This window comes from Kitasatospora sp. NPDC088160, assembly GCF_044741445.1.
Classification (GTDB): domain Bacteria; phylum Actinomycetota; class Actinomycetes; order Streptomycetales; family Streptomycetaceae; genus Kitasatospora.
On record NZ_JBIUSS010000013.1, the window covers coordinates 136,857 to 188,874 of the forward strand.

Here is a 52,018-nt window from a genome sequence, read left to right on the forward strand (position 1 = left end):
CGCCCCGGCGGCCCCCCCCCCCCCGGCGGCGGGGGGGGCCCCCCCCCCCCGCGGGGGCCCCCCCCCGCCCCCCCCCCGCCCCCCCGCGCCGCGGGCGGGGGGGGGGGGGGGGGGCCCCCCCCCCCCCCGGCGGCCGTACGCCCCGTCGGTGGGCACGGCCCCGGCGCGGCACCATCCGTGTACGCCCCTTCACGTCCTGCCGTGAGCCGGTGATGCCTCCCCGCGCCCCCGTTGCGTCCGCCGGGGCACCGGCGCGTCGACGCCGGCGGGCGCGGGCCGACCCCCTTGACTTGGGGGGCGGGGCGCCCCGGACCGGTTCCGCCGTGTGTGCGCCCCGCGCCCGCCGGTTCGGAGAGGACGGCCTTGAAGGTTCTGACGCACAACGTGATGTTCCTGTCCTGGCTGACGCAGAAGAGCGAGGGCGACTGGAACAATGCGGCGCGCTCGCGGCTGATCGCCGAGTCCGCGTACGTCGCGGACCACGACGTGCTGGTCTTCCAGGAACTCTTCGACCCCGGCCCCTCCGAGGAACTGATGCAGGGCCTGGAGGACCGGGGGTACCGCCACCGCACGCCGGTGGTCGGGGTGGACGAGTCGGGCTGGGCCGCCACGCACGGCCGGCAGATCTCCCCGCTGCACGCCCGCGGCGGGGTCGCGATCGTCAGCAGGTGGCCCATCCTGCGGATGGAGCAGTACGTCTACGAGGTGGCCTGCGGCTGGGACGCCGAGGCCGCCAAGGGCTTCGCCTACGCCGTACTGGAGGTCGCCGGCCGGCGCGTGCACGTGGTGGGCACCCACCTGCAGTCCGACGACGGCGCCTGCCTGACCGGCCAGGCGAGGATCATGCGCCGCTCCCAGCTGCGCGACATCGACGTCTTCCTGACGGACCGCCGCATCCCGGCGCACGAGCCGGTGATCGTCGCCGGGGACTTCAACACCGACCGCCACTCGCCCGACTTCCAGGACGTCCTGGGCTTCGGGAACCTCCACGAGGCGGGCCCCCGGACCGGCTGGAAGTACTCCTTCGACACCATCGCCAACGACGCCGCCCTGCACCGCCACCCGGCCGACCCCGCCGAGGACACGGACCACGTCCTGCTCCGCAAGGGCCACGCCCCGCCGTGCGACGCCTGGACGAGCGAGGTCCTGAAGACCGCCTCGCCGAGCTGGGAGGCGGGCGGCCGGGCCTTCACCGACTACAGCGACCACTACCCGGTGACCGCGGGCCGCTGAGCCCGGGCCGGCCCCCGGACGGCCGCCCGCGGACCGGCACGCCCGCCCGGCAAGCGCGAGCCGTCCGACAGGAGGAGCGGATATGAGCTACTCGGCACCACAGCAGTTCGGCGAACTCACCTTCGTCTTCAGCACCGGCGAGACCAGACCGCCCGAGGGCTACCACGCCCTGTGCAGCGTCATCCCCGACAACGCCCCGATGACCTGGGTGAGGGGGAGCACCGGCGGCTCGGCCGCGCTGGCCGAGCCCAAGCAGTGGCGCAAGGTCACCGACTCCGACGGGGTGCTGCGCGGCCTGGTGCCGGTGGCCCCTCCCGGGTACCGGGCGCTGAGCGCGCTGTGGTCCTCGGACACGGTCCACGGGCCCCATGACGTCCTGCGCGACCTCGGCGGCGCGGCCTTCGTCGCCCAGGGCGACCTGCGCTGCGTGAAGGAGGAGATCGGCGGACGCCCCTACGTGGCCGTCGGCGCCTGGCGCGGGCGCGGCGGCCTGGAGATCCCCGAGACCGTCCGCCCCGAGACGATCCCCGGCGGCACGGGCTGCCTGCTGACCCCCGGCATCGCGACCTGGATCTCCTACTTCGACGGCGACTACGAGGGGGAGGACCCCGGCGACGTCCACGTGCTGGACGTGCCGATGCGGCAGGTCCGGCAGGGGACGGCGAAGGGCCCGGCCGTCACGGACGGAGGCGACGTGCCCGAGCGGACCGAGCCGGTCGTCGACCGGGAGGTGCTCCTCCCGTGCACCGCCGTCCTCGACCGGGGCGCGTCCACGGAGTGGATCCTGCGCAACTCGCCGACGTACACGGTGCGGCGCAAGCGGTTCTACACCCGGGTCGCGGTCACCGACCTGCGGGAGGACCCGGGCCCGGGCACGGTCGGCGCCACCGTCCCGTGGGGGGTGGACGAGGCGCAGGCGCAGGCCTGCCGCGAAGCCGTCGGCCTGTCCGTGGGGTTCGAGGCGGGCGTCGAGACCGAGGGCTTCGGCGCCAGGGCGGGCGCCTCCCTCAGCCGCGAACTCGGCTACGACAGCACGCGTTTCGTCGCCGCCATGACCCAGGAGCGGCAGGAGGTCCGCGCCCCCGCGCCGGGCCTGCACCTCACCGCGCTGTACGTCGAGAGCCACCGCATCGAGGTCGTCCGCAACGACCCGGACCACACGCTCCCCTCGGACCGGGCGGGCCTGACGTTCAACGCCCACGCGTCCTGGACGGCGCCCACCTACCCGCCGCGCCCGGCCCGCTGAGGGGCCGGCGCCCCGCGGCGGCCGGCCCCGCTGCGCACCGGCCGGTGCGCCCCGACCGCCGCTGTCACCGCGCCGTTGACTGTTCATCAGATCTTGCGAACTCGTGGTCGTCGGCTGGTTGGGCCGGCCGGGCGGTGGCTACGCTCGGCCGTGTCGTCCGATGGGGGGCGGCACCCGTCGCGTGCCGCACGCGCCCGGCCCTCGTGGCCCTCGGGCGTCGGAGCGGAGCACGCGCGGGCGGTTCCCACGGGAGTGGATCATGAGCTCTGTTGGTCGCAAGACCGTCGCGGTGATGGCCGCGGCCTTGGCCTCGCTGGGCGCGGGGAGCGCGGTCACCGCGTCCGCGGCCGCCTCGCCGGCCCCGCCGTGCAGCGGGGCGGAGTGCCCCAGCCTCAAGCCGACCAGGCTCTCGGCCAGTCAGGCGAGCCTGAACGTCACCCAGATGCAGCTGGAGAACATCCACGCGATGGCCTCGGACGCGGTGACCGGGGAGCCCATCCGAGGCGCCCGGATCGTGTTCGCCACCGTGGGCGGCCGGACGCTGGGCGCGGCCTACACCGACTACGACGGCATCGCGGCGATCACCGCCCCCGAGAACCTGGGCCCCGGCACCCTGCAGGAACTGCTGGGCGGCTACGAGGCCGCGATGGTCGGCGACGGAGTCCACGCCCCGGCCGGCGCCCACGGGGCCATCACCATCGGCACCGACCAGGGCCCCGGCGTCCCGGGCAACCCGTGTGCCGTGTGCAGCGACCGCGGGCTCAAGCAGGACGTGGTCCCCGTGGACTGGAGCCGGTAGGGGCGCGGGTGCGGCACCGGCCGGTGCGGCCCCGGGCGTGAGCGCGCCCGGGGCCGCGGGACGATGAGAGGGCGGGACACCATGACGGAGCCGGACACCAGGACAGAGCCGGACATCATGACAGGGCCGCACACCGTGACGGAGCGGCCGTCGCCGGTGAGTACGGACGCGATCTGGCGGCTCCCGGTGACGGTCTGCCGCATCACCGGGCTCCTGGGCGAGCGGACGGCCGGCGCCCTGCTGGAACGCGCCGTCGCGCTCGCCCGCGCCGGCGACGCGTTGCAGCCCTCCCTGATCGGGGACCGGGAGCTGGTCCCCGGCTTCCGCCGCTCCCGTTCGTGCCGGGAGTTCGCCGCGCCCGAACTGCTGGCGGCCATCGACGAGGTGCTGGAGGCGGTCGAGCACACCCTGGGCGTCTCCTGCCGCAACACCGAGCCCGACTACACCCTCAACGTGCACAACGACGGCGACTTCTACCGGCCGCACCAGGACACCAGCGCCGAGTTCTCCCCCCGGCGCCTGCTCACCTTCGTCTACTACCTGCACGGCACGCCCCGGCCGTTCGGCGGCGGCGCACTGCGCGTGTTCGACGCCGCCCTGCCGCTGTACGGCGGGACGACGGGCGAGTGGGAGAAGCGCACCTGGCGGGACTGGGAGCCCGAGCACGACAGCATCGTGTTCTTCCGCCCCACCGCCTGGCACGAGGTGCGCCCGGTGAGGTGCCCGTCCCGGCGGCCCGAGGACAGCCGCTTCGCCGTCAACGGCTGGCTGTGCAGCCCCGATCCGGCGCGCCGGGGGAGCGGGGCGCTCTGACGGGGCTGCGCCCTCAGTCCTTCAGCATCACCAGCGGCAGGCCGCCGTTGCTCCACGCGCCGCCTGTCTCGTCGACCTGGTAGCGGTCGGCCTCCAGGTCGGCGGCGAAGGCCTCCAGGAACTCCCGCAGGCCGGCGGCCTCGTAGCCGGCCCGCCAGCCCTCGTGCGACCAGTCGATGATCTGGCCGCGGCGCTGCGGGGCGGGCGGGTCCAGGTCGATGCAGATCACGTCGCCGTTGCCGATGCCGATGAAGGGGATCCACCCGGCGGACCAGGCGACGTCCCGGCGGATCACGCTGTCCTCCTCCCGCTCGTCCCAGGGCGGATCCCCGGCGTCGGCGGACCGCTCGCGCCAGTCGTCCACCATCGCGTCGAGCGAGTGGAGCTCGGTGTGCAGACCGATCAGGACCCCCGGCAGGCCGTCGTGGCAGCGGTAGGAGTCCCGGACGTCCGGCGGGAGTTCCACCCCCATCGCGGCCTCCGCCGCCCGGATCTGCTCGTCGGTGGCGCCGGGCGGCATCGCGGCCGCCAACCTCGGGGCGATCCGCCCGAGCACGGCCTCGATCCGCGCCCACAGCTGCCGCATCGGGAACTCCCCTCCGTTGTGACGAGGACCGGAACGTAGCACCCGTCACCGACAGTCGGTCGGCGGGCCCGGGCCCCGGGGCTGATTGTCGGAGCCTCCTGGTAGGAAGGGGCTGATCGTCAGCCGACCGACCGCCGACGCGTGGTCACCGAAGGAGGCCCGGATGCCCGTGGAGGACACCGCCGTGCGCGAGGACGTCATGACGGCCGGGGAGGGCCTGCGGATCTACCCCGACCCGGCGGACGTCTTCGTCGCCGACCAGGCCGAGCTGGCCCGGCACCTGCACCCGCTGGTCTCGATCGACCTGGCCCGGGTCAACCCCGCCTGGCAGGGGTGGATCCACCTGCTGAGCCCGCTGGAGCCGTCGGAGGGCCTCATCGGTGACCACACCTCGGCCTTCCACACGGGGCTCCAGGCCCCCAACTGGCTCGGCTTCACGCTGGAGGGCGACCGCTTCCGCCTGGCCGGCGACCTGCGCTACTTCGCCCGGGCGGCGGGCCCGGACGAAGTCCCCGACCCCTGGCCGGGGTTCCACGCCGGCCTCGCCGAGCACTGCGAACGCCAGGAGCGCAGCTACCGGGCGCACCGCGACAGCTTCCGCCGCGAGGGCAGGCTCGTCCTGCTCGGCGACGACGGCCTGCCGCACCCCGGCTGCACCGGCGAGATGGCCCTCCTGGACCAGCTCGGCGGCTACGCCGAATCCGCCGGCAACTGGATCGAGACCGACCTGTTCCCGCTCGACTACGACGGCGACCGCACCTGGCCCGTCGGCCCGTCCGGCCGCCGCTTCGAGTTCGTGGCGGCGGTGCCCGGCTGGCACTACCGCGGCAGCGGCGCCGACTGGATCATGCTGTTCTTCGAACCCGTCGACCGCCTCGCCCTGTTGACCTTCGACTGGAGCTGAGACGCAGCGATGCCAGCGGACGACCGACCGGGCGGCCGAGGCGGCCGAGGCGGCCAGAGCGGTCAAGGTGCGGCAGGCGCCCGAGCGGCGGCGCAGGACTTCTTCGACGCGATGCGCCGGTGGGAGGAGTGGATGGCCTCCTGCCGGCACGACACCACGGGCGACGAGCAACTGGCGGCGGTGAAGGCGGTGTTCGCCAGGCACCTGGCGGCCAGGGCGCTGGCCCGGCACCAGTCGCGCTACGACCTGCTGTGCTTCGGCACGCCGCCGGAGTTCGAGGCGCCGATCCTGCGCGTCGAACAGGAGACGCCGGGCAGGTGCTGGGTGTACGTGCCGGAAGGGTTGATCGGCGGCGAGGCCCGCTACGCGATGGTGCGCGAGGGCGGTGCGTGGAAGGCCGCGTTCAAGGAGACCGACGTCGCCCTGACGGGCCGGTGGAGGAGGTGGCCGGATCTCTGACACCCGACCGGATCTCTGACACCCGACCGGGCCGGCCGCTCCCGGCCGCTCAGGCGCGGCAGCGCAGCAGTTCCAGCGGCGGGTTGGCGAGGAGGTCGGCCCAGAAGTCCTCGCCGAACTCGCGTAGGCCGGCCTCGGACACCTGTAGCGGGACCCACTCGGCGTCGCTGAACCCGGCCGCCCGCAGGCACTGCTCGTAGACCTCGCGGCGCGGGGCCGCGCCCACGATGCTGATCGGCTGCGGGTCGAGGAGGGCCGTGATCCGCACCCGCGGCCCCGTCTCGCTCTCCTCGCCGGTCGGTTCGCAGCGGAACCCGTACGTGTCCAGGGACGGGCAGTCGAACCGGTAGTCGGGCTTCTGGGTGAGCACGAAGAACTCCCCGCCCGGCACCAGGCCCCGGTGGATGTTGCGGCACATCCGCTCCATCGCCGCGACGTCCTCGGCGTAGTTGAGGCACTGCACTCCCAGCGCGATGTCGAAGCGCCGGTCGAGGGGCCGCAGTTCGGCCACGTCGCCGACCTCGTAGCGCACACCCAGCGGGTCGCGCTGCTCGATCCTGCGCGCGGCGGTGACCATCTCGGCGGAGATGTCGACGCCGAGGACGTCCGTGGCGCCGCGCCGCTTGAACTCCCTGCTGTAGAAGCCGGTGCCGCACGCCAGGTCGAGGACCGACCGGCCGTCCACGTCCCCGACCAGGCCCAGGAAGCTCGGCACCTCCCCGTAGCGGATCAACGGCAGGGACTTGAACCCCTCGAACGCCTCGCCGATCCCGTCGTACTGCTGCACGCCCACGTGCCGCCCCTCCTGTGTGCCGCCCGCCGGGTCGCGGCCGTGGCGGAAAGTCTCCTCCGCCCCGCCGGGCCGCCGTACTGGCAGATGGCACAAAGAAGTTGGCCGGTGGATCGGGGGCGAACCCTCCTATCGCCCAACACCGCTCTTCGGGGACGGGGAAACGCCGTCGAAGGGCCATTCGAGTGACGTCCCGCGTCCTCGCGTGTCCGAACGGCCACACTGGCAGCGCTGAGGAAGCCCGCCGTTCAAAGGAGACGAGTCCGTGAAGAGCCTCGGAAGGACGCTGGTCACCGTCGGTGCCGCTGCGGTTCTGTGCATCGCAGTCCCGGCCAACGCCCAAGCCGCGGAGGGGACTTTCACCTACATCAGCAACAACCAGGAGCACACGCTGGAGAACCCCGAGGGCGACCGGTGCTACGACCTCGGCCGCCGTGTCACCGAGCTGTACAACGACACCGACGCGGAGGCGACCGTCTACCTCGGCGCCGGCTGCCGGGACGAGATCAAGACCATCAGGTCGGGTGGTTCGAGCACCCAGAGCGGCATCGGCTCGGTCAGTTTCACCGACGACGAGTAGCCGGCGCACCCGGCGGCGGGGCGGCCCGTCCGTCCGACGTGATCGTGAAGGGCTCGGACCAGTTGCCGGAATCACCGGACAGGACGACCCGGTAGTCGTCTCCAGGGGGGACGTCCGGCACGGTCACCTCCATCCGTCCCAGCAGGATGTCGAAGTCACGGGCGAGGACCCGGTCGAGGAGGGTGACGCCGCCCGCGCGCAAGGCGATGGACCCCGTGCGGTTGGTGATCTGCGCCGGCGGATCCGAGACGTCCCAGGTGACTTCGACCCGCTCGCCGACCCGCCAGACCGCCCCCGCACGAGGGGAGAGAACGCGCGGCACGTAGACGTCGCGCCGGGACGTGCGCTCGGCGGAGTGGGCGGCCACCGCCGGACCGGTGGCCTGTGCCTGTGCCGGCACCGTGGCGAGCAGGCTCGGCATGGCGGCGGCGGCCAGTGCCACCACGCCCAGGACGGGTCCGTTCCAGATCCTCATGGCCCCAGTGTCTCGGTTCGGCCCGGAGTGAGCGCACGGACGGGCGCCGCTTCCCTCGATCGGGGGAACGGCCGTCGGCGACGGAGGGCCCGTGAGGGGGGCGTGGCCCGAGGTCCGAGGGCGGCAAGCGGCCCGTCAGCCGCGTGACGGGGCGTGCGGTGCGGGCGCCACGGCCCCTTTCCCGGTGCAGGTCGGTCGCCTACGGTGGGTCACCCCGAAGACGAGGAGCGGAGGTTCCCTGTGGCGGACGAGGTGACGACGCAGTACCGCAGCTATGCCTGGGAGGACGAGCACGGCGTCAAGTACGTGGCCGCCTACCCGGGCGACGAGGAGGCCGACGAGGAGCGCAAGGCCGAGCTGCGGGCGTTGGGCGCCCGCGTGTCGGCGGACCTGGTGGCCGAACAGGAGGCCGAGCGGGAAGCCCAGCGGGAAGCCCGGCGGCCGAGGGCCGGGCGGGTGGCCGGGCGTGCAGGGCCGGCGCTGCGGCTGATCCGTGGTGAAGGCTCGTCCTGAGTGCGTGACCGGGCCCGCCGGCGCGCAGAGCGCCGGCAGGGCGGCCGGGGGGGGGGGGGGGGCCGGGGGCCCCCCCCCCCCCCGGGGGGGGGGGGGGGGGTGGCCCCGGGGGGGGCGCCGGGGGCGCCCCCCCGGCGGCCCGGGCCGCCGTCCGCTCTGGGTAGTGGAGTGGGAAGTCGGCCGGGCCGACTTCCCACTCCGCGGTCGTCGGGGTGGTCTTCTCCCGGGCGGGGCCGCCGGGCGCGACCCGCTTCAGGCCGGGCCGTCGGGGGTGTGGTCGAAGGTGTGGGCCCGGTGTCGGGCGAGGTCGCCGAAGGAGCGGGCGGCGGCGCTCTGGTAGGCGGTGTCCCGGCGGAGCAGGGCGACGGCGCGCGAGGGGAGCGGCGGGTCGACCGGGACGGAGCGCAGGTGGGGGTGTTCGCGGGTGGTGGCGTCGGGTAGCACGGTGGCGAGGCCGGTGCGTTGGACGATCGCGACGAGCGCGCTGACGGAATTGGCCTCGATGGCGATCCGCGGCCGGACCCGGTGGTCGGAGAGGAACCGGTCGATGTGCTGCCGGGTCGCGAAGTCACCGCTGAGCAGGGCGAGTTGCTGGTCGCCCAGTTCGCGGACCGGGAGCGGGCCCGAGTGGGCCGCGTACGGGTGGTCGGAGGCGACGACGAGGCCGAGGCGCTCGGTGAACAGGGTGGTGGCGGTGATGGCCGGCAGGTGCGCTCCGCCGAAGGCGATGCCGAGGTCGAGCTGGTCGGCGGCCAGCTCGGACTCGATGCGTTCCTGTGCCATCTCGCGGACGTCCAGGCTGATCCCGGGGTGGCGCGCGTGGAAGTCCCCGATGAGCGGCCCGGTCAGGTAGGCGGTGAAGGTCGGGGTCACGGCCAGGCGCAGGGTGCCGCGTGAGAGGTCCTTGACGTCCCGCACCGCGCGCTCGGCCGCCGCGAGGTCGCGCAGGGCCCGGCGCGCGTAGTGGGCGTAGGCCTGGCCGGCGTCGGTGAGGCGCACGGTGCGCCCGGAGCGGTCGAGGAGCTGCACGTGCAGCGAGCCCTCCAGCTGCTTGATCTGCTGCGAGAGGGTCGGCTGCGAGACGTGCAGGGCTTCGGCGGCGCGGGTGAAGTTGGCGTGCTCGGCCACGGCGAGCAGGTACCGGAGGTGGCGCAGTTCCATGAGCCAACTATAGGCAGTACTGATGGCAATGATGGCTACCGCGTCTTGGACACTATAGGACCAGGTCATGCATCGTTGAGGTCATCGGCAGGCACCAACGGTCGTCGAAGAAGGAGTGACCTCATGAACGAGATGGCGCAGGGTTTCCAGCGGTTCAGCCGGGAGGTGTTCCCGACCCGGGCGGCACTGTTCAAGAGGCTCGCCACCACCCATCAGCCGACCGCGCTGTTCATCGGCTGCTCGGATGCCCGGGTCGTGCCGGAGCTGATCACCCAGACCGATCCGGGCGAGCTGTTCGTCATCCGCACCGCCGGCAACCTCGTGCCCCCGTACACCCGGGGCGCGGACGGTGTCGCGGCGAGCATCGAGTACGCGGTCGGCGTGCTCGGGGTCACGGACGTGATCGTCTGCGGGCACTCCGCGTGCGGCGCGATGACCGCCCTCGCCTCCGGCGGCGACCTCACCGGCCTGCCTGCCGTCGCCACCTGGCTGCACCACGCGGACGTCGCCAAGGCCCGCACCGACGCGGCCGAGCACCCGGCCGGCGCGGAGCGGGTCGCCGCCCTGGTGAAGGACAACGTCCTCGCCCAGCTGGCCAACCTGAAGACCCACCCGTCGGTGGCCAAGGCCCTGGTGCAGGGCAGGGTGACCCTGCACGGCTGGGTCTACGACATCGGATCCGGCTCCGCCGAGACGCTCGACACCGACAGCGGACGGTTCGTCGCCCTGGCGGGCTGACCACCGCGTCCCCTCCGACCACTCCCTCCCACCATCCCCAGACCAGGTCCGGGCACCCGCCCCGGACCCCATCCCCGAAAGGCCCACCCCATGGTGCACGCGCAGTTCGACCAGACCGCCCGTCAGCAGCTCGCCCTGGAGGTCGTCGACGCCAAGACCCGCAAGGACCTCACCTGGCAGGAGCTCGCCGACACGACCGGCCTGTCCGTCGCTTTCGTCACCGCCGCCCTGCTCGGCCAGCACGCCCTGCCCGCCGACGCGGCCAAGGCCGTCACCGAGCTCCTGGGCCTGGACGAGGACGCGGCCCGGCTGCTCCAGACCATCCCGCTGCGCGGCAGCATCCCCGGCGGCATCCCCACCGACCCGACCATCTACCGCTTCTACGAGATGCTCCAGGTCTACGGCACCACCCTCAAGGCCCTGGTCCACGAGCAGCTCGGCGACGGCATCATCAGCGCCATCAACTTCAAGCTCGACGTCAAGACCGTCGAGGACCCCGAGGGCGGCCACCGCGCCGTCATCACCCTGGACGGCAAGTACCTGCCCACCAAGCCGTTCTGATCCCCGGGCGGGCCGGGGTGGACCCGACAGGTCCCCCGGCCCGCCGCCCCACCCCCGACCAGCAGGGAACCGCCACCGTGGACTTCGCCCAGCACACCATCGACCTCGCCCGCCGCAACGTCGCCGAAGGCGGGCGCCCGTTCGCCACCGTCATCGTCAAGGACGGCGAGATCCTCGCCGAGAGTCCGAACAAGGTCGCCCAGACCGGCGACCCCACCGCGCACGCCGAGATCCTCGCCATCCGCGACGCCTGCACGAGGCTCGGCACCGAGCACCTGACCGGCACCACCATCTACGTCCTCGCCCACCCCTGCCCGATGTGCCTGGGCTCGCTCTACTACTGCAGCCCTGACGAGGTCGTCTTCCTCACCACCCGCGACGACTACGAACCGCACTACGTCGACGACCGCAAGTACTTCGAACTCGCCACCTTCTACACCGAGTTCGCCAAGAACTGGGACGAGCGCCGGCTGCCGATGCGCTACCTGCCCAGCGACGCGGCCATCGACGTCTACCGGGCGTGGCGCGAGCGCAACGGCGGCGAACGCCGCGTCGCCGGCGCGCCCGTCGCGGCCTGACGAGGGCGCGAACGATGCCCGAGCCGATCGAGAAGGCCGCGTGGATCCGGCTGGAGAACGGCCGGGTCCTCGCCGCAGTCGGCTTCCTCCTCCGCAGGCCACGGGTCAGTTCGCCGAGAGGCGGGTCTACCGGGCGTCGAACTCGTCGGCGCGGACGGCGGTGACGAAGGCCTGCCAGGCGGGGGAGGGGAAGAGGAGGGCGGGCCCGTCGGGGTCCTTGGAGTCGCGGACGGGCTGCACGCCGATGAAGCCGTCGGCTACCTCGACGCATTCGCCGCCCTGTCCGCTTACGTGCTCTTGCGCCAGGTGGTGGGGTGGTTGCTCATCAACACCGGTTGCCTCCTGATCGAGTGGTGCCAACTGGCCTCCGCCGTAGTGGTGGAGTGGGAAGTCGGTGGGGTCGACTTCCCACGCGGGGCGTTCCAGGGCGGTGAGGTGGTGGCCGCCGCCCCTGCGTAGGGGCGGCGGCGGGCGGGGTGGTGAGCTGGGGTGCGAGGTTGGTGACTCGCGCTGGTCGGGGCGTGCGTGCGCGTAGTGTCGGGAGTATGGCGAGCGATCATCTTGGGGATCGGGTCAAGCGGCTGCGGCGCTTGGCCGATCTTACGCAGGAGGGCCTGGCTGAGAAGTCGGGTGTGTCGGTGGATGTGGTTCGGAAACTTGAGCAGCTGCGGAAGCATTCGGCGCGGCTTCCGACACTTCACGCGCTGGCCAAGGGGCTTGGTGTTGAGCTGACTGCGCTTCTGGGCGATCCACCGGCGGTGCCGTCGACAGGTGATGCGGACCCGCCGGGCCTGGTCGCGGTGCGGCGGGCGATCATGCCGCCCTTGTTCACGCCGCTGCCGGTGGCGGACGGCGTGGAGAAGTTGTCGATTCCGCTGCTGCGTGGCGAGATCGCAGAGGCCTGGACCCTGTATCACGCGGCCGACTTCGGCAGGGTCATGGAGACACTGCCGGCGATAATCGCGGATGCCCGCCTCGCCGCGGCCGTGGGTCGCGGCGAGGACCGCCTGGCCGGTAACCATGCGCTCGGCAAGGCTCTCCAACTGGGCGGGCATCTCGCGATCCGTCTCGGTAAGACGGATCTCGGCCTGTCCAGTCTCGAACGGGCAATAGCGGCAGCGGACTCGGCGGAAGACCCGCTGCTGGGGGCGATGATCTGCAACTCGGTGGCCTGGGCGTATCAGCGCCAGAACCGGCTCGGCGACGCGCAGACGCTGGCCATCCACGCAGCGGACGGAGTGGAGAACGAGCACTCGTCGAAGGCGGAGGGGCTCAAGGTGTGGGGCGGACTGATCATGTCCGCAGCGACCAGCACGGCCCGAAGCGGCGACTATGACGGAGCATCCGAGATGATGCTGACCGCAGAACAAGCGACCAGACGCCTGTCAAAGCTTCCCGCCTCGGCCGACGGCCGGATGGTCAGCGTGTTCAACAGCTCCTCGGTGCGCATCGAGCGGGTTCGGCTCGCGGTCCAATTCGCCAGGCCGGAGGAGGCCTTGGGACTCGCGAAGGGAATCCGGCTCAGCAACGACACCCCAGTGTCCTGGCGGACCTGGCTGCTCCTGGACGTGGCACGCGCGTACACGGACATGGGGGACGCAGCGGGAGCGGTGGCGACCCTGGAGAAGCTCCAGCGAGTAGCGCCGGGCTGGATGCGGCACCACACCCTCGCCGTGGCCATCGTCTCCGACCTCTGGGCAGGCCCGGCGCGCCCGCCCGGCCTGAAGAGGCTCGCCCGCTCCCTGGGGCTGGCTGACTAGATCCCAAAACTAGGACGCTCCGTCCCTGTTGATGTCGTGGCCGCCACGAGAACCTCTCAGTGTGAATACAGAGAGGAGTCAAAAGATGACTGTAGGTATCAAGCTCCACGGCTACGGGGTCCGCTGGGACCCGGAGGGCCGGTGCTACCGGGTGCGGAACGAGACGACGGGGGAGTGGCTGCGCAGCGGCACCTCGGGTGAGCTGGCCTCCTTCTCCTCGTTCTCCGCCGCCTTCAGCGCCTGGCGGGGGTTCGAGGTTCGGCGGCAGGTGGGGGCGTGATGGGGGAGAAGGTCTACCGGGCCACGGCCGACCAGCGGCGCCAGGCGGCCGACGTCCTGGACGACCTGACCACCGTCCTCGCCCTGGGCGGGGTGAAGTTGCCCTCCGTCGAGGTGGATTGGGAGCACGGCCGCAGGACGGGCTGCTACCTCATCGGCCTCGGCTGCGCCCGCCCGTCCGAACTCCTGCGGGTCGTGGACCTGCTGCGCAAGGGGCTGCGCTACGAGCGCCTGACGCATGACGACTGAACTCCTCGTCCGCCTGCTCTGGTGGGCGGGCTTCTCCCTTGTCCTCCTCGCCGCCCTCAGGAAGTGAACCGTCCGATGCGTGACCCCCGTCTGCTCGCCAAGCCGCCGGTGTGCCGGCTCGGCTGCCTCGTTCTCGTCCGCAACCCGCGCGGCGACGTCCTCCTCGTCGACCCGGACTACATGGACGGCCTGATCCTCCCGGGCGGCGCCGCCCAGCCCAACGAGCCCCCCAACCTCGCCGCCGCCCGTCACCTCCACGCCGAGACCGGCTTCAACCTGCGCCTCACGGACGTCCTCGCGGTCGACTTCACTCCCGCCGACCGTTACCTGGAGCGCCTCAACCTGGTCTTCGACGGCGGCACCGTGCGCGACGACGTCCGCCTCACCGTCCCGCCCCGGCACCGCAGCGGCCTGCTCGGCGCCCGCTTCGTCCCCGCCCACGAACTCCCGGACGTCATGGCCCCCGCCCAGGCCGCCCGCGCCGCCGAAGCCCTCGCCAACCGCGCCGTCCCTCTCCTCCTCCACGGCCAACGCTCAAGCTGAAGGGCGCGATCTTAAAACCGCCTTTGACGAAGCCGGCGGGTGGCCGCCGCCGGTCGCCGCCACCCGCCGGCGGGAAGTGCCGGTTCACCCGTGCGGTGGCCTGGCGCTTCCTTTGCCTGATGTGGCCGGAACCCGTGTAGTTGTCACCGTACGGTCACCACGGGGTGAACAACGCCTAAAGGTCCAGACCACCGCCCAGTACGGCCAGGACGTCCGCCGCGTTCCAGTGCCCGGCGGCGCCCGGGCGGGAGGCCAGGTAGTCGGCGCAGCGGCGCGTGCTCCAGCCGTGGGACTCGGCCAGGCCGGCGGCCAGGGTGCGCAGATAGGGCGCCGAGGGTGGATTGAGTGCGGCGCCGGCCAGGCCTTCGGAGGCGGTGAAGGTCAGCAGCGGGTGCCCGTCCAGTGCGCCCGCGTGCACCAGCGTCTCGTACCGGCCGGGCCCGCGTTGGTCGCGTCCGTGCGCGAGGGCGTGGGTGAGGTCGAGGTCGGCGCCGGGGGAGCGGTGCATCTCCTGGGCGGCGATGTCACTGAACTGACTGGCCGTCACCAAATAGATCCGACAAGGCAGTTCACCCGGTGCGTCCGGATCGTAGTAGCCGCTGCCGCCGCCCCACACCGCCGACTCCCGCGCGAAGTACAGCGTGCCGGGCAGCACCGTGGCCACGTCCCGGCGCGGCGGGCGGCGGTCGCGGCAGCCGGGGTAGGTGCGCGCGCCGCCGTCGGGGCGGCCGCCGCGCAGGTAGCAGGCGAGCCGGGCGGCGTGCAGATTCGACCCGTACGCCGCGTACCAGACGAGCCGCGCGTCGCCCGCCGCGTCGCCCTCCGCGCTACCGGACGCGCCGCTCCCGACGCCGCTCCCGACGCTGCTCCCGGCGTCGGCCGGCCACCGGCGGGATCCGGCCACCATCATCGCTAAACCTCCAGATTTGGTGGGTCCGCTTTCACTACCGGTAGCGTCCCCGCCGCTATGGCGTAGACCACTCTTCGCCTTCCCGTCATATGCCTCCTGCCTCCGGCGATTACCCTTCGCCACCGAAAGCGATCGAAAAACCCCGAAATGACTTTCGAATCGTTCCCTGATGCCCCCATATGTCGCCGAAAATGAAAAGTTCCTTTGACTCCACCTTCACGGCATCCAGCGGGCTCCCAGTCGAGTCATGGTGAGTGAGGCACCACGCAAGGTGACTCCCCGCATTCATCCTTATGACTACTCCCAGCCGAGGACACTCCTTATGGACGCACGCCAGGACATGGCAGGACCGGGAACGCTGAACCGTCCCGGGCCTGCCCACGCCGCCGGTTGGCCGGCCGTCCGGCCCGCGCACCCCCGCAGCCTGCTCGACATCGTCACCGCCACCGCCGACGCCCACCCGCACGCACCCGCGCTGGACACCGGCACCGCCGTACTCGACTACCGCGCCCTCATGCACGAGGTCGACACCCTCGCCGGCGTCCTCGCCGGGCACGGCATCGGCACCGGAGACCGGGTCGGCGTGCGCATCCCCTCCGGCACCGCCGACCTGTACGTCGCCATCCTGGCCGTGCTGCGCTGCGGCGCCGCCTACGTGCCCGTCGACGCCGACGACCCCGACGAGCGCGCCGACATGATCTGGCAGGACGCCCAGGTGTGCGCCGTCCTCGGCGCCGAACGCCGGCTCGCCCCCGGCTCCGGGGCCGAGCCCCGCGGCAACCCCGCCTGGCCCACCCCCGCCGACGACGCGTGGATCATCTTCACCTCCGGCACCACCGGCCGCCCCAAGGGCGTCGCCGTCACCCACCGCTCCGCCGCCGCCTTCGTCGACGCCGAGGCCCGCCTCTTCCTCCAGCAGCAGCCGCTCGGCCCCGGCGACCGCGTCCTGGCCGGCCTGTCGGTGGCCTTCGACGCCTCCTGCGAGGAGATGTGGCTGGCCTGGCGCCACGGCGCCTGCCTGGTGCCCGCCCCCCGCTCCCTCGTCAAGGCCGGCACCGACCTCGGCCCCTGGCTCGTCGAGCGCCGCATCACCGCCATCTCCACCGTCCCCACCCTGCTCGCCCTGTGGCCGCAGGAGTGCCTGGACGCCGTGCGCCTGATCATCGTCGGCGGCGAGGCCTGCCCCGCCGAACTCGTCGAGCGCCTCGCCACCCCCGGCCGCGAGTTCTGGAACACCTACGGCCCCACCGAGACCACCGTCGTCGCCACCGCCGCCCGCATGCTCCCCGGCCAGCCCGTACGCATCGGCACCCCCCTGGACGGCTGGGAGATCGCCGTCGTCGACGCCGCCGGCCACCCCGTCCCCTGGTACGAGACCGGCGAACTCCTCATCACCGGCATCGGCACCGCCCGCTACCTCGACCCCGCCAAGGACGCCGAGAAGTTCAGCGCCCACCCCGCCCTCGCCTCCCCGCGCGTCTACCGCAGCGGCGACCTCGTGCGCAACGACCCCGAAGGCCTCGTCTTCGTCGGCCGCGCCGACGACCAGATCAAACTCGGCGGCCGGCGCATCGAACTCGGCGAGATCGACGCCGCCCTCCAGGCCCTGCCCGGCATCCGCGCCGCGGCCGCCGCCGTCCGCAAGAGCCCCGCCGGCGCCGACCTGCTGGTCGGCTACCTCGTCGCCCAGCCCGGCACCACCCCCGACCTCACCGCCGCCCGCCAGCACCTGCTCGGACGCCTGCCCGCCCCGCTCGTGCCCGTCCTCGCCCTCGTCGACTCCCTGCCCACCCGCACCTCCGGCAAGGTCGACCGCAACGCCCTGCCCTGGCCGCTCGCCACCACCGGCACCGCCACCCCCGGCACCGCCGCCCCCCTGGACGGCACTGCCGGCTGGCTCGCCGGCCGCTGGGAGAGCATGCTCGGCATGGCCCCCGGCCACGGCGACGACTTCTTCGCCCTCGGCGGCTCCAGCCTCACCGCCGCCCGCCTCGTCTCCGAACTGCGCACCCGCCACCCCGGCGTCTCCGTCGCCGACCTCTACGCCCACCCCGTCCTCGGCGACCTCGCCGACTACCTCGACAACCTCGCCGGCCCCCCTCATACCGGCGGCGCCGCGCGCACCCCCACCCCCGCCCCCGTCCGCACCGTGCGCCGCACCCCCGCCAGCGCCGGCCTGTGGCAGACCCTCATCCTGCTCGGCGTCTTCGGCATCTCCGGACTGCGCTGGATCCTCGCCCTCACCGCCTTCGACAACCTCATCGGCAACCACCTCAGCTGGGCCCCGCACAGCTCCTGGTGGCCCGTCGCCGCCGGCCTCCTCCTCTTCTACAGCGCCCCCGGCCGCACCCTCCTCGCCGCCGGCACCGCCCGCCTGCTCACCGCCCGCCTGCGCCCCGGCAGCCACCCCCGCGGCGGCCAGGCCCACCTGCGACTGTGGGCCGCCGAACGCGCCGTCACCCTCTTCGGCGTCGGCGCCCTCGCCGGCACCCCCTGGGCCCTGCGCTACGCCCGCGCGCTCGGCTGCCGCATCGGCGCCGGCGTCCTCCTGCACACCCTGCCCCCCGTCACCGGCCTCGCCCGCATCGGCGCCGGCGCCACCGTCGAACCCGAAGCCGACATCGCCGGCTGGTGGCTCGACGGCGACACCCTCCACCTGGGCCACATCGACATCGGCGACGGCGCCCGCATCGGCGGCCGCTCCACCCTCATGCCCGGCGCCCGCATCGGCGCCGGCGCCGACATCGCCCCCGGCTCCTGCGTCACCGGCGCCGTACCCGCCGGCGAACACTGGCACGGCTCCCCGGCCCGGCCCTCCACCGAGGCCCGCACCACCTGGCCCGCGGCCGCCGCCACCCCCCGCTCCCGCTTCTGGAACCTCGCCTACGGCGTCGGCCTGACCGTCTTCGGCCTCCTGCCGATCATCGCCGCCCTCCCCGCGCTCGCCATCGTCTTCACGATGGTCGACAGCGACCGCACCCTCACCGCGGCCCTCCTCCAACTCCTGCCCGCCACCATCCCGCTGGCCGCCCTCACCCTGGTGTGCCACGCCACGCTGATAGCGACCACGGTCCGCCTCCTGTCCATCCCGCTGCGCCCCGGCTTCCACCCCGCCCACGGCCGCGTCGCCTTCTGCGCCTGGGCCGTCACCCGGCTCAGCGACACCGCCCGGCGCACCCTCTTCCCCTTCTACGCCAGCCTCTTCACCCCGGTGTGGCTGCGCCTGCTCGGCGCCAAGGTCGGCCGCCGCGTCGAAGCCTCCACCGTCCTGGCCCTGCCCGGCCTGATGCGCGTCGACGACGGCGCCTTCCTCGCCGACGACACCCTCGTCGCCCCCTACGAGCTGCGCGCCGGCTGGCTGCACATCGGCCCCTCGCACGTCGGGCGCCGCTCCTTCGTCGGCAACTCCGGCATCGTCGGCCCCGGCCGCCGACTGCCCGACAACTCCCTCGTCGGCGTCCTGTCCGACACCCCCGTCAACGCCCCCGAAGGCTCCTCCTGGCTCGGCCGCCCCGCCTTCGCCCTGCCGCGCGTCGCGGCCGCCGGCGGCGACGCCCGCACCTACAACCCGCCCCGGCGCCTGATGTGGGCCCGCGCCGGCGTCGAACTGTGCCGCCTGCTGCCCATCGTCCTCGCCGCCCTCCTCGGCGACCTCGTCCTCGCCACCCTCCAGGAACTGCGCGACGACTACGGCCTCCCGCGCGCCCTCGCCGCCGCCGGCCTCGTCCTCATCGGCGCCGCCCTCGTCGCCTGCCTGGTCACCACCGCCGCCAAGTGGCTCCTCGTCGGACGCTTCCGCGTCGCCGAACACCCCCTGTGGTCCACCTTCGTGTGGCGCAACGAGCTCTACGACAGCTTCGTCGAGGAACTCGCCATGCCCTTCGGCGGCTCCAGCATCACCGGCACGCCCTACCTCAACGCCTGGCTGCGCAGCCTCGGCGCCCACATCGGGCGCGGCGTGTGGTGCGAGACCCACTGGCTGCCCGAGAGCGACCTCGTCACCGTCGAGGCCGGCGCCAGCGTCAACCGCGGCACCGTCCTGCAGACCCACCTCTTCCACGACCGGGTCATGCGCCTGGGCCCCGTCCACCTCGGCCCCGGCTCCACCACCGGCCCGCACTCCATCGTCCTGCTCAACTCCTCCCTCGGCGCCGGCACCACCGTCGGCCCCGCCTCCCTGGTCATGCGCGGCGAGAACGTCCCCGGCACCACCCGCTGGCTCGGCAACCCCGTCGCCGCCTGGAACGCCGACCCCGCCCTCGCCCCCGTCGCCGGGCGGCGGGCCAAGCGCAAGGTCGGAGTGTGATGCAGATCACTTCGGCTGGGCGATGAGTTGACGATGCGGTCGCGGTCCTACCTGTGTAGACCGCGACCGCATCCGTTCCCGTCCGTTCCCGAAAGGGCGTACCGACCATGACCGCCACCCCCGCCAAGGGCCCCGCCAGCTACTTCCCGTCCATCGAGAAGAAGTACGGCCGACCCGTCGCCGAGTGGAAGGACCTCATCCGCGCCTCCCCGCTCGGCAAGCACATGGAACTCGTCGCCTGGCTCAAGACCGAGCACGGCCTCGGCCACGGCCACGCCAACGCCCTCGTCGCCCACACCCTCGCCGAAGCCGCGGCCTGAGCCCGTCGCCCGGCTCTGCTGGTGACGCCCGGCCTGCGCCCCGTGGCGGATGGCGGGCCGGCGGACGACGACGGGTCCGGGGCCGCCTGCGGCACGATCGGAAAGCAGGCGGCCCCGGACCCGGGTCGTTCCGTACGGGCGGGGCATCGACCGCGATGCCCGTACGGCTGCGGTCGGGACCCATTCGACGACTTCAACAGCACTTGAAGTCAAGCCCCCGGCGGCCCGAGGCGCCGGAGGGCGGGGTAGCCTCGCTCCCGGCGGGGGCCGGCGGACGAGGTTTCAGGGGCGGTCGAATGGAACAGCAACAGCGCGGCTACTGGCGGGTCGCGGACGGTTCGGCGGTCAGCTCCACCCAGGCCCAGGTCGCCTGGACCAGGGCCGCCTACCCGGCCCTGGTGGACGTGGCCCGCCGCTACCACGCGGTGATCACCTACTCCGAACTGGCCGAGACCGTGCAGGAGGCGGCCGGGGTGCGCACCCGGGTGCACCAGCGCACCTGGATCGGCAAAGTCCTGGCCCTGGTGGTGCGCGAGGCACACCGCCGCGGGGACCCGCCGCTGACCGCACTGGTGGTCCACTCCACCGACGGCATGGTCGGCGTCGGCTACCAGGAAGTACTGGCCGTGGCCGGACAGCCGCCGCTGGCAGCGGACATGGACCGCGAACACCACGCCGCCGCCGCCCGCCTCGCCTGCTACCGGCACTTCGGCGCCCAGCTGCCCGCCGACGGCGGCACCCCCGCCCTGGCCCCGCGCCTGCAAGCGGCCGTCAACCGCAAGGCGGCCGCCGCCACCCCGCCCCGCCCCCCGGCGATCTGCCCCTCCTGCTTCCTCCAACTGCCCGCCACCCGCATCTGCGACTCCTGCGGCGCCAGCGCGTAGGGGCTCTCCTGCGGATCACGCCGGGCCCGGACGGAGCAGCAGGCCGGATGGGATGATCTTGCCGGCAGTTCCGTACGAGGAGGCACGGTGGACGACCACTCGAAGCACGACCACTCCCGGTGGGAGGGCGTCGTGATCGCGGCCCGCGAACGTGCCCGCTCGCGGCAGGCCCTCATGGTCGAGCGCTTCGGACTGTCAGGTGACGTGCAGTACCACTGGTCGATGGACGACGCGCGGATCACCTGGTCGCGCAGGAGGAAGTGGTCGCGCAAGAGCGAGGTGTTCCTCACCGGCCGGCTCACGATGATCGGCAGCGTCAGCCTCGCCCGGCAGACCTGGCTGTGGTCCTGGGCGAACGAGTCGCGGCCGCCCGCCGTCCTGGGCGACATCGAACGGGTGCGGCGCTTCGGCGAGGACAACGACTTCCCCGTCCTGCCGTGGCCGGGCTTCGACTCCCACCCCGAACTCGTCGCCGAGGCGCGGATGGTCGCGGCCTCGGTGCTCGACGCCGACGGGCTGTGGGTGGAGTCGACGGACGACACGGAGCTCCACTTCCTGCTCCACGACCTGGTGCCCGCCGCGGCGGCCGACTAGGCGGCCGGGCGGGCGGGCAGGTAGGCGGGCGGCTCGTCGGGCGGCCGGGCGGGCGGCGGGAGCTCGCGGACCCGCGGCGGGGCGTCAGGCCCGGGCACCGGCGGGCAGGCGGCCCGGCATCTGCCAGCCCTCGGCGAGACGGGAGGGGGCGAGCCGGCGCCCGTCGCCGAAGAACTCGCAGAACTTCATGATCAGCGGATCCCAGCCGAGCGGGTCCACGTAGTGGTCCGTACCGGGCACGATCAGGCGCTCCTCGACGTGCGCGCGCACCACGGTGACCTCGAAGGCGGTGCAGTGCGGGTTGCCCGCCAGCGGCGCGGCCGCCTCCAACCGGCACTCCAGCTGGACCGGGCACTCGGCGACGCGCGGCGCCCGCACCAGCTCCGACCGCTGCTCGGTGAGCCCGGCGGCGGCGAACTTGCCCCGCTCGAAGCGGTAGCCCTGCTGCCGCCGGTGCTCGGTCAGATCCGGGTTGGCGGTCAGCAGCGCGAGGGCGTCGACGGCGTCGACCTGCCCGGAGGAGGGCAGGTTGAGCACGCACTCGCCCTCGCGCCGCAGGTTGACGGCCGTCTGGGCGGTGTTGCCGAGGCCCAGCACGCAGGACTGCCCCAGCCACCACGCCGAGGACATCGGCGCCAGGTTGGCGCCGCCGTCCTCGTTGCGCGAGCTGATCAGCACCACCGGGGTGCCGAAGTAGAGAACCTTGAGGTCGGTGGCCTTGTGCACGGGAATGCCGTCCTTGGGTGGGAAACCGTTGCCGGTCTCCGACTCTGCCCCCGCCCGGGAGGGGGCGCTGGCGGTGATCGGACACGGCGTTCCCGGCCCCGGCGGGGGCGGACGGCCCTACGCCGGACGGCCCTGCACGCGTCGGCTCGGCCCGACACGCCGATTCGGCCGTACGGGCGGGTTCAGCACCCGTACGGGCCGGCGGTCAGAACGCGGCGCTGACCGGACCGCGAGCGGCCACCGTACGGGCCTGGCCGTCGCGCAGCCGGTAGGACAGGCCCACGACGGCCGCCGCGCCCTCGGCCACCTTGGCGGCCAACAGCTGGGAACGCTCCAGCAGCAGGTCCACGGTCTGGCGGATGTGCTCGTCGACGATCCCGTCCGGGTCCTCGATGCCCGCGGCCCGGGCCGACACCACGCTCGGGGTGACCCGCTCCACCACGTCCCGCACGAACCCGCCCGGCAGCCGCCCCTGGTCCAGCGCCTCCATCGCCGCGCCCACCGCGCCGCACGAGTCGTGCCCCAGCACCACCACCAGCGGGCACTCCAGCACGCTCACCCCGTACTCGATGCTGCCCAGCGCCTCCGCCCCGGTGACGTGCCCGGCCGTCCGCACCACGAACAGGTCGCCCAGCCCCCGGTCGAAGATGATCTCGGCAGCCAGCCGGGAGTCCGAACAGCCGAACAGCACCGCGAAGGGCCGCTGCGCCGGGGCGAGGGCGGCCCTGCGCCCGGCGTCCTGGTTGGGGTGCTCCGGGCTGCCCGCGACGAAACGGGCATTGCCCTCCATCAGCACCCGCATCGCCTGGTCGGGGCCGGATATCGGTGAGGAGATCATGCCTGCACCCTAGATCGCCGCAGGTGGGGCCCGCAGCAGGGGGGCCGGGGCAGGGGCCCGGCACCGCGTCGCTCCTCACCCGGCCGGCCCAGTCCACGGCCCGCCCACCCCGCTGCGCACGGCCTCGCCCGGCCCCTTCGCCGCCCGCGTGGCGGGAGGCCGGAGGATATCGTCAACTCGCCTCCTGTGTGGCGGCGTTGGACGTGGCAGTGCCGGTCAGCGGCCCGGCCTGCCCTTGGAGACGAACACCTGGACCGTCGAGTGCGCAGGTGCGGTGCGGCCGGCCTGCGGCTCGGAGTTGATGACCGACCCGGCGGGCACGTTCCAGTCGGTGAACTCGTGGACCTCGTAGCGCAGTCCCGCCGTCTCCAGCGCGCTGATGGCCGCGTCCTTGGCCAGGTTGGCGAGCGGCGGCACACTCACCTGCACCCCGTCGGTCGGCTGCATCGGCGGCGGCGTGGGGGTGCCGAAGGCCATCGAGGGCCCGGGCGCGGGCGTGCCGGAGGGCGCGTCGGGGGAGGGTGTGCCGGACGACATCGGCGCCGAGGCGTTCGCGGGGCCCGCGGGCAGGCCGCCGGAGGGCGACGGACCCGAACCCGGCGCGAGCAGTGCCGCACCCGTGCCGATGGCGACCACCGCGGCCGCCGCCACCGCGCCGCTGAGCACGGTGCGACGGCGCACCGTGCGCCGGATGGCGAGGGCGTCGATGACGGGGGCCGGGGTGTTGTCGGCGAATGCGGTCATGGCGGCGAGGAGTTCCTTGTCGAAGTCGGGGTCGGAGCCGGGGTCGGAGGCGGGGTGGTCGGGGTCGGGGCCGGGATCGTGGGACGGGAAGCGGGTCATCACGCACCTCCGCGCGAGGTCGGCGGCGCGGACGGGACGTCCTGCCGGGGCAGTGCGGACCGCAGTTTCGCGAGGCCGCGGGCGAGTTGGGAGCGCACGGCGCCGGGGGAGATGTCCAGCGTCTGCGCGATCTCCTGGTCCCCCAGGTCGTGGAGGTAGTACAGGACGACCACGGTGCGCATCCCCATCGGCAGCGTGTGCAGCGCCGCGACGAGCTCCGCGCGCAACTCCACCGACCGGTAGGCGTCGCGCGGGTCGGCGTGCTCGGCGCCGGGCGCCGCGGCGGGCCGCTCGCCGGAGCGGCTCAGCCGCCGCCAGCGGTCGTTGACCAGGTTCACCAGGATCCGGCGCACGTACGCCTCGGGCGCTTCCGCGGCCGCCACCCGCCGCCAGTTGCGGCAGGATCGTTCCAGCGCCTCCTGGACGAGGTCCTCCGCGGTGTGCGCGTCCCCGGTGAGCACGTACGCCGTCCGGAACAGCGCGCCCGAACGCTGCTGTACGAACTCGACGAAGTCGATCCCGGGACTGGCCCTGCGCAGCCTCACCCGCCGCCCTCGCTCTCTTCACTCTTCCGCCGTCACCTTCGCCCCCATGACGGCCCCCGGCACCGCCCTGCTGCACCGCCACCGCGAAAGTGACGCGGCTCACAGCGCTTCGAAGTCGAACGGGCCGGACGGGCCGGACCACCGCGGCAGCCCGGGGAGCACGCGGGCGGGCACAGCGATGCGCAAACGATGCGAGTAGCCCGGGCGGTGGCCGCTCCGGGACGGTCGCAGTGTGCACGCACTGATCGACCGGCCGGCACCCCGGCCCCCGGCACCCTGGCCCCCGGCAGACGAGACGCCCGGCACCGAACCCCCCGGCATCGAACCCCCGGGCGGCGGCGGACAGGCCGGGCTGCGCGCCCTGGCGGCACGCGTGGCCGGCGGCGACGAGTGGGCCTTCGAGGAGTTGTACGCCGCCACCGCCGGAACCGTCCTGGGCCTCGTGCTACGGGTGCTGCGCGACCACGCCCAGGCCGAGGAGGTCACCCAGGAGGTGTTCCTACAGGTGTGGCGGGAGGCGGCACGCTACCGTCCCGAACGCGGCGAGGTCCTGCCCTGGATGCTCACCCTCGCCCACCGGCGCGCCGTCGACCGGGTCCGCTCCGCCCAGGCCACCGCCGACCGCGACCGCACCGCCGCCCTGCGCGCCTACACCCCGGTCTTCGACGAGGTCGCCGACCAGGTCGAACGCGACCTGGACCGCGGCCGGGAACGCGAACGGGTCCGCCGCGCCCTGGCCACCCTCACCGACGTCCAGCGCGAATGCCTGCTGCTGGTCTACTACGGCGGCCGCACCCAAGCCCAGGCCGCCGAAGCCCTCGGTGCCCCCCTCGGCACCGTCAAGACCCGCATCCGCGACGCCCTGCTACGCCTACGCACCCAACTCGCCGACCCCCCACCCCACCCGGCACAGCCCCGCGCCCGCACCTGCCTGCCAAATCTGTAGACCGGCCTACATATTCCGCTCTGCCCCGCGATCGTGGTGCGCACAGGAAGTCGACAGGTCCGACTTCCTGTGCGCACCGGCGGCATGGTTCTGTGCCCGGGCCTGCCCTGCCGGGGTCCTCGGCGCGCCGGGGGGGGCAAATCTCTAGACCGGCCTACATATTCCGCTCGGACCCGCGGTCGTGGTGCGCACAGGAAGTCGACGGGTCCGACTTCCTGTGCGCGCCGATGGCTTCCGGGGAACGAGCCCTGCTTGCCGCCCGCATCCGCGACGCCCGCTGCCCCGGCCTGCCCCGCATAGGCTCACGCATGTGCCCGTCCCCGTCCCGGTCCCCGTCCCCGCGGCTGCCTCCGCCGACCGGCCGCCGGCCCAGGCCAGCCTGACCACCGGTGCCCTCGCCCGCATGCTCGGCGTTTCCCCGACCACCGTCCGCTCCTGGGAACGCCGCTACGGCATCGGCCCCGCCCGGCGCGACCCCGGGCGCCACCGCCAGTGGAGCCCTCGGGACGTCGCCGTCCTGGCGGAGATGTGCCGCCTGACCGCCCGCGGCGTCACCCCGGCCGAGGCCGCCCGCCTCGCCCTCGCCGCCGAGGCTCCAGGACCGTCCGGGCCGCCAGAGAGTTCCGAGGCGTCAGGGTCGTCAGGGCCGTCCGAGCCGCCGGGGCCGCCTGCCGGCGGGCCGGCCCCCGGTGGCGGGAACGCCCTGCCCGTCGGCACCGTCCGCCCCGAGTGCCGGGGGCTGGCCCGCGCGGCCGTTCGCCTCGACGCCCCCGAGCTCGCCCGGATCCTGCGACACAGCGTCGACACCCTCGGCCCGGTCGCCGCCTGGACCGAGGTGATGATGCCCGCGCTGCGCGCCGCCGGCCGCAAGTGGGCCGCCGAGGGCGAGCGCTACGTCGAGGTCGAGCACCTGCTGTCCTGGCACGTCGCCGCTGCTCTGCGCCGCGCCGCCGACCGGGTCGAGCCGCCGCAGGGTCCGGCCGTCCTGCTCGCGGGCATGCCCGCCGAACTGCATGCCCTGCCGCTGGAGGCGCTGGCTGCGGGGCTGGCCGAACGGGGTCTGCCGTTTCGGATGTTCGGCCCGGCACTGCCGACCGAAGCCCTGCTGGAAGCGGTCCGCCGCACCGGCCCGCCCGCCGTCCTGCTCTGGTCCCAGGTCGCCCGCACCGCCGACCGGGCCCTGGCCCGCCGTGTCGCCGAGACCACCTGGGGCCCCCACGGTGCCCGCACCCGTCCCGTCGTCCTGACCGCCGGCCCCGGCTGGACCGGCCCCCGCCGCCCCCCGGGCGCCCTGCGCCCCCGCGACCTGCCCACCGCCCTCGACCAGCTGGAGCACCTGCTGCGCTGAACCCCCGCCCCTGCGGAACCGCGGAACGTGCGCCGTACAGCCTTGCCCGCGGGCTCGCGCCGTCGGCTCCGGAGTGAATATACCGACCGGTCTACAGATTCGATCGCGCCCGCAGTGCGCACAGGAAGTCGGCCTGCCCGACTTCCTGTGCGGGGTGGCTCGCCCTCGGCTTCGCCACGCGGCGGGGCCTGCGGGCGGGCGGCCTGTGAAACGGAAAAATATATCGGTCGGTCTACATATTCGGCCGCACATGCACGGAGCGGCGAGAGCCTGGGGAATGGGAGCGGTTCGGCGTACGCGAGAAGTCGGACCTGCCGACTTCTCGCGCGGCCGGAATCGTGGCCCAGGAGAAATATGCCGGTCGGTCTACATATTTCCCTGGTGGGGGCCGCAGCGCCGCAGTGCCGCCATGCCACCGTGCACAGGAAGTCGGCGGGTCCGACTTCCTGTGCACGGGTGGGCCTGCGGGATGTGGGGAGAATATGTCGGTCGGTCTACATAGTCAGCTGGTGGGCAAGCAGGCGGGGGCGGGAGGTGGGGGGTGCGGCCCCCGGCTACCGGGGGGTTGTTCGCCGGGGGCCGCGGTTCATGGGCTGATGCCGGGTCAGGAGGCGGGCATCAGGACGGTGTCGACGATGTAGACGGTGGCGTTGGCGGTCTGGACGTCGCCGCACAGCACCTTGGCGGCGGAGTTGACGGTGAAGTCCGGGGCGGCGCCGGTCACGGCGAGGTCGTCGGCGGCCAGGGTCTTGTGGCCGCCGGCGAGTGCCGCGGGAGCCAGGCGCTGGGGGACGACGTGGTAGGTGAGGATCTTGGTGAGCTTGTCCTTGTCGGCGAGGACGGCGTCGAGGTCCTTCTTCGGGAGCTTGGCGAAGGCGTCGTTGGTGGGGGCGAAGACGGTGATGTTCTTCGCGGAGTTGAGGGTGTCCACCAGGCCGGCCTGCTTGACGGCGGTGACGAGGGTGGACAGCAGCGGGTTGTTGGAGGCGGCGGTGGCGACCGGGTCCTTGGCCATGCCGCTGAAGCTGCCGGCCCCGTCCTTGGGGACGGCCGCGCACGCGGTGCCGAACGGCTGCCCGGCCGTCACCTGCTCGGCGGACGGGGCACCGGAAGCCGGGGCACCGGACGGCTGGGCCGCGGCGGTCGCGCTGGTGCTCTTGGCCGTGTCCGAGGACTTCGCCTCGCCGCTGCTGCTGCACGCGCTCAGGGAGGCGGCCAGCAGGCCGGCGGCGAGGACGGCGGCGAAGGGCTTGCGGACCAGGACGGTCGTGTTCATGGACGGATTCTCCTGTCAGGTGGCATCGGGCGGATCCCGGATGCCGAAGGGGTGGGGAGGTCGTGAGGTGGGGTCAGGTGACGGTGACGACGACGCTGTGCCAGCCCGTCGCGCCCGAGGGGTGGGGAGGTGTGCGGGTGGCGGGCTGGACGGCCCCGGTGCCGTCGGTGGCACGGGCCTCGAGGCGGTGGGTCCCGGGGGCGGCGCCGGTCCAGGTGTGGGTCCACTGGCGCCACAGGTCGGGCCCGGCGTCGGCGGCCAGTTCGGCCTGCCGCCAGGGCCCGCCGTCGACGCGCACCTCGACGGCGGCGATGCCGCGGTGGGTGGCCCAGGCGGTGCCGGCCACCGTCACGTCGCCGGGCGGCACGCGGGCGAACGGCGCGGGCACGTCGATCCGCGAGGCGGTGCGGACCTCGCCGGTGCGGTCCCAGCCGCGCCGCACCCAGTACGGGTCGCGGGCGGCGAAGGTGGTCACCTCCAGGTCGACGAGCCACTTGGTGGCCGAGGTGTAGCCGTAGAGGCCTGGCACCACCGTGCGGCAGGGGAAGCCGTGTTCGACGGGCAGCGCCTCGCCGTTCATCGCCACCGCGAGCAGCGCCCGGCGCCCGTCGAGGAGCGTCTCGACCGGGGTGCCGATCGTCATGCCGTCCTGCGAGCGGCCGACGAGCTGCTCGGCGCCGGAGCGGACGCCGGCGCGGCGCAGCAGGGCGGGCAGCGAGGCGCCGAGCCAGCGGGTGGTGCCCGCGTAGGGGCCGCCGACCTCGTTGGAGACGCAGGACAGGGTGTGGTCCAGCTCCTCCAGCCCGAGGGCGAGCAGGTCGTCGAAGCCGATCAGCAGCGGGCGGTCGACCAGGCCGTGCAGCCGCAGCGACCAGGCGCGCGGGTCGATGCGCGGCAGGGTCAGGGCGGTGTCGACGCGGTAGAAGTCGGCGGTGGGGGTGATGAACGGGGGCAGGCCGGGGACCGTGGCGCCGACGGCGCGCGGCAGCGGTGGAGCCGGGCGCAGCGGCGGCGGCAGGCGGACGGCGGCGCGGGCCGCGCTGACGTCGCCGCGCCGGTCGGACAGGACGCGTCCGGCCGTGCCGAGGGCGGCGGCCGTGCCGATCGTGGCGCCGGCCGCCAGGACGCGCCGCCGTTCGGGCCCGGCCGGCCGGACCGGGCCCGAGCCAAGGGAAGGGGAAGGGCCGGGGGAAGGGCCGGGGGAGAGGGCGGGTCCGGCCAGCCACCACAGCACGGCGACCGCGCCGCCGGCCGCGGCGGCGGAGGGCAGCAGGTCGGTGGGGAGGGCCTGCGGGCGGGCCAGCGCGGCCCAGGCGCCGAGGCCGCCGAAGGCCGTGAACAGGGCGGCGGCCGCGCCGCGACGGCGTACGGCCAGCACGCCGAGGGCCGCGGCCGCGAGACCCATGACGGTGTAGATCCCGCCCAGCAGGACCGTCTTGTCGCCGGTGCCGAACCGCTGGACCGCCCACGTCTTGACGGCGGTGGGCGCGAGGTCGATCGCCGCCGAGCCGATCGCCACCACCGGTGAGGCCTGGGGGCGGGTGAACGCCGCCGCCGCCTCACCGGCTCCCACGGCCGCGGCGGCGGCCGCCAGCCCGCACAGCGCCGCCACGGCCGGCCCGGCGGCACGGGTGCGTGCTCGGGGGAGGGCGCCCGGCGGGCTGCTGCTCGTCTCATCGGTCACGGTCCTCATTCGGCGGTCCGGCTCCACCGGATGGGTGCGAGTCCGGATACCCCCCGATCGGGTGACATTGCTCTGGCCGGGTGACACCGCCCGGCCAGGGTTGAGGGCCGCGGACGGGCCGCAGACGGGCTGCGGAACGGGCTGCGGAACGGGCCGGACCGCCGGGAGGCCCGGCCCCGGCGCCCCGGGCCGAGGCCGCTCAAGGGCGCCCGGGGACGTCCGGGGCGCCCTTGAGCGGCACCCTCACGGTCTCCTGGCCCCGGCCCGACCCGGCCACCTCCCGCCGGGCCAGCCGCCCGGCCCGGCCCTCCCGCTCAGATGAACGGGATCAGCAGGACCGGCGCCCCCGTGGGGTGCGCGGAGCCGGCCGAGGGCTCCACCGTGACCCCGATACCGCGCGCACCGTCCAGGGGGCCGTCCAGCAGGAACGCGCCGTCGCCCCGGGGCATCAGCCCCGCCGGGCGCATCGCGGCGCCGTCGTCGAACCACAGCTCGTACGCCGTGCCGTCCGCCGGGGCGGGCAGGCCGGAGGCCAGGAGGACGGCCCGGCCCTTGTCGTGCGACCAGACCACCGCCCCGGTGCCGGTGCCGCCGGCCGCCGGGCCGCTCGCCCGCCGGGCGTCGGGTGCCGCCAGCAGCCCGGTGACCTGGTCCTGGTGCCGCTGCAGCGCGGCGGCGAGGGCCCTGGCCCGGTCCGCCTCCCGGTGCTGCTGGACGGCCACGCCGCCGAGGGCCGCGGCCGCCGCCAGACAGGCCGCCAGCGCCAGCCGCGGCCAGCCGCGGGCGAGCCGCCCGGGGCGCCGGGCACCGTCGGGTCCGGCCGCGGCGCGCGGGGCCTCCTGCCGGACGGTGTCCAGGGCGCCCATCACCCGCGACTTCAGCTCCCCGGACACCGCGACGGCCTGCGCGGCGCCCAGCCTGGCCAGCGTCGCCGTGAACTCGGCCACCTCCCGGGCGCAGGCCGGACACTGCGCCAGGTGGCGCTCGAACTGCGCGCGCTCGTCCGCGTCGAGGGCGTGCGCGGCGTAGGCGCCGGTCAGCGTGTGCAGGTCGGCGCCGCTCATGCTCCCACCCCCAGGCAGTCGCGCAGCCGGATCAGCGCGTCGCGCATCCGGGTCTTGACGGTGCCCAGCGGGGTGCCGAGCAGTTCGGCGACCTGCGGGTAGGTGTACCCGCGGTAGTAGGCCAGCGTGATCGACTCCCGCTGCAGCTCGGTCAGCCCCTTCAGGCAGCGCCGCACCTGCTCGCGTTCCAGCCGCCCCTCGACCTGCTCGGCGACCTCGTCGAACGCCGGCGCGTGCGAGGCGGCGGCGGCCCGCCGGTCGCGGTCGGCGGACGCCTGCGCCGCCCGCACCCGGTCCACGGCGCGGCGGTGGGCGATGGTCAGCACCCACGCCAGCACCTCCCCGCGCTCGGGCCGGTAGCGGGCGCAGGTGCGCCACACCTCCAGCATCACCTCCTGCGCGACCTCCTCGGACTGCGCCGGATCCCGCAGCACCCGGCGGACCAGCCCCAGCACCGGGCCCGCCACCGCGTCGTACAGCCGACCGAACGCCTCCCGGTCGCCGCGCGCGGTCCTGCTCAGCAACTCCTTGAGGTCGGCGCCCGGACGCCCCGGCCCGGACAGGTGAACGACCGTACTCATCCGGCCGCCTCGCGCTCGCAACACACGGGCGACGGCCCCGGCCAGTGGACGGTGGGCATGGCACGACCTCCAGGGAATCCCGGCCGGGCGGACACCCGGCAGGGCCGACGGAACACGGCGACGTCAGGCGTTCGAAGCCGCACCCGGCGCGGATTGCCCGCCAAGGACACCGGATTCCCGGCCCCCGCGCACGCCCGGATTCCCGGCCCCCCCGCGCGCACGCCCAGGCGCCCGCAGGAGACCCCTGGAAGACTCGAATCCCCGGCCGTGTCCAATCCCCGGCCGCGTCCGCTCCGAACACCCCGGCAGCGCCCCCCGCGCCTGGCGGGGCACGGGGGGCGCACCCGCCCGCACGAGAGGAGCCGCAGGTGGACGAGCCGACCCGGACGCGCCCGCACTGCCTGGTCACCGGCGCCACCGGCTACATCGGCGGGCGCCTGGTGCCCGAACTGCTCGCCGCCGGGTACCGGGTGCGCTGCCTGGTCCGCGACCCGCTCCGGCTGCGGGACCAGCCCTGGCGGGCCGACGTGGAGGCCGTCACCGGGGACGTCACCCGCGCCGAGTCCCTGCCCGCGGCCTTCGACGGCATCGACGCCGCCTACTACCTGGTCCACTCCCTGGGTACCGGGCCCGGCTTCGAGACCCGGGACCGGCAGGCCGCCGAGACCTTCGCCGAGGCGGCCGCCGCCGCCGGCACCCGGCGCATCGTCTACCTCGGCGGACTGCTGCCCGCCGGGGTCCCCGAACCGCACCTGTCGGCCCACCTGCGCTCGCGCGCCGAAGTGGGGCGCGCCCTGCGCACGGGCGGCGTCCCCACCGCCGAACTGCGGGCCGCGGTGATCATCGGCTCCGGCTCGGCCTCCTTCGAGATGCTGCGCCACCTGACCGAACGGCTCCCGGCGATGGTCACCCCCCGCTGGGTCGACACCCGCATCCAGCCGATCGCCGTACGCGACGTGCTGCGCTACCTGGTCGGCGCCGCCGCCCTGCCCCCCGAGGTCGACCGCACCTTCGACATCGGCGGGCCCGACGTGCTCACCTACCGGCTGATGATGCGCCACTACGCCGAGGTCGCCGACCTGCCCCGGCGCCTGATCGTGCCGGTGCCCGTGCTCTCCCCGCGCCTGTCCAGCCACTGGGTGGGCCTGGTCACCCCCGTACCGGGCTCGCTCGCCCGACCACTGGTGGAGTCGCTGCGCCACGAGGTGGTGTGCCGCGAACACGACATCGCCCGCTGGATCCCCGACCCGCCCGAGGGCCTGACCGGCTTCGACCGGGCCGTGGAACTGGCCCTGCGGCGCATCCGCGACGCCCAGGTCTCCACCCGCTGGTCCTCCGCCTCCCTGCCCGGCGCGCCCAGCGACCCGCTGCCCACCGACCCCGACTGGGCCGGCGGCAGCCTCTACCAGGACCTGCGCCGGCGCCGGGTGGCCGCCGACCCGGCCGCGCTGTGGCGGGTGGTGGAGGGCGTCGGCGGCGAGAACGGCTGGTACTCCCTGCCGCTGGCCTGGGCCTTGCGCGGACGCCTGGACCGCCTGGCCGGCGGCGTCGGCCTGCGCCGCGGCCGCCGCGACCGCCACCGGCTGCGGGTCGGCGACGCGCTCGACTTCTGGCGGGTCGAGGAGATCGAACCCGGACACCTGCTGCGGCTGCGCGCCGAGATGCGCCTGCCGGGCCTGGCCTGGCTCGAACTGCGCGTGACACCCGACGGCGCCGGCGGCGCGCTCTACCAGCAGCGGGCGCTGTTCCACCCGCACGGACTGGCCGGCCACCTCTACTGGTGGTCGGTGGCGCCCTTCCACGCCCTGGTGTTCGGCGCCATGGCCCGCAACATCACCGAACGCGCCCGACCCGCCCGACCCGCCGGCTGACACCCCCACCCCGACCCGCCACCCGACACCCCCACCCGCCGCCGTACCCGCACCCCACCGCACGAGGCCCCCGATGAGCACCGCCGTCGTCCTGTTCACCCAGGACCTGCGCCTGCACGACAACCCCGCCCTGCACGCCGCCCGCACCCGCGCCGACCAGGTCGTCCCCCTGTTCGTCCTCGACCCGGCCATCGCCCGGGCCGGCTTCGCCGCCCCCAACCGGCAGGCCTTCCTCGCCGAGAGCCTCGCCGACCTCGACCGGGCGCTGCGCGCCGCCGGCTCCCGCCTGGTCCTGCGCCACGGCGACCCCGCCGAACAGGCCGCCCGCCTGGCCGCCGAGTGCGGCGCCGACACCGTCCACACCAACGCCGGCGTCTCCGCCTTCGCCACCCGCCGCGAACACGCCCTGCGCCGCGCCCTCGGCGAGCGCCTGCACCTGCACGACGCCGCGCTCACCATCGTCCCCGCCGGCCTCGTCACCCCGGCCGGGCGCGATCACTACGCCGTCTTCACCCCCTACCACCGCGCCTGGCAGCAGGCACCCCGGCGCACCGTCCTGCCCGCCCCGCGCACCCTCGCCACCCCCGACGGCCCCGCGAGCGCCCCGCTGCCCGCCGCCCCCGCCGGCACCTCCCCGGGCCGCGCCCCCGGCGGCGAGAGCGCCGCCCGCCGCCGCCTGCGCGCCTGGAACCCGGACGCCTACGAGCAGTTGCACGACGACCTCGCCGCCGACGCCACCTCCCGCCTCTCGCCGTACCTGCACTTCGGCTGCCTGTCCGCCACCGAACTCGCCCACCGCGCCGGGAAGTCCGACACCCCCGGCGCGGCCGCGCTGGTGCGCCAGCTCGCCTGGCGCGACTTCCACCACCAGGTCCTCGCGGCCCGCCCTGACGCCGCCCACGCCGACTACCGCCCCCGCCCCGTCCGCTGGTACGACGATGAACGCGAGCTCCAGGCCTGGCGCGAGGGCCGCACCGGCTACCCGATCGTCGACGCCGGCCTGCGCCAACTCGCCCACGAGGGCTGGATGCACAACCGGGCCCGCCTGCTCACCGCCTCCTTCCTCACCAAGAGCCTGCGCCACCACTGGCGCCCCGGCGCCGCCCACTTCCTCGCCCTGCTCGTCGACGGCGACCTCGCCAACAACCAGCTCAACTGGCAGTGGGTCGCCGGCACCGGCACCGACACCCGCCCCAACCGCGTCCTCAACCCGCTGCGCCAGGCCGACCGCTACGACCCCGACGGCGCCTACGTGCGCCGCTGGGTCCCCGAGCTCGCCCACCTGCCCGCCCGCGCCGTCCACCGCCCCTGGGAGCTGGCCGAGCCCCCGGCCGGCTACCCGGCGCCCCTGCTGCCCCCCGACGCCCTCGGCACCCGCCTGCGCGAGAGCGGCTGAACCGCCCTCGCCCGAACTCACCCGCCCCCGCCCGAACTCATCCGAAACCCGCCCGCCCTCGCCCGAACTCATCCGAACGGCGTAGCGCCGCGTCCGTTCCCGCGCGGGCCCCGGCCGCCGCGGGATGCGGGCCCCACCCGCCTCCCGTTGGATGAACCTGCGGCCCGGCAGGCCCCGGGCAGGCCACCCCCGGCAGATCATCCCGGCAGGCCACCCCACCCCGGCGCACCACCCGAAGGAGCAGGAGCATGCCCATCTCCAGGACCCGCGACGGCGTCGAGATCTTCTACCAGGACTGGGGCAGCGGACGCCCCGTCGTGTTCATCCACGGCTGGCCGCTCAACGGCGACGCCTGGCAGGACCAGCTGAAGGCCGTCGCGGACGCCGGCCTGCGGGCCATCGCCCACGACCGGCGCGGCCACGGCCGTTCCGCCCCGGTCTACGGCGGCTACGACTTCGACACCTTCGCCGACGACCTCGACAGCCTGCTCACCGGGCTCGACCTGCGCGATGTCACCCTGGTGGCCCACTCCATGGGCGGCGGCGAGCTCGCCCGCTACATCGGCCGCCACGGCACCGGGCGGATCCGCTCCGCCGTCCTGCTGTCGGCGATCACCCCGTCCATGCTCCAGGGCCCCGACAACCCGCACGGCGTGCCCGGCACCGTCTTCGACGACCTCAAGGCCGGCATCCTCACCGAGCGCTCCCAGTTCTGGCAGGACACCTCCGTCGACTTCTTCTCCGCCGACCGCCCCGGCTCCCGCGCCACCCAGGGCAACCGGGACGCCTTCTGGTTCATGGCGATGCACCAGACCATCGAGGGCGGCGTCGACTGCGTGGACGCCTTCGGCTACACCGACTTCCACGAGGACCTGGCCGGGTTCGACATCCCCACCCTGATCGTGCACGGCGACGACGACCGGATCGTCCCCGTCGAGGCCACCGCCCGCCGGGCCGCCCGGATCATCCCCGGCGCCGTCCTGAAGGTGTACGAGAACGGCTCGCACGGCATCGCGATGGTCCCCGGCGACAAGGAGCGCTTCAACGCCGACCTGCTGGAGTTCCTGAAGCGGTGAGGGCGCCTCGGGGGAACCCCGGCAGCCTCAGGGCGCGCGGCGCAGGGACAGCGCCGTGACGTCGTCGCGGCTGCGGCCCCCGCTCCAGCGGCGGGCCTCGCGGTCCAGGGCCTCGGGCAGCAGGGAGGCGGGGGCGGCGGCGAGGGCGGCCAGGCCCCGCTCGACGGGGTAGAACGCGCCGGTGGCGTCCTGGGCCTCGGTGATCCCGTCGGTGAGCAGCACCAGCACGCCGTCCTCGGGCAGCGCGAACCACCGGACGGTGCGCACCTCGTCGGTCAGCTCCGCCAGCCCGAGCGGCACCCCGGCCGGCAGCGGCACGGCCTCGACCCGGCCGCCGTGCAGCAGGTAGGGGGAGAGGTGGCCGCAGTTGACGGCCTGCACGTCCGCGCCGCGCTCCACGCCCAGCACGGTCGCGGTGACGAAGCGCTCGCTCTCGCCGCCCTGCACCGCGTACGCGTTGTGCCGTTCCACCGCCGCCTCCAGGGCGTCCGCGACGCCGGTCAGCGCCGGCTCCCGGAAGGCCGCCTCCCGGAAGGCGCTCAGCACCGCGAAGCCCGCGCCGATCGCCGGCAGGCCCTTGCCCTGCACGTCGCCCACCAGCACCCGGGTGCCGTACGGGGTGTCGGCGACGTCGTACAGGTCGCCGCCGACCAGGGCGTCCTCCTCCACCGGCCGGTACAGCCCGTACAGCTGGACGTCGGGGGTGAGCACCGGCAGCGGGCGCAGCAGCTGGCGTTGCAGGGCGACGGCGGTCTGCCGCATCCGGAACAGCTCCCGCTCGCGCCGTACCCGGCGCGCGCACAGCCCGACCACGGCCGCCTCGGCGCCGACCACCCCCACCAGGGTGCCCACCCGGGCGGCCAGCGAGGACGGCGGGAACAGCACCGTGCTGACCGCCACCACCCCGGCCACCCACACCGAGGCCGCGACCGTCTGCGCGACGGTGCCCAGCCCCGCCAGCAGGGCCGGCAGGAACACCAGCAGCAGCACCAGCCGGGCGCTGGTGCCGCTCGCCGCCTGCGCGAGCAGCACCACCGCGGTGGAGGCCAGCACCCCCAGCACCACCGCCCGGTTGCCCGGCGCCCGCGTCCCCCCGCCGTCCCGCTCCCCGCTCCCGTCCCCGTCCGCGCCGCCCACCCCGCCGTCCTCTCCGCCGCCTCGCCGTCCCCCCAGGCATACCGGCGGCCCCACCCGGCCGCCAGCGCAGCCCGCCCGGACGGGCGAGCGCCCGGGTCGGTGCCCGCTCGGGAGCGCCCGCCCGGGCCCGGCCGTCAGACTGCCCGCCGCCCGGCCGTCAGGCGCAGGTGCTGTCCGCGCAGAGCTGCCACGGCTCCCAGGAGACGAACCGGTCCGCCTCGGTGGTCCGCCAGGAGCGGTCGCGGTTCCACTCGCGGACGGTCACCCGCAGCCGCCCGTCCGGCAGTTGGACGACCGAGGACGGCGCGCCCAGGCCCGCGTTGGGGTCCGGCAGCCGGGGCAGCCGGCGCACCGGGCCCCAGGAGTCCCGGGCGTCGCCGTCCTGGCTGCGCACCTCCATGGCCGCGTTCGTGTCGGCGCCGGAGGCGAAGGCGTGCAGCCGGCCGTCGCGTTCCCTGAAGAGCGTGAGCCCGCCGTGGTAGGGCGGCGGTGACAGCTCGAAGTTCTCGGTCGGGGTCCAGGAGTCGCCGGGCGCGGGCAGGACGGTGTGGCAGAAGCCGCCGTAGGAGGCGAAGAACACCTCCAGGGCGCCGGCGCCGTTCTCGACGGCGCTCACCTGGTACAGCTTCGGGCCCACGGGGGTGGCGCTGACGCGCTCCCAGCCGCCGTAGGCGCCCCCGGGCGCTTCCTGGGAGCGGTGCCAGACGAAGGGCAGGAGGGAGGCTGCCGAACTGTCGTAGAACTGCTGGAACTGCTCGGTCCGCCCGTCGGAGCGCGGCGTCTCCAGCAGGGTGTTCGGAAGGGCGGTACTGGCCAGGCCCTGGGCGGTCGCGTCGGCCCCGCACCCGGCGGCGACGCCCGGCGCGGGGGCCGTGCCCGCCGTGGTCGTCGTGGCCCACGCGGTCGTCCCCGCGAAGGCCACGACCAGCACACCCGACAGCACGGCTTGCGGAAGTCTCCTGTACATGGTCGGTGAACCTCCCCATTCGGTAACGGAAAAGGAGTGCCCGGTACGGGAGTTGGCCGCTTCGCCAGCCCCTCGCGCGGGACCGGCACATTCTCGTGCACCGGCGGCGGGGCGGACAGGGCGCCTGCGGGGCGGCCGGACGGGATCCGGCCGAACGGCGGCCCGCCCCCGGCGGCGGGGGAAGGCCGGCCGGTCCGGGGGGGGGCGACAGGTCAGGCGGCCGGCAGGTCCGGGGCGTCACCGCGGGGACGGCCGCGGAACAGCTCGTCCAGGTGGTGGGTGAGGATCGCCAGCGCGGCGTCGCCGGTGCGCTGGCCGCCGAGCACGCTGGAGCCGAGGCCGTTGACCATGGCCAGCAGCCCGGCGGCGGTCATCTCCGGGTCCCTGGCGGGGTCGATCTGCCCGGCCTGCTGGGCCGCGCGGACCTGCTTGGCGAGGAAGCCCTCCAGCAGGTCGGGCTGGGGCGTCCCGTGCTTCTCCACCAGCGCGGGATCGCTGAGCACCAGCGTGTAGTACGCGGCGTAGGTGCGGGTGATCCGGCGGCTCTCCGGGTCGGTGGGCAGGACGCTGGACAGGACCGCGGTCACCAGGCCGCGCGGCGTGGACGGGGTGGCGGCCGCGGTGATCCACGTCGCCATGCGGGCCTGGAGCTGGGCGCCGAGCCGCTCCAGCGCGTCCAGCAGCAGCCCCTCCTTGGTCGTGAAGTAGTACTGCACCAGCCGCAGGGAGACGCCCGCCTCGGTGGCGACCGCCCGCATGCTGGCCGCCTGCAGCCCCTGGGTGTCGGCGATGCGCAGCAGCGCTTCGGCGATCTGCCGCCGGCGTTCCTCGTGATCGACCCGCGCGTTCATGAACGACCTCCCTGGTACACCCGTATCATGCCGTGATACACATGTATCATGCGAATCAGCCAGTTCAAGAACGACCAGGCCGGGGACCGGTTTCGCGCCGCCTACGAGCGGGCCCTGACGGAACTGTGGCCCGGGCCGCGGACGGCGCTGGACCTCCCGACCGCGTTCGGGACCACCCGCGTCTACCGGACCGGCCCGCAGCACGGCGAGCCGATCGTGCTGCTGCCCGGCTCGGGCGGAAACGCACTGATGTGGCACCGCTACATCGACACGCTGGCCCGCCACCGCCCGGTCATCGCCGTCGACACGGTCGGCGAACCGGGCGCGAGCGTGCAGAGCGCCCCGATCGCCGACGGCCGGGACGCGGCCGCCTGGCTGGACGAACTCCTGGCCGCACTGGAGGTGACGGACGCCCAGGTCGTCGGCTGCTCCTACGGCGGCTGGCTGGCGCTCCACCACCAGATCCACCACCCCGGGCGGGTCGCCTCCCTCACCCTGGTGGACCCGGCCGGCTTCGCCGACATCGGCGCCCGCTTCTACGCCTGGGTGATCGCCGGCGGCCTCGCCGCCACCGCGCCGCGAGCGCTGCGCCCCCGGCTGGCCCGCCTGGTCGGCAACAGCGCCATCCTGGAGACCGAACTGATGGCCCTGATGCGCGCGTCGATGGGGTTCCGCCGCGCGCTCCCGGTGCCCCCGGTCCTGTCCGACGAGGAACTGCGCCGCCTGGACGTCCCCGCACTGTTCCTGCTCGGGGAGCGCAGCGCCATGCACGACGCGCACGCGGTCGCCGAGCGCCTCGGCCGCCTCGTGCCCTCGGCCCGGACGGAGATCGTGCCCGGCGCCGGCCACGCCCTGCCGACCGACCGGCCGGACCTGGTGGCCGACCGCGTCCTGCACCCCGCCGGGCGGTAGCGCCACCGGCCGGCCCAGGGGGCTCCCGCACCCCGCCGAGCCCCTGCCCCGCCCCCGCCGAGGCCCGTCGCACCCGCACCCGCACCCGGCTGCGCGCCGAGTTCCCCGCAGGACCCGCCGCGCGGGCGTGACACCGCAGCCCGCCCGTAGGGGACTTGACGGAACGTCAGGACGCGGGGGCCGCCATCAGGTCGTGCAGCAGGTCGTCGCCCAGGCCCAGGCCGGTCTTCGACTCGTCGGGCAGGTGGTAGTCGCGGTACCAGTCCGCGGGGGCCTCCGGGTGCGGGCCGCTGACCGCCACCCGGCCGGAGCCGTAGGGGGCGATGACGGCGGCGGCGCGGTCGTTGGAATAGCGGGCCAGGACGTCCACGCCCGGGCCGTCGACGTCGAAGTACGGGCCGTCCTGGAAGTACATCCGCTGCGGGCGGCCGCGCCAGGCGACGTCGACGAGGCGGTCCTGCTCGTCGGTGACGGTCGCCCCCCGGGAGCGGATGTACTGCCCGGAGTCGCCCGGCAGGAGGTCGTAGCCCGGGTCGCCGGCCAGGTAGCCGCCCATGCACAGGCCCAGGTAGCGACCGCCGCCCCGGACGTAGTCGCGCACCAGCTCCGGCGAGAAGCCGGGGTCGCGCTGGAGCAGGCCCCACGCGGTGCTCACCTCCTGCCCGTTGGTGCCGCCCGGCTGCACGTACAGCGCGGCGCCGGCCAGCACGCCAGCGCCGAAACGCAGCCGCTCCTCGGGCCCGACGTAGCGCACCGCGAAGCCGTCGCGCTCCAGCAGCTCCCGCGCCGCCTCCGGGCAGCCCTCGCAGGCCGCCGGGCCCCGGTAGACCAGCGCGAGCGGCCGCCCGTCGGCGGCGGCGACCGCGTCGCCGGCCGCGCCGTCCGACACGGGGGAGGCGCCGCAGGCGGACGCCGTCAGCAGCGCCGCCGCCACCGCCAGGGCCGCGGCGGCCCGCCCGGGCCGCCGCCCACCCCTCATGACCGGCACTGCCGCCATCGCTGACACCCTCCCCCGACAGGACCTACGCCGTGTGCAGCGACGACGCTACGGGCACAGCGGCCCGCGCCGCACGTCCGCCCTCCGAACGGGTGCACCCGCGCCGTCCGCGTTGACGGGCCGCGGGCCCGGGGGAGTAGCGCGGGCGGACGGGTCAGGCGGACGCGGCCCGGGCGGTGCGCCACTGCTCGAACTGCTCCGGGGTGCGCACGCCGTCGTCCAGGACGGCGCGGTAGACGTCCCAGCCGCGCACGCCGCGGCCGTACTCGGGGTGCTCGGACCAGGCGTGCTTGATCCGCAGGACGGCCTCGCGGGCCTGCGGGGTGAGACGCGGCGGCAGGTCGCGCAGGTGGGCGAGGTCGGGCTGGCGGGCGGGCTCGTCGACGAACCACAGGTCGAGGGTCCAGTCGCGGCCCTGCGGGCAGCGGTAGTCCAGGCCGAGGTAGAGGCCGTCGGGGTAGGCGGCGGGGTCGGTGTTCCAGGTGCCGGTGTCGTTGCGCAGGCGCACCTGCCGCACCCGCGGGTGCAGTGCCAGCCGCGCGCCGAGCGCGGCCACCCGCTCGTGCGCGGCCGTGTCCAGGCGCGGGCACACCACGGTGACGTCCAGGTCCCGGCGCACCATCAGCCCCAGCGCCGAACTGCCCACCCGCACCGGTTCCCCGAGGGCGCCCAGCAGCTCGTCCAGGCCCAGGTCGGCGCTGACCGCCCCGGCCTCGGCCTGCCGTTCGTCCTGGTGCCGCAGAAGATCGTCCGTCGTCATCGGGCCAGTCTGCCAGCAGCCGCCGACCCCGGGAATTGACCCATGAAATCGGCATGGAATTGCCACCTGATATCTGGTCTTTCCGGACCTAGCCTGGTCCCATGACGACGACGAGCAACGCCGCCCCCGCCGCCCCCGTGCTGACCCGCCACGCCGGGGCCGAGACCTGCGCCGATCCGAGCAGCACCATGACCCTGCTCGCCGACTCGGCGCACACCGAGGGCGGGTTCACCAGCTACCGCTCCACCTTCGCCAAGGGCGCCGTCGGGGCCCCCGCGCACTTCCACACCCGGGCGTGGGAGCTGTTCTTCGTCATCGGCGGCTCGCTGCAGGTGCTGGTCGGCGAGGAGGTCACGATCCTGGGCGAGGGCGACTTCCTCGCCGTGCCGCCGCACACCCCGCACGCCTTCGCCGCCGCCCCGGGCGCCGAGGCCGACGTCCTGTTCGTGTTCACCCCGGGCATGGACCGCTTCGACTACCTGCGCCTGCTGGGGCGCGTCATGCGCGGCGAGACCGACCCGGGCGCGATCGCCGCCTCCGCCGGGCGCTTCGACAACCACTACGTCGACAGCCCCGCCTGGCGCGCCGCCCTCGACCGGAGCGCCGCCCGCGCCTGATGCCCCGCCCCCTAGAAACCGCCCTGCCCCGCCCGGGGCCCGTGACGGCCGTTCCCGGCGGGCCGGTGCGGGCCGGGTGTGGAACGGTGGAAGCCGGGGGTGTCCTGGTTGCGAGAGGAGTGGCCATGTCGTCGAAGCGTCGCCGCAAGAAGAAGGCCCGGGCCCGGCGCGGGGCCAACCACGGCCGCCGGCCCCAGTGCTGAGCGCCTGAACCGTGCGTGCGGCCGGGGCGCCGCCCCCGGCCGCACCGGCCGCTCAGCCCGGTTCGCGCCCGCGCGGCACGGCGTGGTACGTGCAGGTGTCCGTCCAGTCGCGGCCGAAGGTGAGCACCAGCACCGGGCCCGGCCCCTCGGCGCGGGCGGCGCGCAGCAGCGCGGCCGGGTCGCCGTCCGGCGGGATCTGCTCGTGCCGGAAGCGCACGTCGCTGCCCCTGCGCGGCCAGTGCGGGTCCGGGCGGGGGATGCCGGGCAGGTCCCAGACCAGGGTGGCGTCGGCGGTGGACAGGCTCGGGCCGGGCATCCGCCGGCCGTCGGGGAAGAGGCCGCGGTCGCGGTGGTAGCGCAGCGCGTAGGCGACCGTGCCCGGCGAGTACGGCGGTTCGTCGCCCCAGGTGTTCGGGAAGCCCCAGTCGGCCAGGCCCGCCGCCTCGATCCTGGGCAGGACGGCGGTGATGTCCTCGCCGGTGGCGAAGTAGGCGGCGGCGCTCATCCGGCAGACCAGCACGCCGCGGCCCTCGGCGGTGGTGGTGAGCAGGCCGAGCGAGGAGGGGCGGTCGCAGTGGTCGGCGACGCGGGTCAGCAGGTGCGTCACGCCCTCCACCGCGGCCAGGCCCTCGACCAGCCGGCGGATCCGCTCGCGCTCGGCGGCCCGCAGCGCCTCGACCCGCGGCGAGGAGGCCAGGGCGCGCAGCCGGCGGGTGGTGGGCAGACGGGCGCGCAGCGCGTCCCGGGCCCGTACGGGCTGGGCCAGCAGCATGCCGAGCAGGTACTCGAAGCCGTTCACCGGTCGGGGTCCTCTCGGGCCGGGGAAATGGGGAAATGCAGAGAGACCGCTCGGGCCGCTGGGGCCGGGCGGTCTCTGCTGTTCGGACGGGCCCATGCGCCAACACGGCCCGCTGCCGGTGTTCCCGAAAATTTGGAGTAGACAGCGCCCCCGGGTTCCTGACCCGCAGGTCTGGATGACGCTGCTGCACATCGTCACATTCAGCCAGGACGGCTACAAGGGCGAGTTGCACAAAAATGCATCAAATTCCGGTTTCGAGTTCCTGAACTGCACTGATGTCACAGGGTTGTGACGAGATTGCGGGCCGGGCCCGGGATTCTGGCGCATCAATCTTCGCGATGTTCACCGAACCGATTGGGAATCACCCGTACGCCTGACAGAGTGTTGCGCGAAACGGGTTCCTCGCGTGACGCCAACCACCGAAGTGCCCGTCCGTTGGAGTAGACGGTGATATAGGAGGTCCTCGATGACGAGGAAGCGGAAGAAGAAGCGCGCCCCCGCCCACTGCGCCGCCGGCCACCCGGCGCCGCCGCGACCGGGCCTGCCCTGGTCGTCCGGCCCCGTGCGGACGGCCGTGGTCGTCGTCGTGGTCGTCGTGGCCGCCGCCCTGGTGAGGACGGGCATGTCGGCGGGAGCGGCGCTCGAACTGGCCACCGGCGGGCTGCTGTTGAATGCCAGGCTCCAGCAGGGGCGGGCCTAGAAGGAACGCCGGACCGCGATGGGACGCCAGGAGAAACCGATCGCGGCGACCGAGCCGGCCCTGGGCCGACTCGCCGCGTTGCTGCGCGAGCAGCGTGAAGAGGCGGGGTTGACCTACCGTCAGCTCGCCGACCGGACCAACTACCACCCGACCACCCTGCAACGGGCCACCAGCGGCCGGACCATGCCGAACTGGGAGGTCGTCGAGGCCCTCACCCGGGCCTGCGACGGCGACCTCAAGGCGGCCCGCCGCAAGTGGACCCTGGCCAACTACTGGGCCCACGTCCCGCGCCCCTCCGGGACCCAGCGCCGGGCGCCCCGACGGCTCAACCCCGAGCAGGTCGACTCCCTCGCCGACCTGCGACGGGCGATGCACGAGATGCGGCGCAAGGCCGACTGGCCCTCCCTGGAGGAGCTGGACCGCCGGGCCCGGGCCGGGGGAGGGCGCCTGCCCTCCAGCACCCTGGCGCTGGTCCTCAGGGGTGAGGCCCCGCTGCGCAAGGCGGTGTTCCTCACCTACATGGAGGTCTGCGGGGTCAAGGAGGCCCGCCGCGCACTGTGGGCGGCGGCCTGGGAGCGGACGAACAACGCCCGCACCCCGGCACCGGTCAACTCCCGCACGTACCAACGGGAGTTCACCCGGGCCATGCAGTCCTCCAGCAGCGGCACCTCGACGGACATCCTGTTCAAACTGTGGGTGACCCTGCGCAACAGCCTGGCCGCCGACCGCGCCGACCGCGCCGAGGACGCCGGCCACCCCGGCCACTCCGCCGGGACGGGCCGCGACGGCGCCGGCGGCGGCCCGCCGGTACTCGTGTGACCCGGTCCGCGGACGGGAACGCGCCACCAGCGCCCCGTCCGCGGACCAGCACCCACCCGCGCCACCTCGGGAATCAACCATGCCGACACCACCGCGACAGCCGACCACCACGACCATCACCACGACCACCGCCACCGGACCGGCGCTGGGCCTGTGGGCGCTGTACGACCTCCACCTGCGCCACTACCTCGACTACGCCGCCCTGCTGCTCCCCGCGGCCGACGCCCCGCTGGCCGTCCAGGGCGCCTTCGACGACCTCAGCGGCCACTGGCTCGACGCCCTCGCCACCGCCAGCCCGGCCGCCTACGCCTGGCAGGCGGTCCGCCGACGCGTCTGCGCCCTGGCCGGCCCGCGCCCGCTCGGCCCGGTCGCCCACCTCACCGCCCCCCAGCAGGACGTCCTGCTGCTGCACCTGGTCCTCGCCCTGCCCGCCGCCGAGGTCGCGGCCCTGACCGGCACCGAACCGGGCGCCGTCCACGTGCAGTTGCGCTCGCTGGCGGCCGTCCGCCGGTAGCGGCCGCCGCCCCGGCCCGCTCCCGTCGTTCCACCGGCCGGGCTGCCCCCGGCCGGTCCGGCGGCTCATCGCGCGGGGCTCGCGACCGGGTCGGGGTCGGGAGCGGCGGGGGAGGGGGCGGCGGCGCGGGCACGGGCCCGTACCTCGGCGACGGCCGGGCAGGTGGCGTAGACGCGGGTGAGGTGGGCCAGGTGGTCGGCCTCGGACTCCAGGTCCTGTCCCAGGGCGTGCGGCGGTTCGGCCGCCGGGGCGGTGCGCGGGGTGTCGGGGTTGGGCCGGGCGCCGGCGGCCGCGCGTTCCAGCGCGGCGGCCAGCGCGGCGGCCTCGGCGGTGGCGCCGGCCCGGGCGGCGGACGGGGGGAAGCGCGAGGCGGCGGCGGCGAGCCACCGCGGGGTCCGCGGGTCGAGGTGCTGGCGCAGGATCAGCCGGGCGTCGTGGATCTCGATGATCCGCCGGTACAGGGCGAACTGCGGGTCGCGCGGCGGCAGCAGCGGCAGGCGGCTGGCCGGCGCGAGCGCGATCTCCGGCAGCACGGTGTGCAGGTCCCGCCAGAGCGGGGCCAGCGCCCGGTAGCGGCGGTGGGCGCGCAGCCAGCCGCGGACGGCGGCGTGCGCGGCCGGCCACACCGTGGTGCCCAGGCCCGCCGCGAGCAGCGCCACGCACAGCAGGCCCAGGACGCCGCACAGGGCGTCCTCGGCGCCGGCCTGGGTGCCGGTGGCCGCCGCCTGGACGACGTCGTCGACGCCCCAGGCGTTCCACAGCAGGCCCGCGACCAGGCTCAGCGTGAGCAGCCGCAGCCCGCTGCGCTGGCGCCCGGGCACGGCGGCGCGGGCGAGCCGGGCGAGCTGGCGCAGCAGGGCGGTGAGGCAGTAGGCGAGGTAGAGCACGCCGGCGGCGGTGTACCCGGCCAGTGCCAGACGGGCGCCGGTGGAGGGCGCGGCGGTGAGGTCGGAGGCATCCAGGCCCGGCGCGGCGGCGACGAACAGGACCGCCCGCACCCCCAGGACGCCGGCCAGCAGGGCGAGCTGGCGCCGCACCGCGCGGCGGGGAAGGTCGGGCGTGTCTGACAATTCCCGCCGGGCGCACGACGCCGGGCATCCCGCCTGGACGCACCGGCGAAACGCCCAAGTACGGCCCAGTACGAGGACGCTTCGCCGGCACGCCCAGCCGGGCGCCCACCGCCGCGCGCTGATCCGCCGCGAATTGTCAGACACGCCCTCGGGATCGCGCAGGACGCCGGCCAGCAGCCGGATCGCGCAGGCCGCGCCGATGCGCAGTACGTCGCCGAGCAGGACGGGCACGGCGGGCGCGATCCCGAGCCGGTGCAGCCGGTCGGCGGCCTGGACGGTGGGCGGGGCGAGCAGCAGCAGGGCGGCGGCGAGCAGCGCGGTGGCGTAGCAACTGTAGCGGGCGATGGCGCGCGGGTTGGTCCGGCGGCCGCGGGCGAAGTGGCAGGCGCTCAGGGCGAAGAACAGCGCGACGCCGTAGAGGACGAGGCCGCTCACGGACGCCCCGCCGCCCGGCCGTCGGCCGCCCGGTCGCCGGCGGGGCCGGGCTCGCCGGTGAGCAGGGCGTCCAGGACGTCCAGCGAGTCCGGGTGCGGGGCGGGGCCGGGCGGGTGCGCGGCGTCGGCCTTGGCGGCCCGGCTGAGGATGAGGGAGGCCAGCAGCTCGGCCTCGCGTTCCTGGGGCTCGTCGTAGCCGGTGCGCCCGAGCACCCGCCGGACCAGGTCGGGGGACAGGTGCGGCAGGAGGTCCGCGGCCGGGCCGAGCGGCGCGGAGCCGGCGTGGTCCAGGAGCAGGTGGGCGATCTCGTGGACCAGGATGTGCCGGCGGTGCAGCGCGCTGGTGTCGGCGGTGTACAGGATGTAGTCCGCCTCCCGGGTGGACACCAGCAGCCCGCAGGGCGCGTTGGGCCGGGCGGCCACCGGCAGCAGGTCGATCGGCCGTCCCCGCCGGCGGGCGATTTGCTCCAGTAGCACGGTGGTGTCGAACGGGCTCGGCAGTTCCAGCTGTTCGGCCATCCGCCGGCAGCGGCGCAGCGCCGATCGGTAGCACCTGTCGTCCCGCACGCTGTGTTCCCCTTCTCGATCAGCGGCCCCGTTCCCCCCGATCTCCCGACCGCCGTGGCTCCGCCTCCGTGCCTGGCCCCCGTCTTCGTAGCCCCCCGCGCCCCGTCCGCCCCGGACCCAGTCAGCCCCGGACCCCGTCCGCCCCGCCCGCGGCCCGCGCCGCCGGCGTCAGGGCGCCGGGTTCCGGCGGGCCGCGTCCCGGCGGGCGATGACGTCGATCAGCTCGCTGACCGTGTCCAGGCCCTCGGAGGAGAGGCCGACCGCGCGCAGCGCCAGGCTGCGCACGCCCGCGTCGCGCAGCGCGCCGAGCAGCGCGAGCTCCTTGGCGATCTCCGCGCCCTGCCGCTCGTCGAAGAAGTACGCGGGCGGGACCTGGAAGAACTGGGCGAGCGCCTCCAGGTGGCGCTTGGTCGGGTTGTCCCGGCGCCCGGTGCGCAGCTGCCACAGGTAGGTGGTGGAGAACGACTCCCCGGTCGCCTCGCGGCAGGCCCGGGCCACCTCTTCGTTGGTGTACTGCTCGCGGTCGGGTCTGCGGACGGTGTGGAACAGCGCCTCGATCCTGGCCGCGAGCCCGGACAGTTCCACCGGTCCGTCCTCCCGGTTCGATTCCGCCATGGCCCGCCCTCCTCACCGGGGCCCCGCACGTCTCCTCCTGGCGGGCGGGCAGGGCCGGCCAGGTCACGATAACCCAACGGCATCAGCTGGCGTGGATCACAAGATACCGCCAATCAACGTCAGTTGACCCCTCCGCCGGCGGCTGACATCCTGGACCGCGGGCGGACCAGTCAAGCTGACTGACCATCAAGTCCGTTCGTGTTAAAGACATTTGACGTTTCCCCCGGATCGGCCGAACGATCTCGGCAGGCCGGTAGCGTGACCGACTCCCCTGGGACCGCCAGGCATCGACGCCCGAGACGGGATCGGCCGGACCGGTCGGCCCCACCGACGGCACGACGTGGGAAGGAGGCGCCCGTGAGCACGGCGCCGCGACACCAGACGGTGCGGCTGGGCTTCCTGTGGCGAGCCGCCGGCGCCCCCATCGGCTGCGTGCTCGCCCTGGCGATGGGCATCGTGCTCGCCGACACCGGGGACGCCGGCCGGATGGGCGCCGTCCCCGCGCTGCTGCTGTCGAGCGCGGCCGTCCTGGGCGTGGCCCTGCCCGTCCCGTACGGCTTCTGGCTGCGCGCCGACGACCACGGCCTCACCCTCGTACGGGCGTTCGTCCCGCGCCGCTACCGGTGGCGGGACATCCAGGGGCTCACGATGGACGCCGGGCAGGACGCCGACTCCGGCGCCCACCGGCTCGTCCTGCTGCTGCGCCTGACCCCGGCACCCCGCCGGACCGCCCGTGCCGCCCGCATCGCCCGCGCCGCACACCTGTACGGGCCGGTCCTCGGCATCCTGGGCACCACCCGCGACGGGCTGCCGCGCGGCACCGAACCCCGCCGCCTCGCCGAACTGTTCGACCTGCTCCGGCGCCACGGCGTCCCCTTCGACGACCGCCGCTACGCCGACCTCGTCCTCACCGCGCACGGCTACCCGGCGCTCGCCCACACCGCCCCCGGCGCGTCCCTCGCCGCTCGGCCCGCCGCCCGCCCCGACGCCGCCTGAACCGGGACCGGACCGGGCCCGCGCAGCCCGCCCCGGCCCTTTGAGCCGCCCACCGCTGAGCCGCCCACCGCCCCGCAGCCGTTGACCCCGACGGAAGCGCGCCCGCCCGGACGGCGCGCCAGGACGTCAGGAGTGCGGCGATGCTCAGGTTCCACGGCGCATGGCGGATCACCGTGGTCGGCAAGAACGCCAGCTTCGACCAGCGCGCGGTGGTGCGCGGCCCCTACGGCACCCGGACGCTGCCCGGCCGGGTCGGCGCCACCCTGGAAGTCGACGAGGACAGCTGGACGCTGACCCTGGAACACCACCTGTGGGGCCGCAGCTGGCAGCCGAACCTGCGCGTCACCCCCGGGCCCGTCACCGAACGCGACGGCGTCCGCAGCCGCCTGCTGACCAGCAACGACTGCCACTGGCCCGACAAGCCCCTGGACTACGTCAACTTCGTCGTCCGCCTCGACCAGAGCCTCGCCCCGGCCCCCGTCCTCGCCCCCGTCCGGGCCGTGCGCCCCGCCGACTCCCTGCGGCCCTCCGCGCCCCGGGCCATCCGCACTTCCTCCGGCGACGTCGGCGACTTCGGCGCGCCCGCCCCCGCGCCCGCTTCCCGGCCCGCGGCCACTCCCGCGCCCAGGCCGGCGCAGGCCCCGGGCACCAACGCCCGGCCCGCCGCGACCCCCTGGTAGCCCGCCACCGTGCCCGGGGGACAGCCCCCGGGCACGGTGGCCCGCTGCCCGGATGTCCCGGACGGGCGCCGCAGGGTTGGCTGGACGCATCCGAACCAACCGATCCGAAAGGCCGTCACCCGTGCTCCTGCACAAGACCGTCCGCCGCCGCGCCGCCCGCGCCACCGCCGTCGCCGCCCTCGCCGCCGCCCTGGGCACCACCGCCATGACCGGAAGCGCCCAAGCGATCGTCAACGGCCACGACTCCACCGAGCGCTACCCGTTCATGGCCACGATCCCGATGAGCGCCAAGCAGATAGCCGACGGCACCTGCGGCGCCACCCTGATCGACCCCCAGTGGGTCCTGACCGCCGCCCACTGCGTCACGAGCCCCCCGGAGAACGAACTGAAGCTCGACGGCATCGTGCGCATCGGCAGCGCGCACCGCAAGAGCGGCGGCACCGTCCGGGCCATCACCCGCACCGTGGTCCACCCCGGCTTCAGCTTCGGCGACGGCCAGACCCGCCCCAACTACGACGACCTCGCCCTGGTGCGCCTGGACCGCCCCGTCGCCCAGCGGCCCCTCCCCGTCGCCCAGCGCCCCGGCCCGCCCGGCACCCCGACCCGGCTGCTCGGCTTCGGCACCGTCGTCGACACCCCCAAGTTCGAGGAGATGGTCTTCCCCGACCGCCTCCAGGAGCTCGACACCCGCCGCGGCGCCGTGGCCGACTGCGCCCCCGGCTACGCCGGCCCCACCCGCCTGTGCACGACCAGCCCCACCCCGAAGGCCATGGCCTGCGTCGGCGACTCCGGCGGCCCGCAGCTCCAGCGCGGCCGCGGCGGCCGCTGGGAGCTCATCGGCACCACCTCCGGCCCCGGCGCCCCGGGCGTCCCCTGCACCGGAGGCCCGGGCCTGTACACCGACGTGCGCGCCTACGCCGACTGGATCCAGGCCACCATCGCCGCCGGCTGACCTGGCTGACCCGGCTGACCTGCCTTGGCCTGACTGACTGACTGACCGGCCGATCCGGCCGACCGCCTGACCCCGGCGGCCGGATACGCCGGCCGACCCGACGGTAAAGTCCCAGGTGAGCACCGTCGCGCCCGAGGAGACCCCGCCATGCCGACCGACCCCGCCACCGGAGCCGCCGCCGACCGCCCGCCGATCGCGCGGTACGGCCTGGGCACCGCGGCCGTCGGCCGGCCCGGCTACATCACCCTCGGGCGTGACGGCGACCTGCCCGCCGAACGCACCGTCGAGGCGCTGCGCGACCGCACCCACGCCCTGCTCGACGCCGCCTACGCCGCGGGCGTGCGCTACCTCGACACCGCCCGCTCCTACGGCCGCGCCGAGGAGTTCGTCGCCCAGTGGCTCGCCGAACACCCCGCGGCCGCGGCCGAGGTGACGGTCGGCAGCAAGTGGGGCTACACCTACACGGCCGGCTGGCAGACCACCGGGGTGGCCGCGCACGAGGTCAAGGAGCACTCCACGGCGGTGTTCGACCGCCAGCTCCACGAGACCCGCTCCCTGCTGGGCCCGCACCTGGACGTCTACCTGGTCCACTCCGTCACCCCCGACAGCCCCGCCCTGACCGACACCGCCCTGCACGCCCGCCTGGCCGACCTGGCCGGGCAGGGCGTACGGGTCGGCCTGTCCACCAGCGGCCCGGCCCAGGCGGACACCATCCGCGCCGCCCTGGCCGTCACCGTGGACGGCCGCCCGCTGTTCACCGCCGTCCAGGCCACCTGGAACCTCCTCGAACCCTCCGCCGCCCCCGCCCTGGCCGAAGCCCACGCCGCCGGCTGGCTGGTCGTCGTCAAGGAGGGCATGGCCAACGGCCGCCTCGCCGGGCGCAACGCCACCGGGGACGACACCGCCGCACTGCGCGCCCTCGCCGCCCGCACCGGCGCGCCCCTCGACGCCCTCGCCCTGGCCGCGGCCGCCGCCCAGCCCTGGGCCGACCTCGTCCTGTCCGGCGCGGCGACCGTCGACCAGCTCGCCTCCAACCTCACCGCCGCCACCCTGCACCCCACCCCCGACGACCTGGCCGCCCTCGCCACCCTGGCCGAACCCGCCCCGGAGTACTGGCGCACCCGCGCCGCCCTGCCCTGGTCCTGAACCGCCCCCGCCGCACCGCGGGCCCGAACCCCGCCGCCCGAACTCCCGTGTCAGTGACCGCCCCTACGGTGGCCGCATGACCTCGGACCTGTCCCGTCTCCTGCCCGCCACCCTCCCGCCCGGCCGCCTGGTCGGCGGCGAGGACGGGCCGGAGCCGCTGCTGTGGATCAGCGACGCCCCCGCCCCCGCCGGCCTGTGGCAGCAACTCCACCGCGGCCACCCGCAGTCCGGCCTGTGGCCGCTGCTGCTCGTCCCCCTCGGCGACGGCGCAGACTACCGCCCCTGGCTGTCCGGCGAACTCTTCCCGGCCTCCGCCTCCGACCCCACCCTCTACGACCCCGACGCCCTGCTGCGCCGCTGGTGGCAGCAGCTCGGCGGCACCGACGAGGACGCGCCCGAGAGCCCGCCCGAGAGCCCGCTCGACGCCGAGGAAGCCGCCGAACTCCACGCCGCCCTGGCCCCCTTCGGCCCCGCCTGGCCCGGCACCGCCCCCGCCGCCGCCGTCCCCGACGGAGCCCCCGGCATCGAGGCCCGCGGCCTGGCCGACGTGCTGCTGTCCGTACGGGACGCGCGCCTGGGCCTGGTCGAGGCGGGCAGCGGCGCCGAGGCGCTGGCCGCCTGCGGCTGGAGCGGCCCGCTCAACCACGAGGACGACACCGCCAAGATCGCCGCCGTACTCGCCGACTGGGAACGCCGCTTCGGCGCCCAGGTCGTCCAAGTCGGGTTCGACACCCTGGAGTTGAGCGTCGCCGTCCCGCCCGCCACGCTCGCCGAGGCCCTCCCGCTGGCCGCCGAGCACACCGCCTT

The 52,018-nt window shown here is 75.0% G+C and carries 58 protein-coding genes (1 of these 58 running past the window's edge); 35 read left to right on the forward strand and 23 right to left on the reverse strand.

Translation table 11 applies throughout. The features are described from left to right. Nucleotides 1-363 precede the first annotated feature (363 nt). The 4 genes from ACIOGZ_RS21735 (at nt 364) to ACIOGZ_RS21750 (ending at nt 4,091) form a co-directional block, all read left to right on the forward strand. Entirely contained in the window at nt 364-1,233 is an 870-nt protein-coding gene (locus ACIOGZ_RS21735; RefSeq protein WP_363587837.1) for a sphingomyelin phosphodiesterase, read from the forward strand. 82 nt (nt 1,234-1,315) lie between these two features. Then, on the forward strand, nt 1,316-2,479 hold the full coding sequence (locus ACIOGZ_RS21740; protein WP_363587835.1) for a hypothetical protein: 1,164 nt from the start codon (nt 1,316-1,318) through the stop codon (nt 2,477-2,479). Between the two features lie 259 nt (nt 2,480-2,738). Then, a complete protein-coding gene (locus ACIOGZ_RS21745) occupies nt 2,739-3,278 on the forward strand; it encodes a hypothetical protein (protein WP_363587833.1) in 540 nt (179 codons plus the stop codon). Between the two features lie 81 nt (nt 3,279-3,359). Further along, nucleotides 3,360-4,091 (forward strand): 2OG-Fe(II) oxygenase, encoded by a 732-nt coding sequence (locus ACIOGZ_RS21750; protein WP_363587831.1) that lies wholly within the window; start codon nt 3,360-3,362, stop codon nt 4,089-4,091. A 13-nt stretch (nt 4,092-4,104) separates the two neighbouring features. Here the strand turns inward: ACIOGZ_RS21750 and ACIOGZ_RS21755 are convergent, their stop codons facing one another. Continuing rightward, nucleotides 4,105-4,677, reverse strand: a complete 573-nt coding sequence (locus tag ACIOGZ_RS21755; RefSeq protein ID WP_363587829.1) for an SMI1/KNR4 family protein — start codon at nt 4,675-4,677, stop codon at nt 4,105-4,107. Nucleotides 4,678-4,840: 163 nt separating this feature from the next. Here ACIOGZ_RS21755 and ACIOGZ_RS21760 point away from each other — a divergent pair, with 163 nt between their 5' ends. Together ACIOGZ_RS21760 and ACIOGZ_RS21765 are read left to right on the forward strand one after the other, a co-directional pair. Next, nucleotides 4,841-5,581, forward strand: coding sequence for a hypothetical protein (locus ACIOGZ_RS21760; protein ID WP_363587827.1), 741 nt, complete (start codon nt 4,841-4,843; stop codon nt 5,579-5,581). A gap of 9 nt (nt 5,582-5,590) precedes the next feature. Further along, the gene (locus ACIOGZ_RS21765) at nt 5,591-6,040 is read left to right on the forward strand and encodes a hypothetical protein (protein ID WP_400986825.1); all 450 of its coding nucleotides are present in this window, start codon (nt 5,591-5,593) and stop codon (nt 6,038-6,040) included. Between the two features lie 49 nt (nt 6,041-6,089). Here the strand turns inward: ACIOGZ_RS21765 and ACIOGZ_RS21770 are convergent, their stop codons facing one another. Then, nucleotides 6,090-6,833: a class I SAM-dependent methyltransferase gene (locus ACIOGZ_RS21770; protein WP_363587823.1), complete on the reverse strand. Its 744-nt coding sequence runs from the start codon at nt 6,831-6,833 to the stop codon at nt 6,090-6,092. A 262-nt stretch (nt 6,834-7,095) separates the two neighbouring features. On the opposite strand from ACIOGZ_RS21770, the gene ACIOGZ_RS21775 reads away from it, so the two are divergent. After that, on the forward strand, nt 7,096-7,410 hold the full coding sequence (locus ACIOGZ_RS21775) for a hypothetical protein (RefSeq protein WP_363587821.1): 315 nt from the start codon (nt 7,096-7,098) through the stop codon (nt 7,408-7,410). On the opposite strand, the gene ACIOGZ_RS21780 is transcribed toward ACIOGZ_RS21775, so the two are convergent. Further along, nucleotides 7,394-7,885, reverse strand: a complete 492-nt coding sequence (locus ACIOGZ_RS21780; RefSeq protein WP_363587819.1) for a GPI anchored serine-threonine rich family protein — start codon at nt 7,883-7,885, stop codon at nt 7,394-7,396. The genes ACIOGZ_RS21775 and ACIOGZ_RS21780 overlap by 17 nt on opposite strands. 240 nt (nt 7,886-8,125) lie before the next feature. Here ACIOGZ_RS21780 and ACIOGZ_RS21785 point away from each other — a divergent pair, with 240 nt between their 5' ends. Next, entirely contained in the window at nt 8,126-8,398 is a 273-nt protein-coding gene (locus ACIOGZ_RS21785) for a hypothetical protein (RefSeq protein WP_363587817.1), read from the forward strand. A 252-nt stretch (nt 8,399-8,650) separates the two neighbouring features. On the opposite strand, the gene cynR is transcribed toward ACIOGZ_RS21785, so the two are convergent. Beyond that, a complete protein-coding gene (cynR, locus tag ACIOGZ_RS21790; protein ID WP_363587815.1) occupies nt 8,651-9,559 on the reverse strand; it encodes a transcriptional regulator CynR in 909 nt (302 codons plus the stop codon). Nucleotides 9,560-9,682: 123 nt separating this feature from the next. Between cynR and ACIOGZ_RS21795 the strand changes: the two genes are divergently transcribed. From ACIOGZ_RS21795 to ACIOGZ_RS21805, 3 genes are all read left to right on the forward strand, one after another. Then, on the forward strand, nt 9,683-10,297 hold the full coding sequence (locus ACIOGZ_RS21795) for a carbonic anhydrase (RefSeq protein WP_363587813.1): 615 nt from the start codon (nt 9,683-9,685) through the stop codon (nt 10,295-10,297). Nucleotides 10,298-10,387: 90 nt separating this feature from the next. Then, nucleotides 10,388-10,858 (forward strand): cyanase, encoded by a 471-nt coding sequence (gene cynS, locus ACIOGZ_RS21800; RefSeq protein WP_350881326.1) that lies wholly within the window; start codon nt 10,388-10,390, stop codon nt 10,856-10,858. A 77-nt stretch (nt 10,859-10,935) separates the two neighbouring features. Further along, nucleotides 10,936-11,436 (forward strand): nucleoside deaminase, encoded by a 501-nt coding sequence (locus ACIOGZ_RS21805; RefSeq protein ID WP_363587894.1) that lies wholly within the window; start codon nt 10,936-10,938, stop codon nt 11,434-11,436. 126 nt (nt 11,437-11,562) lie between these two features. Here ACIOGZ_RS21805 and ACIOGZ_RS21810 read toward each other — a convergent pair whose 3' ends face one another. Further along, nucleotides 11,563-11,796, reverse strand: coding sequence for a DUF397 domain-containing protein (locus ACIOGZ_RS21810; RefSeq protein ID WP_400986827.1), 234 nt, complete (start codon nt 11,794-11,796; stop codon nt 11,563-11,565). Between the two features lie 185 nt (nt 11,797-11,981). On the opposite strand from ACIOGZ_RS21810, the gene ACIOGZ_RS21815 reads away from it, so the two are divergent. The 4 genes from ACIOGZ_RS21815 (at nt 11,982) to ACIOGZ_RS21830 (ending at nt 14,267) form a co-directional block, all read left to right on the forward strand. Beyond that, nucleotides 11,982-13,196, forward strand: a complete 1,215-nt coding sequence (locus tag ACIOGZ_RS21815; RefSeq protein ID WP_400810395.1) for a helix-turn-helix domain-containing protein — start codon at nt 11,982-11,984, stop codon at nt 13,194-13,196. An 85-nt stretch (nt 13,197-13,281) separates the two neighbouring features. After that, complete coding sequence (locus ACIOGZ_RS21820; RefSeq protein WP_400986828.1) at nt 13,282-13,476, forward strand: hypothetical protein; 195 nt, start codon at nt 13,282-13,284, stop codon at nt 13,474-13,476. Next, nucleotides 13,476-13,724 carry a hypothetical protein gene (locus ACIOGZ_RS21825; protein ID WP_400986829.1) on the forward strand — a complete coding sequence of 83 codons (249 nt, stop codon included), beginning with the start codon at nt 13,476-13,478 and terminating at the stop codon, nt 13,722-13,724. The genes ACIOGZ_RS21820 and ACIOGZ_RS21825 overlap by 1 nt, the downstream gene beginning before the upstream one ends. 75 nt (nt 13,725-13,799) lie before the next feature. Beyond that, nucleotides 13,800-14,267, forward strand: coding sequence for an NUDIX domain-containing protein (locus ACIOGZ_RS21830; RefSeq protein WP_363586769.1), 468 nt, complete (start codon nt 13,800-13,802; stop codon nt 14,265-14,267). A 175-nt stretch (nt 14,268-14,442) separates the two neighbouring features. Here ACIOGZ_RS21830 and ACIOGZ_RS21835 read toward each other — a convergent pair whose 3' ends face one another. Beyond that, on the reverse strand, nt 14,443-15,177 hold the full coding sequence (locus ACIOGZ_RS21835) for a histone deacetylase (RefSeq protein WP_363586770.1): 735 nt from the start codon (nt 15,175-15,177) through the stop codon (nt 14,443-14,445). A gap of 322 nt (nt 15,178-15,499) precedes the next feature. Between ACIOGZ_RS21835 and ACIOGZ_RS21840 the strand changes: the two genes are divergently transcribed. The 4 genes from ACIOGZ_RS21840 (at nt 15,500) to ACIOGZ_RS21855 (ending at nt 21,281) form a co-directional block, all read left to right on the forward strand. Next, complete coding sequence (locus tag ACIOGZ_RS21840) at nt 15,500-19,483, forward strand: Pls/PosA family non-ribosomal peptide synthetase (RefSeq protein WP_363586771.1); 3,984 nt, start codon at nt 15,500-15,502, stop codon at nt 19,481-19,483. A 107-nt stretch (nt 19,484-19,590) separates the two neighbouring features. Beyond that, nucleotides 19,591-19,803, forward strand: coding sequence for a DUF4287 domain-containing protein (locus tag ACIOGZ_RS21845; RefSeq protein WP_063352910.1), 213 nt, complete (start codon nt 19,591-19,593; stop codon nt 19,801-19,803). A gap of 296 nt (nt 19,804-20,099) precedes the next feature. Next, complete coding sequence (locus ACIOGZ_RS21850; protein ID WP_063352909.1) at nt 20,100-20,687, forward strand: hypothetical protein; 588 nt, start codon at nt 20,100-20,102, stop codon at nt 20,685-20,687. Nucleotides 20,688-20,774: 87 nt separating this feature from the next. Beyond that, nucleotides 20,775-21,281: a DUF6882 domain-containing protein gene (locus tag ACIOGZ_RS21855; RefSeq protein ID WP_400986831.1), complete on the forward strand. Its 507-nt coding sequence runs from the start codon at nt 20,775-20,777 to the stop codon at nt 21,279-21,281. A gap of 84 nt (nt 21,282-21,365) precedes the next feature. On the opposite strand, the gene ACIOGZ_RS21860 is transcribed toward ACIOGZ_RS21855, so the two are convergent. The 4 genes from ACIOGZ_RS21860 to ACIOGZ_RS21875 form a co-directional block, all read right to left on the reverse strand. Further along, entirely contained in the window at nt 21,366-22,007 is a 642-nt protein-coding gene (locus ACIOGZ_RS21860; protein WP_363586773.1) for a flavin reductase family protein, read from the reverse strand. Between the two features lie 205 nt (nt 22,008-22,212). Next, nucleotides 22,213-22,845, reverse strand: a complete 633-nt coding sequence (locus ACIOGZ_RS21865) for a carbonic anhydrase (protein ID WP_363586774.1) — start codon at nt 22,843-22,845, stop codon at nt 22,213-22,215. A 216-nt stretch (nt 22,846-23,061) separates the two neighbouring features. After that, nucleotides 23,062-23,688 carry a PASTA domain-containing protein gene (locus ACIOGZ_RS21870; RefSeq protein ID WP_400986833.1) on the reverse strand — a complete coding sequence of 209 codons (627 nt, stop codon included), beginning with the start codon at nt 23,686-23,688 and terminating at the stop codon, nt 23,062-23,064. Next, nucleotides 23,688-24,227, reverse strand: a complete 540-nt coding sequence (locus tag ACIOGZ_RS21875) for a SigE family RNA polymerase sigma factor (protein ID WP_363624092.1) — start codon at nt 24,225-24,227, stop codon at nt 23,688-23,690. The genes ACIOGZ_RS21870 and ACIOGZ_RS21875 overlap by 1 nt, the downstream gene beginning before the upstream one ends. 325 nt (nt 24,228-24,552) lie before the next feature. Here ACIOGZ_RS21875 and sigK (ACIOGZ_RS21880) point away from each other — a divergent pair, with 325 nt between their 5' ends. Beyond that, the gene (gene sigK, locus ACIOGZ_RS21880) at nt 24,553-25,179 is read left to right on the forward strand and encodes an ECF RNA polymerase sigma factor SigK (protein ID WP_363586836.1); all 627 of its coding nucleotides are present in this window, start codon (nt 24,553-24,555) and stop codon (nt 25,177-25,179) included. 310 nt (nt 25,180-25,489) lie between these two features. Beyond that, entirely contained in the window at nt 25,490-26,527 is a 1,038-nt protein-coding gene (locus ACIOGZ_RS21885) for a MerR family transcriptional regulator (protein ID WP_400986835.1), read from the forward strand. 604 nt (nt 26,528-27,131) lie between these two features. Here ACIOGZ_RS21885 and ACIOGZ_RS21890 read toward each other — a convergent pair. The 4 genes from ACIOGZ_RS21890 to sigK (ACIOGZ_RS21905) all read right to left on the reverse strand — a co-directional run bounded on the left by ACIOGZ_RS21890 (nt 27,132) and on the right by sigK (ACIOGZ_RS21905) (nt 31,132). Continuing rightward, nucleotides 27,132-27,803: a fasciclin domain-containing protein gene (locus ACIOGZ_RS21890; protein WP_363586776.1), complete on the reverse strand. Its 672-nt coding sequence runs from the start codon at nt 27,801-27,803 to the stop codon at nt 27,132-27,134. A 73-nt stretch (nt 27,804-27,876) separates the two neighbouring features. Further along, nucleotides 27,877-29,496, reverse strand: coding sequence for a molybdopterin-dependent oxidoreductase (locus ACIOGZ_RS21895; protein WP_363586777.1), 1,620 nt, complete (start codon nt 29,494-29,496; stop codon nt 27,877-27,879). Between the two features lie 305 nt (nt 29,497-29,801). Then, nucleotides 29,802-30,551, reverse strand: a complete 750-nt coding sequence (locus tag ACIOGZ_RS21900; protein ID WP_400845247.1) for an anti-sigma factor domain-containing protein — start codon at nt 30,549-30,551, stop codon at nt 29,802-29,804. Then, nucleotides 30,548-31,132 (reverse strand): ECF RNA polymerase sigma factor SigK, encoded by a 585-nt coding sequence (sigK, locus tag ACIOGZ_RS21905; RefSeq protein WP_400986837.1) that lies wholly within the window; start codon nt 31,130-31,132, stop codon nt 30,548-30,550. Before sigK (ACIOGZ_RS21905) ends, ACIOGZ_RS21900 begins: the two co-directional genes overlap by 4 nt. 368 nt (nt 31,133-31,500) lie before the next feature. Here sigK (ACIOGZ_RS21905) and ACIOGZ_RS21910 point away from each other — a divergent pair, with 368 nt between their 5' ends. From ACIOGZ_RS21910 to ACIOGZ_RS21920, 3 genes are all read left to right on the forward strand, one after another. Then, nucleotides 31,501-33,003 (forward strand): SDR family oxidoreductase, encoded by a 1,503-nt coding sequence (locus ACIOGZ_RS21910; protein WP_400986838.1) that lies wholly within the window; start codon nt 31,501-31,503, stop codon nt 33,001-33,003. Between the two features lie 73 nt (nt 33,004-33,076). Beyond that, on the forward strand, nt 33,077-34,399 hold the full coding sequence (locus tag ACIOGZ_RS21915) for a cryptochrome/photolyase family protein (RefSeq protein ID WP_400986839.1): 1,323 nt from the start codon (nt 33,077-33,079) through the stop codon (nt 34,397-34,399). A 248-nt stretch (nt 34,400-34,647) separates the two neighbouring features. After that, complete coding sequence (locus ACIOGZ_RS21920) at nt 34,648-35,475, forward strand: alpha/beta fold hydrolase (RefSeq protein WP_400810372.1); 828 nt, start codon at nt 34,648-34,650, stop codon at nt 35,473-35,475. Between the two features lie 27 nt (nt 35,476-35,502). Here ACIOGZ_RS21920 and ACIOGZ_RS21925 read toward each other — a convergent pair whose 3' ends face one another. The 3 genes from ACIOGZ_RS21925 to ACIOGZ_RS21935 all read right to left on the reverse strand — a co-directional run bounded on the left by ACIOGZ_RS21925 (nt 35,503) and on the right by ACIOGZ_RS21935 (nt 38,430). Then, complete coding sequence (locus ACIOGZ_RS21925) at nt 35,503-36,612, reverse strand: PP2C family protein-serine/threonine phosphatase (protein WP_400986840.1); 1,110 nt, start codon at nt 36,610-36,612, stop codon at nt 35,503-35,505. 157 nt (nt 36,613-36,769) lie between these two features. Then, nucleotides 36,770-37,579 (reverse strand): hypothetical protein, encoded by an 810-nt coding sequence (locus tag ACIOGZ_RS21930; protein WP_400986842.1) that lies wholly within the window; start codon nt 37,577-37,579, stop codon nt 36,770-36,772. Nucleotides 37,580-37,791: 212 nt separating this feature from the next. After that, nucleotides 37,792-38,430 (reverse strand): TetR/AcrR family transcriptional regulator, encoded by a 639-nt coding sequence (locus ACIOGZ_RS21935; RefSeq protein WP_400986844.1) that lies wholly within the window; start codon nt 38,428-38,430, stop codon nt 37,792-37,794. Between the two features lie 48 nt (nt 38,431-38,478). On the opposite strand from ACIOGZ_RS21935, the gene ACIOGZ_RS21940 reads away from it, so the two are divergent. After that, entirely contained in the window at nt 38,479-39,342 is an 864-nt protein-coding gene (locus tag ACIOGZ_RS21940; RefSeq protein ID WP_363630939.1) for an alpha/beta fold hydrolase, read from the forward strand. Between the two features lie 166 nt (nt 39,343-39,508). On the opposite strand, the gene ACIOGZ_RS21945 is transcribed toward ACIOGZ_RS21940, so the two are convergent. Together ACIOGZ_RS21945 and ACIOGZ_RS21950 are read right to left on the reverse strand one after the other, a co-directional pair. After that, nucleotides 39,509-40,339, reverse strand: coding sequence for a BPL-N domain-containing protein (locus tag ACIOGZ_RS21945; protein ID WP_363630940.1), 831 nt, complete (start codon nt 40,337-40,339; stop codon nt 39,509-39,511). Nucleotides 40,340-40,493: 154 nt separating this feature from the next. Beyond that, complete coding sequence (locus tag ACIOGZ_RS21950) at nt 40,494-41,099, reverse strand: hypothetical protein (RefSeq protein ID WP_363630942.1); 606 nt, start codon at nt 41,097-41,099, stop codon at nt 40,494-40,496. Between the two features lie 101 nt (nt 41,100-41,200). Between ACIOGZ_RS21950 and ACIOGZ_RS21955 the strand changes: the two genes are divergently transcribed. Beyond that, a complete protein-coding gene (locus ACIOGZ_RS21955) occupies nt 41,201-41,716 on the forward strand; it encodes a cupin domain-containing protein (RefSeq protein ID WP_363586790.1) in 516 nt (171 codons plus the stop codon). A gap of 255 nt (nt 41,717-41,971) precedes the next feature. Here the strand turns inward: ACIOGZ_RS21955 and ACIOGZ_RS21960 are convergent, their stop codons facing one another. After that, complete coding sequence (locus ACIOGZ_RS21960; protein ID WP_363630943.1) at nt 41,972-42,718, reverse strand: hypothetical protein; 747 nt, start codon at nt 42,716-42,718, stop codon at nt 41,972-41,974. A 94-nt stretch (nt 42,719-42,812) separates the two neighbouring features. Between ACIOGZ_RS21960 and ACIOGZ_RS21965 the strand changes: the two genes are divergently transcribed. The 4 genes from ACIOGZ_RS21965 (at nt 42,813) to ACIOGZ_RS21980 (ending at nt 44,751) form a co-directional block, all read left to right on the forward strand. Beyond that, nucleotides 42,813-43,010, forward strand: a complete 198-nt coding sequence (locus ACIOGZ_RS21965; protein WP_363586792.1) for a hypothetical protein — start codon at nt 42,813-42,815, stop codon at nt 43,008-43,010. Nucleotides 43,011-43,184: 174 nt separating this feature from the next. Further along, nucleotides 43,185-43,418 (forward strand): hypothetical protein, encoded by a 234-nt coding sequence (locus ACIOGZ_RS21970; RefSeq protein ID WP_363586793.1) that lies wholly within the window; start codon nt 43,185-43,187, stop codon nt 43,416-43,418. Nucleotides 43,419-43,436: 18 nt separating this feature from the next. After that, nucleotides 43,437-44,237 carry a helix-turn-helix transcriptional regulator gene (locus tag ACIOGZ_RS21975; protein WP_363586794.1) on the forward strand — a complete coding sequence of 267 codons (801 nt, stop codon included), beginning with the start codon at nt 43,437-43,439 and terminating at the stop codon, nt 44,235-44,237. 79 nt (nt 44,238-44,316) lie between these two features. Continuing rightward, entirely contained in the window at nt 44,317-44,751 is a 435-nt protein-coding gene (locus ACIOGZ_RS21980) for a hypothetical protein (RefSeq protein WP_363630945.1), read from the forward strand. A 65-nt stretch (nt 44,752-44,816) separates the two neighbouring features. On the opposite strand, the gene ACIOGZ_RS21985 is transcribed toward ACIOGZ_RS21980, so the two are convergent. The 3 genes from ACIOGZ_RS21985 to ACIOGZ_RS21995 all read right to left on the reverse strand — a co-directional run bounded on the left by ACIOGZ_RS21985 (nt 44,817) and on the right by ACIOGZ_RS21995 (nt 47,437). After that, a complete protein-coding gene (locus ACIOGZ_RS21985) occupies nt 44,817-46,256 on the reverse strand; it encodes an MAB_1171c family putative transporter (RefSeq protein WP_363630946.1) in 1,440 nt (479 codons plus the stop codon). After that, the gene (locus tag ACIOGZ_RS21990; protein ID WP_363586797.1) at nt 46,253-46,822 is read right to left on the reverse strand and encodes a ParH-like protein; all 570 of its coding nucleotides are present in this window, start codon (nt 46,820-46,822) and stop codon (nt 46,253-46,255) included. The genes ACIOGZ_RS21985 and ACIOGZ_RS21990 overlap by 4 nt, the downstream gene beginning before the upstream one ends. Before the next feature lie 168 nt (nt 46,823-46,990). Further along, nucleotides 46,991-47,437 (reverse strand): XRE family transcriptional regulator, encoded by a 447-nt coding sequence (locus ACIOGZ_RS21995; RefSeq protein WP_363586798.1) that lies wholly within the window; start codon nt 47,435-47,437, stop codon nt 46,991-46,993. Between the two features lie 357 nt (nt 47,438-47,794). Between ACIOGZ_RS21995 and ACIOGZ_RS22000 the strand changes: the two genes are divergently transcribed. The 5 genes from ACIOGZ_RS22000 to ACIOGZ_RS22020 form a co-directional block, all read left to right on the forward strand. Next, nucleotides 47,795-48,433, forward strand: coding sequence for a PH domain-containing protein (locus ACIOGZ_RS22000; RefSeq protein WP_363630948.1), 639 nt, complete (start codon nt 47,795-47,797; stop codon nt 48,431-48,433). Between the two features lie 140 nt (nt 48,434-48,573). Continuing rightward, nucleotides 48,574-49,113 carry a hypothetical protein gene (locus ACIOGZ_RS22005; RefSeq protein WP_363630950.1) on the forward strand — a complete coding sequence of 180 codons (540 nt, stop codon included), beginning with the start codon at nt 48,574-48,576 and terminating at the stop codon, nt 49,111-49,113. A gap of 52 nt (nt 49,114-49,165) precedes the next feature. After that, nucleotides 49,166-50,065 (forward strand): S1 family peptidase, encoded by a 900-nt coding sequence (locus ACIOGZ_RS22010; protein WP_400986846.1) that lies wholly within the window; start codon nt 49,166-49,168, stop codon nt 50,063-50,065. A 147-nt stretch (nt 50,066-50,212) separates the two neighbouring features. Further along, nucleotides 50,213-51,211 carry an aldo/keto reductase gene (locus tag ACIOGZ_RS22015; protein ID WP_363630953.1) on the forward strand — a complete coding sequence of 333 codons (999 nt, stop codon included), beginning with the start codon at nt 50,213-50,215 and terminating at the stop codon, nt 51,209-51,211. Nucleotides 51,212-51,287: 76 nt separating this feature from the next. Continuing rightward, nucleotides 51,288-52,018, forward strand: partial view of a DUF4253 domain-containing protein gene (locus ACIOGZ_RS22020; RefSeq protein ID WP_400986848.1) — the 5' portion only. 94 nt of this gene lie beyond the right edge of the window; the window shows 731 of its 825 coding nt (coding positions 1-731); it begins with the start codon at nt 51,288-51,290; the stop codon falls past the right edge of the window.

Excerpts from the sequence above, each read along its gene's own strand:
- ACIOGZ_RS21760 (WP_363587827.1), top strand. The coding sequence starts at position 4,841 with ATGCCCGTGGAGGACACCGCCGTGCGCGAGGACGTCATGACGGCCGGG.
- ACIOGZ_RS21825 (WP_400986829.1), top strand. The coding sequence starts at position 13,476 with ATGGGGGAGAAGGTCTACCGGGCCACGGCCGACCAGCGGCGCCAGGCG.
- ACIOGZ_RS21865 (WP_363586774.1), bottom strand. The coding sequence starts at position 22,845 with ATGATCTCCTCACCGATATCCGGCCCCGACCAGGCGATGCGGGTGCTG.
- ACIOGZ_RS21980 (WP_363630945.1), top strand. The coding sequence starts at position 44,317 with ATGCCGACACCACCGCGACAGCCGACCACCACGACCATCACCACGACC.
- ACIOGZ_RS21935 (WP_400986844.1), bottom strand. The coding sequence starts at position 38,430 with ATGAACGCGCGGGTCGATCACGAGGAACGCCGGCGGCAGATCGCCGAA.
- ACIOGZ_RS22010 (WP_400986846.1), top strand. The coding sequence starts at position 49,166 with ATGTCCCGGACGGGCGCCGCAGGGTTGGCTGGACGCATCCGAACCAAC.
- ACIOGZ_RS21895 (WP_363586777.1), bottom strand. The coding sequence starts at position 29,496 with ATGAGGACCGTGACCGATGAGACGAGCAGCAGCCCGCCGGGCGCCCTC.
- cynS (WP_350881326.1), top strand. The coding sequence starts at position 10,388 with ATGGTGCACGCGCAGTTCGACCAGACCGCCCGTCAGCAGCTCGCCCTG.
- ACIOGZ_RS21920 (WP_400810372.1), top strand. The coding sequence starts at position 34,648 with ATGCCCATCTCCAGGACCCGCGACGGCGTCGAGATCTTCTACCAGGAC.
- ACIOGZ_RS21915 (WP_400986839.1), top strand. The coding sequence starts at position 33,077 with ATGAGCACCGCCGTCGTCCTGTTCACCCAGGACCTGCGCCTGCACGAC.
- sigK (WP_400986837.1), bottom strand. The coding sequence starts at position 31,132 with ATGAGTACGGTCGTTCACCTGTCCGGGCCGGGGCGTCCGGGCGCCGAC.
- ACIOGZ_RS21740 (WP_363587835.1), top strand. The coding sequence starts at position 1,316 with ATGAGCTACTCGGCACCACAGCAGTTCGGCGAACTCACCTTCGTCTTC.
- ACIOGZ_RS21765 (WP_400986825.1), top strand. The coding sequence starts at position 5,591 with ATGCCAGCGGACGACCGACCGGGCGGCCGAGGCGGCCGAGGCGGCCAG.
- ACIOGZ_RS22015 (WP_363630953.1), top strand. The coding sequence starts at position 50,213 with ATGCCGACCGACCCCGCCACCGGAGCCGCCGCCGACCGCCCGCCGATC.
- ACIOGZ_RS21835 (WP_363586770.1), bottom strand. The coding sequence starts at position 15,177 with ATGATGGTGGCCGGATCCCGCCGGTGGCCGGCCGACGCCGGGAGCAGC.
- ACIOGZ_RS21950 (WP_363630942.1), bottom strand. The coding sequence starts at position 41,099 with ATGACGACGGACGATCTTCTGCGGCACCAGGACGAACGGCAGGCCGAG.
- ACIOGZ_RS21780 (WP_363587819.1), bottom strand. The coding sequence starts at position 7,885 with ATGAGGATCTGGAACGGACCCGTCCTGGGCGTGGTGGCACTGGCCGCC.
- ACIOGZ_RS21845 (WP_063352910.1), top strand. The coding sequence starts at position 19,591 with ATGACCGCCACCCCCGCCAAGGGCCCCGCCAGCTACTTCCCGTCCATC.
- ACIOGZ_RS21870 (WP_400986833.1), bottom strand. The coding sequence starts at position 23,688 with ATGACCCGCTTCCCGTCCCACGATCCCGGCCCCGACCCCGACCACCCC.
- ACIOGZ_RS21890 (WP_363586776.1), bottom strand. The coding sequence starts at position 27,803 with ATGAACACGACCGTCCTGGTCCGCAAGCCCTTCGCCGCCGTCCTCGCC.
- ACIOGZ_RS21995 (WP_363586798.1), bottom strand. The coding sequence starts at position 47,437 with ATGGCGGAATCGAACCGGGAGGACGGACCGGTGGAACTGTCCGGGCTC.
- ACIOGZ_RS21945 (WP_363630940.1), bottom strand. The coding sequence starts at position 40,339 with ATGGCGGCAGTGCCGGTCATGAGGGGTGGGCGGCGGCCCGGGCGGGCC.
- ACIOGZ_RS21820 (WP_400986828.1), top strand. The coding sequence starts at position 13,282 with ATGACTGTAGGTATCAAGCTCCACGGCTACGGGGTCCGCTGGGACCCG.
- ACIOGZ_RS21940 (WP_363630939.1), top strand. The coding sequence starts at position 38,479 with ATGCGAATCAGCCAGTTCAAGAACGACCAGGCCGGGGACCGGTTTCGC.
- ACIOGZ_RS21795 (WP_363587813.1), top strand. The coding sequence starts at position 9,683 with ATGAACGAGATGGCGCAGGGTTTCCAGCGGTTCAGCCGGGAGGTGTTC.
- ACIOGZ_RS21900 (WP_400845247.1), bottom strand. The coding sequence starts at position 30,551 with ATGAGCGGCGCCGACCTGCACACGCTGACCGGCGCCTACGCCGCGCAC.
- ACIOGZ_RS21830 (WP_363586769.1), top strand. The coding sequence starts at position 13,800 with ATGCGTGACCCCCGTCTGCTCGCCAAGCCGCCGGTGTGCCGGCTCGGC.
- ACIOGZ_RS21750 (WP_363587831.1), top strand. The coding sequence starts at position 3,360 with ATGACGGAGCCGGACACCAGGACAGAGCCGGACATCATGACAGGGCCG.
- ACIOGZ_RS21965 (WP_363586792.1), top strand. The coding sequence starts at position 42,813 with ATGCGCCAACACGGCCCGCTGCCGGTGTTCCCGAAAATTTGGAGTAGA.
- ACIOGZ_RS21955 (WP_363586790.1), top strand. The coding sequence starts at position 41,201 with ATGACGACGACGAGCAACGCCGCCCCCGCCGCCCCCGTGCTGACCCGC.
- ACIOGZ_RS21815 (WP_400810395.1), top strand. The coding sequence starts at position 11,982 with ATGGCGAGCGATCATCTTGGGGATCGGGTCAAGCGGCTGCGGCGCTTG.
- ACIOGZ_RS21930 (WP_400986842.1), bottom strand. The coding sequence starts at position 37,579 with ATGTACAGGAGACTTCCGCAAGCCGTGCTGTCGGGTGTGCTGGTCGTG.
- ACIOGZ_RS22005 (WP_363630950.1), top strand. The coding sequence starts at position 48,574 with ATGCTCAGGTTCCACGGCGCATGGCGGATCACCGTGGTCGGCAAGAAC.
- cynR (WP_363587815.1), bottom strand. The coding sequence starts at position 9,559 with ATGGAACTGCGCCACCTCCGGTACCTGCTCGCCGTGGCCGAGCACGCC.
- ACIOGZ_RS21970 (WP_363586793.1), top strand. The coding sequence starts at position 43,185 with ATGACGAGGAAGCGGAAGAAGAAGCGCGCCCCCGCCCACTGCGCCGCC.
- ACIOGZ_RS21745 (WP_363587833.1), top strand. The coding sequence starts at position 2,739 with ATGAGCTCTGTTGGTCGCAAGACCGTCGCGGTGATGGCCGCGGCCTTG.
- ACIOGZ_RS21840 (WP_363586771.1), top strand. The coding sequence starts at position 15,500 with ATGGACGCACGCCAGGACATGGCAGGACCGGGAACGCTGAACCGTCCC.
- ACIOGZ_RS21755 (WP_363587829.1), bottom strand. The coding sequence starts at position 4,677 with ATGCGGCAGCTGTGGGCGCGGATCGAGGCCGTGCTCGGGCGGATCGCC.
- ACIOGZ_RS21850 (WP_063352909.1), top strand. The coding sequence starts at position 20,100 with ATGGAACAGCAACAGCGCGGCTACTGGCGGGTCGCGGACGGTTCGGCG.
- ACIOGZ_RS21975 (WP_363586794.1), top strand. The coding sequence starts at position 43,437 with ATGGGACGCCAGGAGAAACCGATCGCGGCGACCGAGCCGGCCCTGGGC.